Raw genomic sequence first — 43819 nt, 5'->3', positions numbered from 1 at the left:
AAGTAACTTTTCCGTCTAACTTTCCCGACCACTTTGCTCGTTGCTTTTCAGCGTTGTGCTCCGTGTCGGTGGATGCGCATTATAGGGAGATCGAAATTCAGATCAACACTTTTTTTAAAGATCTTTTCCGTTCGCTCAAAATGTAAGCAAAGAGGGCTGTTTTACTACTTAAACGACCAGATATTAGTCAATTTTGTGGAATATAAATGAAGATCCTTCCTTTAAATGTTGCTATGTGAACTAATCTGGTTAAGATAAGGCTTTTCGTTTTGTTAAATTAATGTTTACTCCATGTATATTGGTAGATCACAATGACATCAGCTAATCTAAAAACAATTATAATCACCGTTTGTAGCGCAGTTTTAGGCTACGTTCTTCTCGCTTTCGTTTTATCTACATCCTCTTTATCTGCACCATTGGCATTTGCTTTGGGTGCGGCGCTCACAGGGCTCCTGTTGTTGGTGCTTAACGGCAAAAGCAACACCGCGGCTGCAGAGGAAGCCGCAACGGATACAAAAACGCTTTATGTAGGTAATCTTCCCTACCGTGCCAATGAACATATGGTTAAAGAACTATTTGAACAACACGGCATGGTGTTTAGTGTGCGCTTATTAAAAGATAAGCATACGGGCAAACGCCGTGGCTTTGGTTTTGTCGAGGTTGCATTAAAAGACGCCGACCTAATGATCAACCAGCTTAATGATAAGGAATATCAGGAAAGAACGCTTAAGGTCAGAGAAGCGAAGCAAAAACAAGATAACGACGAATAAAAAAGAGGGCTAAGCCCTCTTTTTTATTACTTACCTGTACTCAGGTCAGTTAGATACCATCACCATCTATATGCAAACCACACTCTCGGCTTAAACCGAAGAAGCGCGTTTCTTCCTCTGTCATCCCCGGCTCAAGCTTGCGCGTGGTGTGAACATCCCCCATAGACACGTAACCCTGCTCCCACAGTGGATGATAAGGCAAGTCATGCTTGCTCAGATATTGGTAGACGTCGCGGTTATCCCATTCAATGATGGGATACACCTTAACGGTTCCCCGACTGATTTCGACAATGTTCTTGTCTTGACGGGTACTTGATTGCTGACGTCGCAGACCACTGAACCAGGTTCCCGCTTCAAGTTCCTGCAGAGCCTGAGTCATAGGCTCTACCTTATTAAGCTGGTTATAGAGCTTAATACCCCCTTCACCCTGCTCCCATAACTTGCCGTATTTGGCTTCTTGCCAGGCTGGGCTTAGCTGTGATTTATAGACCTTTAAGTTCAGCTGTAAGCGCTGCGTTAACTGGTCAATAAATTGATAAGTTTCAGGGAACAGATAACCGGTGTCGGTCAGGACCACGGGAACGTCCTGCTTTACATTGGTCACCAAATGCAACATCACCGCAGCTTGTATGCCAAAGCTGGAGGACAAAATATGCGTACCCGGCAAATTTTCCATCGCCCATTGCACCCTTTGCTCGGGGGTTTTATCGGCTAAGATGGTATTGATATCCACCAACAGAGCCTGCTGCTCGGCTTTATCAAGCGTTAATATCTGACTAAATGCGCTCATTATCTCGTCCTCACAGTACGCTTAAGCGTAAAAGTCTGTTTTTGATACCTTGACCTCGGCCACGATCCCTTGGCGGATCACAAAATCACCGAAACCTTCCGCATCATTGCGCTCACTGGCCCAGCGACCAATCAGTTCATCAAGGGCATTGAGGTACACATCTTCACCCACATTCTCCAAATAGAGTTTAGGTATACGTGTACCTTCGCGGTTGCCGCCTAAGTAAAGGTTGTATTTACCCGGACCTTTACCTACCAGGCCAGCTTCGGCCAGCATGGCACGACCACAACCATTAGGGCAGCCAACCACACGTAAGATAATGTGATCGTCAGCAACACCATGCTTAGCCAAGAGCGCTTCCGTCTTTTCAATCAGATCCGGCAAGTAACGCTCCGCTTCCGCCATGGCCAATGGACAGGTAGGCAAGGCCACACAGGCCATTGACGCCTTACGCTGCTCGGTATGGGTATCGTCGATAAGGCCATGTTCACGAGCAAGCTGTTCAATCACCGCCTTTTGCTCCGCAGGAACACCGGCAATGATCAGGTTCTGGTTAGCCGTCATGCGGAAATCACCTTGGTGGATCTCGGCAATTTTGCGACAACCAGTTTTTAAGGCCTTATCAGGGAAATCTAAAATACGGCCGTTTTGGATAAACACGGTGAGGTGATGTTTACCATCTATACCTTCAACCCAACCGAAGCGATCGCCACGGTGAGTGAATTCATAAGGACGACTTTCTTCAAACTTCACACCGGCACGTTTTTCAACTTCTGCCTTAAAGGCATCGCTGCCAAAGGTATCTAGGGTGTATTTAGTCTTGGCATTTTTACGGTTCACTCGGTTACCCCAATCACGCTGCACAGATACAACGTGCTCGGCGATGGCCAGGGTGTGCTCAAGCGGCACATAACCAAAGTCATCCGCCTTACGCGGGTAAGTATTTACATCACCATGAGTCATGGCCAGGCCACCACCAACCAAGACGTTAAAACCAACCAACTTGCCGTTTTCAGCAATGGCCACAAAGTTCAAGTCGTTGGCATGCACATCCACTTCGTTGTTCGGTGGAATGGTCACGGTCGTTTTGAACTTACGTGGCAAATAGGTTGAACCTAAGATTGGCTCTTCGGTGGTTTCCGACTTTTCACCATTTAACCAGATCTCTGCATAGGCTCGGGTTTTTGGTAGCAAATGCTCAGAGATCTTCGCCGCCCACTCATAGGCTTCCTGATGTAGTTCCGACTCCACCGGGTTAGTGGTGCACAGTACGTTACGGTTTACATCACCGGCGGTAGCTATCGAGTCAATGCCAACGCTGTTAAGCATCTGGTGCATGTCTTTAATATTCGGCTTTAAAACACCGTGAAACTGGAATGTTTGACGGGTCGTCAGTCGAATCGAACCGTACATGGTCTTTTCTTCGGCAAATTTGTCGATGGCTAACCATTGCTCCGGCTTGATGATGCCGCCGGGCATACGGGCACGCAGCATCACGTTGTGCAAAGGCTCAAGCTTTTGTTTCGCTCGCTCGGGACGAATATCGCGGTCGTCCTGCTGGTACATGCCGTGGAAACGGATCAGCTGGAAGTTATCGGCGGTAAAGCCACCGGTGATCTGATCCTTAAGATCCGCTTCTATGGTGCCGCGTAAAAAGTTACTTTCGGTTTTTAAACGCTCGTTGTCAGCAAGTTTGGCCTGTGGATCATGCTTGCTATTTGGCTTGTAATCGCTCATTTCAATTCCTACATTCGGGGCGCTGACGGGCGCTTAATAAACATCTTTTTGGTAACGGTTAGCGCTGCGTAGCTCTTTCAAATATTGCTCGGCGCTGTCATCATCTTTGCCACCCTGGGCTTTGATCACATCAACTAAGGCCTGGTGCACGTCTTTGGCCATGCGTGAAGCGTCACCACAGATATACACATGAGCGCCCTGCTCTAACCAGGCAAACAGCTGCTCGCCCTGTTCACGGATACGGTCTTGTACATATACTTTCTGCGCCTGATCGCGGCTCCAAGCCACATCAACCTTAGTCAGCAGGCCCGACTTCAAGTAGCCTTGAATTTCAGTTTGATACAAGAAATCCTGAGTAAAGTGCGGGTTGCCGAAAAACAGCCAGTTATTACCTTGCGCATCACGGGCTTCACGCTCTTGTAAGAAGGCGCGGAAAGGTGCAATACCCGTCCCCGGACCTATCATGATCACTGGCGTATTATCGTCAGCAGGCAAACGGAAATTATCATTGTGCTCGGTAAATACCTTAATGGTCGCGCCTTCTTCGGCAAATCGACCCAGATAACCAGAGCAACCACCCAGGTGCTGCTCGCCAAAACCGTCGAACTCAACCACGGCAAGAGTAAGGTGCACTTCGTCTTCCACTTCCGCCTGGCTTGAGGCGATAGAGTAAAGACGCGGCTGCACTTTGCGCAGGCTGTCTACTAGCTCTTGAGCGCTCACCTTGGCTGGGTTTTGGAAAATAACATCATAGGTTTGACGCGCTTCTATGTACTCGCGCATCGCCGCCTTATCTGCAACCAGTGCCAATAATTCGGCGTTCTCGGTCACAGCCGCGTATTTTTCCACGAAGCCAGGGTAAGACTGCGTTAGCTCTAGGCGCTCGATTAATGCATCACGTAAACTTAAAGCTTCATCGCCCAAGGTTACCTGAGTCTCGCCATCTAGCTCTAAAGTCGCTAAAACCTTATCGACCTTGGTTTCATCGTTAAGGAAATACACGCCCAATGAATCTCCAGGTTGATACTGGATATCAGAACCCTCTAAAGAGATCTCGATATGGCGCACATCTTTTGTTGAGTCGCGACCTGTGATCTTCTGTACCGTCAGCAATTCGGCGGTAAATGGATTTTGCTTGTTGTACTGGCTCGCCGCACCCGCGGTCATCGGCATGCTTACTACATTGTTATTCGTTTGTTGGGCTTTAAGGTCGGGCTCGAAAGCATCCAGGGCACCACTGATCCAAGCGTCACTGTGATCTTCATAATCCACGTCCAGGTCGACACGTTGCAGGATCACTTCGGCTCCGAGCTTAACTAAACGCTCTTCAAAATCTTTTGCAGTTTGGCAGAAGAACTCATAGCTGGAGTCACCCAAACCCAACACGGCAATTTTTACACCTTCTAATTTTGGTGCTTTTTTCGTGGCTAAAAACTCATACAGGGCTTCGGCATCTTCAGGCGGCTCACCCTCACCATAGGTAGATACCACTATGCTGATAAACTGCTCTTTCTTCAGTGCCGTCGGCTTATAATCGGCCATGCTCACTAGGTTTACTGCCAGGCCGCGTGCTTGTGCCTGCGCTTGCAATTGCGTAGCCACACCCTTGGCATTACCGGTTTGCGAGCCGTATAGGATGGTCAGAGTTGCGGCTTCGCCGGCATTGGTCGCCACGCCACCAGCTAAAGCGGCACTGTTTGCATTGCCAGCCAGATAACCACTTACCCAGGCCTGCTGAATTGGATTTAATTCGGCCACCAAACCTTGAAGTTTTTGCACCTGCTCCGGTGTAAGCGGACTTGCCGCCGCGTTCAGCTGGTTTAACAACATCTTTTTTCCTCTAACCCAAAACTACATCGCCCTTGTGCCATGCAGTGTAAAATGTGTGTTTGCCCGGCAACAAAAAAGGTCAATACCAGGCTATGGTGAGCCTGAAGCATACCTAGGTGCGAAGGCAGGAAAAAAGAATAGAATCTGCTTTGTTATTCCAATTGGTTATTAATTTCGTTTTTTTCCAACAAAAACAGTTTAAATGAATGTGTTAGATGGATGGGGAGCCCCCAATAATGGGAAGCTGATTAAATGTGGGAGTGCATACAGAGCAACAAAAAAGCGCCTTTTGGCGCTCTGTTAGTCTTCTACGGCGTAGATGGTGACTTCTATACCGGCGCCGATGGCGGAGATACGCAGTAAGGTATCGGCGCTGATCGCTTCATTAAAGCATTTTGGTGAATGCCCTGAGCTAAAGCCCAAGTCGAAGGTACGGCGCGAGCAGGTCAGCCATTGTTTTAACGCGGCCTTAGAACAAGACTCGATCAGTTCACACAATTCATTAATGGCCTTATCCGGGCTGATGGCATCGCTGTTGGCCTCAAAACGAGCCAACTGGCGGGTATCATCCTTGTCATAATGCAGCACCACGGCGCGCTTATCCAAGTCGGCAACCAGGGCACTAATGTCCTGTTGCGATTCCAGTTCAAGATCAACGTTAAGAAATTGAATGTCTGCCATCTAGTGTTTTGCTCCCGTTTACGCCACAGGCCGGTTAAGTTTAAATCTGCGCCATTGTGTCATATTGACCATTAATAACAAGGGCGTACACCGGAGTTCTCCAACCCTTGGCAATAACAATAGTGAATAAACGCCTTTTTAAACATAGTTGAACTGTTTATAAATGGGCGCCCTTTATATGCCTGCCCTAGCCTTGCGTTAGGAGCGAAAGTGCTGCTTGAGCAATTGCGCAAAGGCTTGAACCTTGGCACTGCGGTGCATTTGGTGGTGCGTTACCAACCAGATATCGTGCTGCCAATTAAGTTCCTTGGGCAACACGGGGCGCAGCTGAGGGTATAGGCGAGCCACCTCTTTTTGCATGCCGCCAATCCCCAGACCATTGACCACGGCGCGGTTGGCGTCGGATGTTTCCGACACCCGCAGGGTGATTTGCGACGCGTTAATATGCTCATCAACCCAAGCAAAGTAAGGAACCCGGCTATTAAAACCGGCTACCCCGGAAATAAAGTGATGCTGCTGCAACTCACTTAACGACTTGGGCTCCCCCATGCGTGCCAAGTAACGCTCGTGGGCAAAAAGCCCTGAATCTCGGATACACAGGTGCTGAGCAATATAGTCACCTTCGTCGGGACGCGGACCTGCGCGCACGGCTATATGCGCCTGACCATGATCGAGACGTAAGCGCTTTTGATCTAAGAGTATCTCTAACTGCACTTGCGGATGACGCTGTTGAAAAATCTCGCACACGGGCGCCAGAAGATCGATAAAACCACTGACCGTGGTCAACAACAATGAACCGCTTAATGTGGTGTCGGCGGCCATGATGCTGCTGTGCAGAGATTCAAGCTGCTCGTTAATCTGCTCGGCACTGGCAAACAGCTGGGCGCCGGTTTCTGTCACCGTATAGCCTCGGGCATGACGATGAAACAAACGGGTATTCAAGCTTTGCTCGAGATGGTTAATGCGCCTTAACACAGTGCTGTGATGCACACCTAGCGCCTGAGCTGCCGAAGTCAGGGTGCCGCGGCGGGCAACCTCAAAGGCCACCTTAATATCCTGCCAATCGCTAAACTCACTCGCCATGGCTTCGTCCTTATGTGTTTATATGCACATAAGCTTTGCGTTTTTTACGCTTTTTTGCAAGGCGATTTTCTTTTAAAGTAACCTCCAAGCACACAGCAACCATTGCCACTGCATAAGGATCACCAATATGACTAACGCAAAAATCATCGCCCTGGCGGGCAGCCTACGTAGCAACAGTTTTAACCACGCAGTTATCGCCCATGCCGCCGAGCTGGCAAGGCAGCAAGGCGCGGAAGTTGAAGTTCTATCCCTGGCCGAACTTGACCTACCTATGTTTAATGAAGACATTGAAGCCCAAGGCACACCCGCAAGCGTCAATATCCTCAAAGACAAGCTGCGCTCGGCAGATGCCATCTTGTTGGCCAACCCGGAGTACAACGGCTCTATCACCGCGGTGTTAAAAAATGCCATCGACTGGGCATCACGCACCGAGCCAGGCGCCATGCCGGCATTTCGCAATAAGGTGGTAGCCTTATTTGCCGCCTCACCCGGTGGTCTGGGTGGTCTGCGTGGCCTTAACCATGTTCGCGATATTCTCAGCGGCATCGGCGCCCTGGTACTAGGGGATCAGCTTGCCATAGGTGGCGTACATACCCTAGTTGATGAACAAGGTCAGATCAATGACGCCGCCACCAGCGAGAAAATCAATGCACTAACGGCGCAACTGGTCTATGTCACCGAGAAACTAAAGGGTTAAGCTACGGCGAAAGCGATACAGGCCAATAAGATTGCTGGTAAGGAACAGGGCCTCCATCACCATGGCGACCGGCGAGCCAGCAATCACTGCAAAGGCCAACCAAAAGCAGGTGCCGAACAACATGCTGACACGCATACGCACCTGCTCCCCCTGAAAAGCCGCATAGGTTTGCAAACAACTGCCGGCCACCGCCAATAACGACCACCAGGAATCCATTACCAAGACGCCAAGCACTAAGGCGCAAAGGATAAAAAAGCGCATCAATTGCCGGCGCTGATAGCGAATGCTGATGGCATACCGTACCGAGGCCAGCGCCATTAAGGCCGCCCCTGCCGGCTGTTGCAACAACACATAATGAATGGACGTCAATGCCGTCGAGGCGACCAAGCAGGCCAGCACATAATGACGGCGATAGAATTGAAACGACATTAAATCAAGCGCCACGGCAATGGCCGCAAGCACTTGGGAAATAAGATAATAGGTCATGCTTCCTCCGCACGCCAATAATGAACGGACGACGGCAAAAGCGCCTTAACCTTTGTTAATTGATCCCTAATCGAGCACGAATACGTGACAGGCTGACCGCGCTGATCCCCAGGTACTTAGCGACCTGATGTAAACTCAGCTGTGCCAACCAGTGGCGGCGATGTTGATAGAGATATTGATAGCGCTGCTGCGGTGTTTGCAGCAAGAGAAACGCTTCTTTGGCTTCCTTATACAACACCTGCTGTTTTAACAGTGCCAGCACCAGGGCTTGCCATTCAGGCCGAGAGAGGGCATCAATAGGCACGCGCAATACCAGGCTCGGTTTAAGCACCTCAATATTGTATTGGGCAGCACCTTGATTGATCCAAGCGCTGTATAAGAACACCAACTCCCCAGCAAAATAGAACTCTTTATAATGTTCGCAGCCCGCTTCATCCAGATGGGTCGCCACCAGCACGCCGGAAACAATAAAGTAAGCATATTCCTGCATCTCTCCCTGGCTAAGCAGGCGTTGCCCCGGCACCATGTCTAGGTAGGACTTATCCGCTGTCGCCTCTATCTGCGCTTGCAGCTGACGATTAAGCTCAGGGTTGACCTCCCCCAGTCCTTCATAAGCCATGTCGGCTCCTTTAACTTGCCGACTGGCCAGCCGACTGGGCCGCTAATTTGGCTTTAATAAAGTCGTTGTGGGTAACATAGAGCAAGTCGGCAACGCGACGCACCACGTGCTCCTCGTGTTTATCCAGCTCGCCATCCGCATAGGCCAGTTGCCACAGCAGTTGCACTATTTCCACCCTCTGCTCGGCACTGGTGTTGTCATTGATCTGTTTAGAAAAGCGGAAGTAATCTATGGCGTCGTCCAAGTCCCGGGTGGCGGCCTTGATCAGGGTATCCACCTGCTCCATATCTAGGGCAAAGTACTTTTGCAATAAAGCCTGCAAACTTGCTTGCTCTTGCGCCTGTAGCTCGCTGTCGGCGCGCATCACCTCAACCAATAGGGCGGCCACCGAGATTTTAAAATCCGGTAATCGCGGCTGCTCGGGTGTTGCCGCCAGGGACGTAAAAAACTGCTTAATATGCTCTAACATGGCAGGGCCCTCGCTAAGTGTTACACTCACTGTAATGGATACGCAGTACTGAGACAACAGGGGCGATTATGACTCTACATACACCTTTGCTGGCAAGCATGATGATATTGCTGGCAGCCAGTAGCTACGCGCAAACGCCCGAGGGCAAACGCGAGAAGCTTTATGACTTCGACGAAAAGGTACATTACTACCAAACCAAGCTGGCCGATAAGCGCTATCGCCTGGAAGTAGTGGCCGATGATTACGAGCACTTTCAACGCCAGAGTGTGTTTCTGTTGCGTCACGCACGCAAGTTGTGCCGCAGCGCAGCATTTAACATACAAGTATTTGAAGGGGTGCAGGAATATGATCGCTTCCCCACTACCCCACGCGCCTATGAACCCAATCTATTGACCGAAGTCAGCTGCGATTAGTCCGTATAACCCCAAGGCGCGGCTGGCGCTGCAATGGGCTTGGTCAGGTCAAAGTCAACGCGGAACTCACGTCCTTCGCGCACTAAGCGATAAGTGAACTTTTCAGGGTAGATATACATTTGCCAGGTATTGCCGATTGACTGGGGAATACCCTGAGCAACAAACAACTCTTTGGAATACTGATCCGCAGGGAAAGACTGCACATTGGCATAGCCGGCATCCTGGGTATGACCGCCATACATGGTTGAGGCATCGTCGGTGCCGTCTTCATGGCGGTGATCATGCTTCAGACTTAAACCACTACCGGTTTTAGTGATAATCCAGGTCCGTGACGCATCCTCGCCCACATGAAAAGGAATTTGCAATTCGCTGTCGCTACAACGGCGCACATGCATCACCAGCTTAGCCTCGCTAAAGCTGCTTGGACCGGCGTTATCAACACTCACTTCACCTTGGTAGGCCTTACCACAATGCGCTTTGAGATTGTTAAAGAAAGCATCGTGGCTGGGAATAGACACTAAAGGCGCAGGGCGTGCAGCGGCAACCGTGCTCAGACTTAATACTGTCGCACTAATGGCAAAAGCTAATTTCATGATGTTCATCCATTACAAAAATAAAGCGCCATAGTAGCGCTTTAATTATAGGTATTACGAGTTTTTGAGATTATTGCCAAGGACGCTCGACCTGCAACTGCTGCTCAAAGGCTTCAATTTGCGGATTAAACTGCTCGGTGACCCCGATAAAGTCCAGGCCGCTCAGCAGACGCTCCTTAATATCGGCGCGCACCTCAAAGGCAATGGGCGCAAAGGCCGCGCTCAGCAATTGCTGGTTTTGCAAATCAACATCTATATGCAAGGGCGTGTCGCCCTGCGCCAGGGCAAATAAGGTATCAAGCTGCTCGCTGGGCAAGGTAATGGCCAGCATCTGGTTATTGGCGCAATTATTAAAGAAGATATCGGCAAAGCTTTCGGCAATAATCACACTGAAGCCATATTGCTTTAACGCCCAGGGTGCGTGCTCACGGGATGAGCCACAGCCAAAGTTATCGCGACTAAGCAGCACGCTGGCGCCCTGATATTGCGGGTAATTAAGCACAAAGCTTGGATCCGGCTCTCCACTTTCCAGGTAACGCCAGTCGTAAAACAAGGCCTTATCAAAGCCATCGCGACTGGTGGAGGTTAGAAACTGTTTTGGAATTATCTGATCTGTATCGACATTATTCTTGTCCAAAGGGGCGACTAACCCAGTGTGAAAATAGCTCATTAGTTGGCTCCTTGAATATCGACGAAGTGGCCGGCAATGGCGGCAGCAGCGGCCATAGCTGGGCTGACCAAATGAGTGCGACCACCGCGCCCCTGACGGCCTTCAAAATTACGGTTAGAGGTGGAGGCGCAGCGCTTACCCGGCGCTAAACGATCATCATTCATGGCTAGACACATGGAGCAACCCGGCTCTCGCCACTCAAAGCCAGCGGCCTTAAAGATTCCGCTAGGCCTTCGTCTTCCGCTTGTTTTTTCACTAATCCTGAGCCGGGTACAATCAAGGCTTCAATACCAGGAGCTACCTGCTTACCGGCAACAATTTCGGCGGCAGCGCGCAAATCTTCAATGCGGCTATTGGTACAGGAGCCTATAAAGACGGTATCAACACTGACCTCGCTCAACTTTTGACCCGGCTTAAGATCCATGTATTTCAAGGCGCTGCGGATGGCATCGGCCTTGATTAAATCCGTCTCTTGCTGCGGATCGGGAATAGGCTCATTCACACCTATGACCTGCTCCGGGCTGGTGCCCCAGGTGATTTGCGGCTGTATCTGGGCAGCATCAATTTCGATAACCTTATCAAATACCGCATCGGCGTCACTGCGCAAGGTCTGCCAGTAGGCAATGGCGGCGGCAAAGTCTTCACCGCGCGGTGCAAAAGGACGACCCTCAAGGTAGGCATAGGTTTTTTCATCCGGGGCGATTAAGCCGGCCTTGGCGCCCATTTCTATACTCATATTGCACAGCGTCATGCGCGCTTCCATCGATAGTGCTTCAATGCCGGTGCCGCAGAATTCGGCGACATAGCCTGTACCACCGGCGGTGCCTAATTGACCTATCACTGCCAAGATTAAGTCTTTTGCCGTCACCGTCGGGCGTAAAATGCCATCAACTTGAATCTTCAGCGACTTGGCTTTTTTCTGCTGCAAAGTTTGAGTCGCCAGCACATGCTCGACCTCGGAAGTTCCTATGCCGTGCGCCAAGGCACCAAAGGCACCATGGGTTGAGGTATGGCTGTCGCCACAGACTATGGTGGTGCCGGGCAAGGTGATGCCCTGCTCCGGCCCCATGACATGGACTATGCCTTGGTTAATGGAATCAAGATCGTACAAGACGATGCCGAAGTCTTTGCAGTTTTGCGCCAGGGCCTGCAACTGATTACGCGACACCTCGCTGGCGGCAGCCAATGAACGGCTCTTGGTAGAAACGTTATGATCCATGGTGGCAAAGGTTTTTTGCGGGCAACGCACAGGGCGGTTTTTCTCGCGCAGACCGGCAAAGGCCTGGGGCGAGGTCACCTCATGCACCAGGTGACGGTCGATATAAAGCAAATCGGTTTGTTCGTTTAAATGGGCAACACAATGCGCCTGCCAAATTTTGTCGTATAGGGTTTGGGCCACTTGCTCGTTCCTCATTCTCGGTTAAATTCGCTCAACAATGGCCTTGGCCACATCTTTGGTGCTATAGCCCGCGTGCGGGAAGATATCCGGGGTGCCGACACCGGCGGCCACCGCTTCGGCCACCGCTTTTTCAATGCGCCGCGCCGCTTCGTCCTGGCCCAGGGAGTAACGCAGCATTAACGCCGCACTTAAAATCTGCGCTATGGGGTTGGCAATACCCTGACCGGCAATGTCCGGGGCCGAGCCGCCGGCAGGTTCATACAGACCAAAGCCAGATTGATTCAGACTTGCCGAAGGCAGCAAGCCCATGGAGCCGGTGATCATCGCGCATTCGTCGGAAAGGATATCGCCGAACAGGTTATCGCACAGCAACACATCAAATTGGCTGGGCTGTTTAACCAACTGCATGGCGGCGTTATCTATATAGATGTGGTCTAAAGTGACATCCGGGTAATCGCGACTCACCTCATTAACCACCTCACGCCATAGCACGCTGGTTGCCAACACATTGGCCTTATCCACCGAAGTCACATGATTTCGACGCAGGCGCGCGGCATCAAAGGCAAAACGGGCGATGCGCTCGATTTCTTCACGGGAATAAGTCTGGGTATCAAACGCCGCTTCCTGAGCACCCGTGCCACTGCGACCCTTTTCACCAAAATAAATACCGCCGGTCAGCTCGCGCACGCATAAAATATCGAAACCGTTGGCACTGATATCCTGGCGCAGCGGTGAGGAATGACTTAACGCCGGTAATAGTTGTGCCGGGCGCAGGTTACAGAACAAGCCAAAGTGTTTGCGCAGCGGCAACAAGGAAGCTCGTTCCGGTTGTTGTTCCGGCGGCAGGCCTTCCCATTTAGGGCCGCCAACGGCACCAAATAAGATGGCGTCGGCACGCTCGCAGGCTGTTAGCGTGTGCGCCGGCAAGGCTTCACCAAATTCATCTATGGCACAACCGCCAACCGCATGATGCGCCAGGGTTAGGGAAAACCCGAATACCTCACTGGTGGCCGCCAAAACCTGCTCGGCCGCCGCCATGACTTCCGGACCTATGCCGTCACCCGCTAATACGGCGATACTATAACTTTGTTGACTCATCCTGCTTTCCTTTGTTGCTTTAAGCTCGACACCTGTTGGGCTCGATAAATAATGTTGTACACACGCACCATGGCATGCACCGAGGCTTCGACAATATCTGCCGCCAAGCCTGCGCCGTGATAGGTACGCCCTTGATATTTAGCAATAATATCCACCTGACCCAAGGAGCTGGCGCCCTGACCTGTGGCGTCCAGGTTGTATTCGATTACATCCACATCCATGCCGGTTAAGCGCGCTAAGGCAGCAAACGAGGCCTCGACCGGGCCATTGCCCGTAGCCGCTTCTTGTTTCTGCTCGCCGGCCACACTAAGGCCGATAGTCGCAGTAGCCACGGATTGGGAGTTTGAAGTGGCATTGACATACTGCAATTGGTAATGCTCATCCTTATCGCGGATTTGATTAAAGTAGATCATCGCTTCCAGGTCGTAGTCATAAACCGTGCCTTTTTGGTCGGCCAGCTCCAAGAAGCTGGTATACAAGCTGTCCATATCATAGTCATCGCTATGATAGCCAAGCTCGCTTAGGCGGTGCTCTATCACATGACGACCGGAGCGCGAGGTCATATTTAACTGGTTGCTGGGCACGCCGACGCTTTCCGGTGACATGATTTCATAGGTATTTTGCGCTTTTAGGACGCCATCCTGGTGAATACCCGAGCTATGGGCAAAGGCGTTTTCGCCAACAATGGCTTTATTAGGCTGCACCGGCATATTGCATATTTTCGCCACCTGACGTGACGCCCGGTAAATCTCCTCGCTACGAATATCCGTATGCACCTTAAGGTGGTCCTGACGCATCTTCATGATCATCGCCACCTCTTCCAAGGAGCAGTTACCGGCGCGCTCTCCTATGCCGTTAACAGTACATTCGATTTGGCGCGCCCCCGCTTGCACCGCAGCAATGGAGTTGGCCACAGCCAAACCCAAATCATTGTGACAGTGCACGCTTAAGCGTGCCTTATCTATGTTTGGCACATGGTTCATTAAATGATGGATCATCGCCGCATACTCATCCGGGGTGACGTAACCCACGGTATCCGGCAGGTTAATGGTGTTGGCGCCAGCGGCTATGGCCTGCTCGACGATGCGGCATAGGTGATCATGAGGCGTGCGCCCGGCATCTTCACAGGAAAATTCCACATCATCGGTGTAGTTACGGGCTTGCTTAATGGCCTTCACCGCCATAGCGGTAGCATCATCCAAAGACATTCGTAACTTATGTTCTAAATGCAGTGGACTGGTGGCGATAAAGGTATGAATACGCCCCTGCTGCGCCGTTTTTAAAGCCTCGCCGCAAGCTTCAATGTCTTTAGCTACCGCTCGTGCCAAACCGCAGATAATCGGCCCCTTTACTTCGCTGGCAATGCGCTGCACGGCACGAAAATCGGCGGGACTGGAAACAGGAAAGCCCACCTCCATCACATCAACATTAAGGCGACTGATAGCATGAGCGAGCTGCAGCTTGTCATCTTCGGTCAAACTTGCCTTTAGCGCCTGCTCACCATCGCGTAAGGTGGTGTCAAAGATCCAAACCTTGTCTTGCATATTCTGTCCTCATCCTCAGTGCCCAATGCCAAAAATTAACCCGTTAGAAATAAAAAACCCCGCTCAGTGCGGGGTCTTATTCAAAGTCTGTGTCACACACAGCCAACGCGCTACGCCCCGCAGTCTTGCTCTAGGAGCAGCAGGTTGAGTAAGCGAGTAATTGACTGAGTAGTGTGCATCATGGGTATTCGTTCGTTTGTAAGTTGGCTATTTTTTAACACTAACCAAGGGGCAGAAGCAAGCATAAAAAATCCAACAAAAAGGGATTTTAAGCTGGGTTTAAGGAAAATAATTCCAAGAAAAAACAAAAAGTGGAATATAAAAACCAAGATAAGAAGGAAAGGCACAGAGGCTAACTCTGCGCCTGGGGATCTCTGCGTATATTATTTTATTTTAATGGCTGGGTTTATTTGCTGTTTTTTTGCGCGTAATGATACCCGCCGAAGGAAATATATCTAAGCTGCCACTGCAAACGCTCTACCAGCTCCTCGCGGGCCTGACCTTCTAAATCCAGTGCTTCCGCTCCTGAGGTAAAAACGATTGTCACCATGGCCTCGGCCTGCATATAGGCATGATGGCTATCACACTGGGTTTCGCCTTCAAGATAATGAGCCAGCTCCAAAATAAAGTGTTTAATCTCGCGAGCAACGGCGGAACGAAATGCTTTCGAGGTACCCGAGCGCTCCCGCAGCAGCAGTCGAAACTGGTTGGGCTGGTTGTCGATAAACTCCATAAAGGTGAGCACTGAGGTGGAGATCACACTGCCACCACTGGCAATACGACGACGCGCCTGGCGCATCAACTGGCGCAGGGTTAAACCGGCTTCATCAACCATGGTCAGACCCAGTTCGTTCATGTCTTTAAAATGGCGATAGAAGGACGTCGGGGCAATACCTGCTTCACGGGCCACCTCACGCAAACTGAGGTTAGAAAAGCTATGCTCAGCACTCAATTGGTTAAAGGCCGCCGCAATTAATGCTTGACGGGTTTTCATTTTTTGCTGGGCACGAACTCCGGCCATGGTTGCTACCTAAGCTGATAAAAACTCAAGTCTAATACTTGACGCTAAGAGATTGAACCTCTATTTTAGCGTACACTTGTACGCTGAGATTTTTTATAAATGAAAAAACCCCCTCTTTTATGGCTCAATGTGCTGTTTTTCAGCCTATCTTTTTTGGCCGCTATTACCCTTGTTCCCTGGTACGGTATAACCCAGGGTTACAGCGCTTCTCATTGGTGGGCCTTTGTTGCCTGTATGTTTTTTGCCGGTCTTTCAATCACCGCCGGCTACCACCGTTTATGGGCTCATAAAGCCTATGAGGTGCACCCAGTCATTGAAGTTATCTTTGCCCTCGGCGGCGCCTTTGCTCTGCAAAACAGTGCCTTGCACTGGAGCAGTGACCACAGGGTACACCATGGTCAGGTCGACGATCCGGAGAAGGACCCCTATGCCGCCACCCGAGGTTTTTGGTACAGCCATATTGGCTGGATGCTGCGCGATTACCAGGGTGAGGCCTACAGCAACTACAACAACGCCCGCGACCTGCAACGCAACAAGGTGGTCATGTGGCAACATAAGCATTATATGAAGTTGGTGATCTTGATGAATATCGGCCTGCCCCTGCTGCTCGGGGTTCTTTTTGGCGACATCATCGGCATGCTGTTACTGGCGGGCTTACTGCGTCTGGTGTTATCTCAGCACTTTACCTTCTTTATTAACTCCCTGGCCCATATCTGGGGTTCGCGTCCTTATACTCAAAAAAATACCGCCCGTGATAATGGCTTGCTGGCGCTGCTTACCTATGGCGAGGGTTATCATAACTTCCACCACATTTTTGCCAGCGACTACCGCAATGGCATTCGTTGGTGGCACTACGATCCAACCAAATGGATGATCCGCACCTTCGCCTATGTGGGGCTGGCGAAAAAACTTAAACGCACACCCATAGAACGCATCGAGCAGGCCAAGGCGCAAACCTTATTGACTAAAACCAAGGTCGAACTTGCCGCTAAGGAAGTCGCTCATGATAAACTGGCGCTATTGCAAAACGAGTACGAAGTATTGCTGAAAAAACTGCAGCATTTTTGTCAGGTACAGAAGCAGGTGCTTGAAGCAAAAAAGAATTCGATGCTGCAACAATGCGAAAAATCCGCTTTAATGAAGCAATATCATGAACTAGAAGATGCTTGGCAAACACAAAAGCAGGCCTGGTTGGCGTTAAATGCACGCTTACTAAAGGCGTATAGCTAAGAGCAGATTGCCGGGTTTAAAAGGGTAAAGGAGTGAGCGTGGCCAAACAAACCACAAGTAAGAAGAAGCCCGAGGCGGCATACCAGTATGACGCCATTATTATTGGTACAGGCCCTGGGGGTGAAGGCACCGCCATGAACCTGGCCAAAAGCAATAAAAGGGTGGCAGTGATCGAACGCCAGCGCGCAGTCGGTGGTGGCTGCGTGCATTGGGGAACCATTCCTTCCAAGGCTCTGCGCCACTCGGTCAGCCGTTATATCGAATACAAGGCCAACCCCTTGTTCCATATCTCAGAGCGTCCTAGCCGCCTGACCTTTGGTGATATTCTACGTCATACCAGCGCGGTGATCTCTAAACAGTCGAGCTTACGCAGCAGCTTTTATGAACGCAACCGCATCGACCTGTATCAAGGTGATGCTAGCTTTATCGATCAGCATACGGTTCAGGTGCAACATCAGGACGGGTCAATCGAGCAACTAAGCGCGCCAACCATAGTGATAGCCACTGGCTCACGCCCCTATCGTCCGGCGGAAATCGACTTTAATCATCCCCGCGTCTATGACAGCGACACCATTTTAAATCTGCAACACGATCCACAGCGCATTCTAATTTACGGCGCAGGTGTGATTGGTTGTGAGTACGCTTCTATTTTCAAAGGCTTAGGCACCAAGGTTGATCTGGTTAACACCCGTGATCGCTTACTGGCCTTTATGGATGACGAGATTTCCGATGCCCTAAGCTACCACTTTTGGAACAGCGGCATATTTATTCGCCACAATGAAGAATTCGATCGCGTAGAAACCCGCGACGACGGCATCATTATGCATATGAAGTCGGGCAAGCGGGTCAAGGCCGACTGCCTGCTCTTTGCCAATGGCCGCACCGGTAACACAGACACCTTAAACCTGGCAGCGGTAGGCTTAAAGGCCGACAGCCGTGGCCAACTTAAGGTTAATGAGAGCTACCAAACCGACGTCGATAATATCTATGCGGTCGGCGATGTCATTGGTTACCCCAGCTTGGCCAGCGCCGCCTTTGACCAGGGGCGTATTTGTGCCGATGCCATAGTCAAAGGGGAATGTAACGAAAAGCTGATCATAGATATCCCCGCCGGCATCTACACCATTCCGGAAATGAGCTCGGTAGGTAAAACCGAACAGCAGCTTACCGCCGCCAAAATTCCCTACGAGGTAGGTCGGGCCCAGTTTAAACACCTGGCTCGGGCGCAAATTGCCGGCACAGATGTGGGTAGCCTAAAGATTCTATTCCATAGCGAAACCAAGGAAGTCCTAGGGGTACACTGCTTTGGTGAGCGTGCCTCGGAGATAGTGCATATCGGTCAGGCCATTATGGAGCAGAAAAATGGTGGCAATAATGTCGAGTACTTCGTCAATACCACCTTTAACTACCCGACTATGGCCGAAGCCTACCGGGTGGCGGCACTAAACGGGCTTAATCGTTTAGTTTGATATAGATTAAGAAAATACCCTTTATAAATACAAAAATGGGCCTTGTGCCCATTTTTTAGCATTCAGCCCTTGTTCAACTGTAAAATTATTGTAAACTCGGTGATATAATAAGAAAAAGTTAGGAAAAGGGAATGAAAATACGTGCTTTTGGTCTTTGTGCAGCATTAAGTCTGGCAAGTTTCGCCACATTCGCCGATTATTCCAGCGCGCAGAAAGATCTCCAAAATAAAAATTTCGACGCCGCCTTCTCTGAATTTAAAAAGCTCGCCGAGCAGGGGCACCCCCAAGCCATGTTCGAGCTGGCCAAGATGTATGAGCAGGGCCTTGGAGCCCCAGCCGATATCTACAACGCTTTTTCTTGGTATATGCTCGCCCTGGATTACGGTAACGACGACGCCAAAGATCGCTATCGTGATATCCGCAGTACTGTCCCCTCTCGTAAAGACGGGAAAGACCACTACAAGGCATTGTCATACAAATTCGGTTATGACAAACACCAGCAAACCCTGGCGCCCATTGAAGATAAATCCGGCCACGATGCTCGCTATATTTCGGTTAAACAAAAGGTAAATCCGGAATATAACGATGAGGGCGGTATTCAAAGCGCCTGGGCTACGGTGAGCTTTGACGTTAACCAGCAGGGTCATGTTATAAATGAGCGGGTGATCGCCTCCTTCCCGAAAGGAGTAATAGATGACGCCGCCTTAGCCGCTATTACCCAGTGGCAATACAATGTACCTAACGACTACAGCGGCGAACCGCAAGCTGTGTTCGACCTAACTCACACCTTTGAATTACAAAGCAGCCAGAACAATTATCGCCGTGAATATAAGTCACAATTGGCGGAGTATTCACAAAAGCTTAAAGCGCTCGCCGTTCAAGGTAATAACTACGCCCAGGCTCGCTACGCCATGATGCTGGAAGCCGGCTTAGTGGACAACAGCGATGAGCATTACCTGGATTGGTACTACCGCGCTGCCATTAACGGCAACTATGACGCGCAATTATGGTTGGTTCGTTGCTTTGAATACGGCACTGCCTGTAAAGCCGATAAACAAAAGGCTTATAACTGGTTGGAAGTAGCCAGCCACAGCGGTAACGAGCGCGCTCAATATCAATTGGCCAACAAGCTGCTCGACTATGAAACTGTGCATTATGACCTGGATAAAGCGGCGAAAATTCTTAAACAAGCCACGCATCAGCAGTATCTGCCGGCGATGATCGCCTATGCCAAGCTGCTTGCTTTTGCCGATAAGGAATCGATCCGCAACTATGAAGAAGCGGTAAAATACGCCGAGCTTGCTCGCGCCGAAGCACCGGATAACCCGGTCCTGCTTTCCGTACTGGGTGTTGCCTACAGCGAACTGGGACGCATGCAGCAAGGTGAAAAATACCTGCGCCAGGCATACGACGAAGCCAAGCGCCGTAACTGGCCAACGCAGAATTACCTGGAGCTGATGGAAGGCCGTGCCTCCATGATGGCCAACGGCACCAGCCTGATTTACTAAAGGCAGCTAACAGACACAAAAAAGCCCGCAACTGCGGGCTTTCTTATTTAGGCTGTACTTACTTGTGGTATTGCGCACTTAGCTCATGTACGGCATTGATAAAGGCACCGGCGTGCTCAGGATCAACGTCCGGGGTAATACCATGGCCTAGGTTGAATACATGACCACTGCCATGACCAAAACCGGCCAAAATCGACGCTACTTCTTCACGAATGCGCTCAGGTGAGGCATGCAGCATGGATGGATCCATATTACCCTGCAGTGCCACCTTGTCGCCTACACGGCGCTTGGCATCGGCAATATCTATGGTCCAATCCAGACCTATGGCGTCACAGCCGGTCGCAGCAATCTTTTCGATCCACTGACCACCGCTCTTAGTGAACAGGGTGACCGGTACCTTGCGGCCATCGTTTTCACGAATTAAGCCATCAACGATTTTGTGCATGTAACGCAGTGAGAACTCTTCGTAGTCACGCGGGCTTAATACCCCACCCCATGAATCAAAAATCATTAAGGACTGCGCACCGGCTTTTACCTGCGCATTCAGATAGCTGGTAACCGAGTCGGCCAGCTTGTCTAGCAACAAGTGAAGCGTTTTAGGCTCAGCAAAGGCCATTTTCTTAATTTTACCGAAGGTTTTGCTCGAACCGCCCTCAACCATGTAGGTCGCCAGGGTCCAAGGTGAACCAGAGAAACCGATTAAAGGCACTTCGCCCTTAAGCTCGCGACGAATGGTGCGAACCGCGTTCATCACGTAGCCCAGCTCGTCTTCCGGATCGGGAATGGCGATCTTAGCAACATCTGCATAACTCGTTACCGGGCGCTCAAATTTAGGGCCTTCACCGGTTTCGAAGTACAGTCCCAAGCCCATGGCATCAGGAATGGTCAGAATGTCGCTGAACAGAATCGCCGCGTCCAAAGGATAACGACGCAATGGCTGTAAAGTTACCTCACAAGCGAGCTCGGCATTTTTACATAAGCTCATAAAGTCCCCGGCCTGAGATCGGGTAGCGCGATACTCTGGCAAATAGCGACCGGCTTGACGCATCATCCATACCGGCGTTTTATCAACGGGCTGTTTAGCTAAGGCACGTAAATAACGATCATTTTTCAATTCGCTCATGGCGTAACTCTTTCGGTTCAAATTTTAGTTGGGCGGGATTCTACCATAACCTAGATTCACTATGATGAAATAGATCATGGAAATGCACATTTGTGCATCAGCAAATGTGAAGCTTGATAAAAAAATGTAAATTTTTTTGTTAAAAGAACTTGCAACGCTTATACGACCTTGGTATAACTAATGCCGTTCTAGAGAATAATAATAAAAAGTTAGAACAAACATAATAAAAAGAAGCTCGTACAACGAGACTGCTAAAGAAATTCGGCCACCCTTGCGGTGGCTTTTTCTTTTCCAGCGCTTTATTTCTCTAACCTGCCTGATAACAATCATCCGACCTCCGCCCTGTAATAATCTGAAATAATAATTGTGAAAAATAGGTTGACCTTTGCCTCAGATTTCCCTTTTATAGAAGGTAACGCCAGCGAGGTTAGGAGAGCAATGATGTTATCGCAATTGGAAAAAGCACAACAAAAATGGGGTGGTAGCCATAGCGTCATCGATAAGTGGTTAACCGACCGCCAGGAACTATTGGTGCAGTACTGCGGCCTAGCGGGTCCGGCGCACCATGGTAAGCATGATCAGGCATTACCGGAGCAAGCCAATATCCAGAGTTTTTGCCAATTACTGATGGACTACCTCTCAGCCGGCCATTTTGAAATCTACGACGACATAGTTAAGCAATGCGAAAGCCGCGGCGAAGACAGTCTGAAATTAGCGCGCTCCTTGTATCCGCAAATTTCCGCCACCACAGATATCGCCCTCGACTTTAACGATAACTACGCGGAAACCAAAAGCGACGATTTACTTGAGAACTTCGATAAAGACCTATCGCAGCTCGGCGAAGCACTGAGCATTCGCTTTGAATTGGAAGATGAGTTGATCCACAACCTCTACACCAATCACACTTAATTCAATACACAAAAAAGCCCCGCTCATTGAGTGGGGCTTTTTTTTGCGTTTATGCTTGTGTGCGGCAGTGTTGACCACCGCACAACAACTAACCCTGATTACTCAGCGTCAGTCTTTTCCGCTTTAACGATCTCAAGCAGCTCAACTTCGAATACCAGCGTTGAGTTAGCAGGGATCTTACCTAGGTCACGCTCGCCGTAAGCAAGCTCTGAAGGAATAGTGAACTTGTACTTAGAGCCAACAGGCATAAGTTGTAGACCTTCAGTCCAGCCAGGGATAACGCGGTTAAGCGGGAAGCTGGTAGGTTCGTTACGAGAGTAAGAGCTGTCGAACTCGGTACCGTCAATCAAGGTGCCTTTGTAGTGTACCTTAACCGTGTCGGTTTCAGCTGGCTTGTCGCCTTCGGCAGCCGTCAGCACTTCCCACTGTAGGCCAGACTCAGTTACCGTCACGCCTTCTTTCTTAGCGTTATCGGCTAGGTATTTTTCACCTTCTTCTTTGCTCTTGGCTGCAGCGGCTTTCGCTTGCTCTTGCTGCTTAGTACGTACTGACTCATCAAGAGTAGTTAGCACTTCACGAATTTTCTCTTCGTCTAGCTTGGCTTCACCGGCTAGCGCATCTTTAAAACCACGTAGCAATAGCTCTTGGTCAAGCACGATACCCAGCTCTTTTTTGTCCGCTAGATCTTTGTTTAGGAAAGTACCCACAGAGGCACCAATACCATAAGCCTGTTGCTGAGCTTCAGTTTCTAGTTTTACTTCTTTTACTTCTTGCTTAGCTGCTTCTTGGTTACACGCTGCAAGGGCTAGTACTGATGCCGCTACAAGCGATAGCTTAATTGTTTTTTTCATATCTATCTCCGGCAACATAGGGTTGCCAATTTAAGGTTACAAAACTAAATTTTGATTAACAGACCTTAACCCGTAAAGCCCATTTTTCCAACTCCAGCATGAGGCTGTTTTTCAAATTACTTTAATGAAATAATTAGAAAAACAACCTTGAGTTGCGACCCTAGTCTAACTGCTTGAAGCAACAGAGTTAAGGGACACGTGCAAATTTATGATAATAATTTGCACACTAGTCGTTACGGCCTTGTGAAGCCTGATTGTCGCCCGTCAGCCGCAGCAATTCTATGCTGTTAAACAGCACCCACACGCCGCCATATAAGAAGGCGGTCGTTATAGCCTGGTGTCCGGGATAGACATGGTGTCATCACCTGCAACAATCAAGTCAGGGCGCTGAAATTTCAATGGTACTTGAGTGAAGATGAACAGAATCTGGTTATCGCCCTGGATATTTACGCCGATAACAGCACGGCAGCAAATGCCAAGCAGGGGTTCGGGAGCTGACAACAGGTGCACAGCACAGTAATTTGCAGTATATTGCCTGCCAGAAAATGTCCAACGCTGTGGAATATCCTCTGCAGCAAACGCGTGTTGGATTATCAGGTTGCGGCCAGCCGTTGCCTTAACGAACAGAATCAACTGAGCACCTAAAGTTCCAGTGCTCGGTCCGAGTATTTTGAGATTAAGAGAAGCCCATGAACCACTTAGAAGCACGTATTGAAAGTCTCGAGGCCAAGGTGGCGTTTCAAGACGAGACCATAGATATACTGAATGATGAGCTTAAGGCGCACCAACAGCAGATGGCGAAGATGCGCCGTCAGATGGAGCTATTGGGCGAGAAGTTCCGTGAAGTGCAAAGCAGTTCGACAATGATGCCGCAGGAGCAAGAGCCGCCCCCGCCGCACTACTAACAAACCCTAAGCTTATTCTGGTTTAAAAACGCCGATCACCTGCTCAAACTGACGTGTTGAGGCTTGTACGGCGTTTTCCGGCTGGGTCATGATATGACCGCACTCAACACACTGCACTTTTTCCACATCATGTTCTTTATACAGCATCATGGTATCCATTTGCTGACACTCGGGACAACTGGCCCCGGCAATAAAACGCTTTTTCTGTTTCATACTCTCAACCCCTTGGCCGAAAACACCCGGCTTTAAAGCGCCAGTTTATCATAAAAACTTTCCCGCTAGGACAAGGACTCCATGATATGATATCGGCCATTATTCACACCATGCAGTAACTATGATTCAAATCAGCGACATCGAGCTTTTACGCGGCCCAAAATGCCTGTTAAAAAATGCCAGTGCAACCCTCTTCCCACAACATAAAGTGGGCTTAGTGGGCAGTAATGGCTGTGGTAAATCGAGCCTGTTTGCCCTGCTTAAAGGCGAACTGCAACTCGATGCCGGTGAAGCCAAAATTCCCAAGGAATGGTCCATAGCCTCGGTTAAGCAGGAAACTCCGGCGCTGGATATCAGCGCCCTAGAGTATGTGTTGCAGGGCCATCCGCAATACTATGCGCTGCGCACCGAGCTCAAAGCAGCGGAACAAAGTGGCGACGGCGATACCCAGGCCAGGGTGCACCAACAGCTGGAATTGATGAAGGGTTACAGCATTGAGGCCAAGGCCGGAGAGCTGCTGCACGGTTTAGGCTTTTCCAATAATCAAATTGATTACTCGGTCAGCGACTTTTCCGGGGGCTGGCGTATGCGCCTCAACCTGGCGCAGGCGCTGATCCGCGATGCCGACCTGCTGTTGCTCGATGAACCGACCAACCACTTGGATCTCGATGCCGTGTACTGGCTCGAGCGCTTTTTGCGTGCCTACAGCGGCACCCTGGTACTTATCTCGCACGACCGAGAGTTTCTAGATGCCGTGGTCGGTGAAATCTGGCACATAGATCAACAGCTGATCAATGTGTACAAGGGCAATTACTCCCAGTTTGAACGCCAAAAGGCCGAGCGTTTGGCCCAGCATCAGGCGCAATTTGTTAAACAACAGGAACAAATTGCCCATTTAGAAAAGTTTATCGCCCGCTTTAAGGCCAAGGCCAGTAAGGCCAAACAGGCCCAAAGCCGGGTTAAGGCCTTAGAGCGCATGGAAAAGCTGGCCCCAGCCCATGTCGACTCACCGTTCGACTTTAGCTTTGCCGAGCCCGATGCCCTGCCCAATCCCTTGATCGCCCTTGATGGCGCCCAGGCCGGCTATGGCGACACCACCATTTTGCACAGCATTAAGCTCAACCTGGTACCGGGTAGCCGCATCGCCCTGCTCGGTCGCAATGGTGCCGGTAAATCCACACTGATCAAATTACTGGCTCAAGAGATCAAACCTCAGGCCGGTGAGGTGTTTTATCACCAGGGCCTCAAGGTGGGTTACTTTGCTCAGCATCAGTTGGAAGCCCTGGATTTAGAGGCCAGCCCGGTGACCCACCTGCAACGCCTGGACCCGCAGGCCAGCGAGCAGTCGCTGCGTGATTTCCTTGGCGGCTTTGCCTTTATCGGCGATAAGGCGCTGGAGGCGGTAGCGCCCTTCTCCGGCGGCGAGAAAGCCCGCCTGGTGTTGGCCATGCTGGTCTATCAAAAGCCAAACCTGCTGTTACTGGATGAGCCTACCAACCACCTGGACTTGGAAATGCGTCATGCCCTGGTTATGGCATTGCAAGGTTTTGAAGGCGCCATGGTGACGGTATCGCACGACCGCCATCTGTTAAAGAACACCGCCGATGAGTTTTATCTGGTCGACAGCGGCGAAGTGAGCCAGTTTGGTTATGATCTCGATGCCTATTACCAATGGCTGCTTAAGGCCAATCAGGCGGAAAAACCTGCACAAAACAATGAAGATAAGGCCCATTCTAGCGCCAACCGCAAGGAGCAAAAGCGCAAGGAAGCCGAGTTTCGCAAGCAGGTGCAGCCGCTGAAAAAAGCCATTGAGAAGCTGGAGAAGCAGCTTGATAAGCTCAGCCCACAGCTAAGCGAGATAGAGCAGCAGCTCAGCGATAACAGCCTGTATGAAGAGCAGCATAAGGAAAAGCTCAAACAATTGCTGGCACAGCAAACCGAGGCGGCAAAACAGCAGGAGCAGGTGGAAGAAGAATTGCTGGAGCTGATGACCGAGCTCGAAGAGCAAGAGCAGGCCTTTTATGAGCAAGATTAGCGCCGCAGAGTTTTGGCGCTTTAGCCTGACTGTGTACGCCAACCCCCAGGTGCAAAAAGCCCTGTTGCAGTGGCAGGACGAGTACGACCTGAATGTCAATCTCTGCCTGCTGCTGGCCTATTTAGACTGCCACCAGCAAGCCCTGGACTCTTCCCAGTTGCAAGCGCTGCAAACGGCCATGACGCCCTTTAACCAGCTTGCCCTTAAACCCCTGCGCCAGGTGCGCGCCGAGGTTAAGGCGCAGCAGGGGTCCTTGCACGACTACCCGGCACTGCGCCAGCAGTTACTCGACCTCGAACTGCAATTTGAACGCCAGCAGCAAATGCAGTTGGTACAGGCCTGTAACACCCTGAAACTGCGCTCTGAGAGTAAGGTCAACAACCTGGCTTTGTATCTACCCAGCTCCCTACTGCCGCTAAATGCTGATCTGGATCAAGCTCTGCACGCAATCACAGACTAACCCTAAAATAACCTTGATCTAGGTCATATTGCCACCGGCTCGGCTCTCCTACACTAGCCATATCAAAGGAACAGGAGACGCCATCATGCAAGTATTCTTTCGCGACTTTTTCTCAGACCCGGTGCTGTTTATGTCTTTTGGCATACTGACTGTAGTGATTTTACTTTGCTTGTTCTATGTGGGCTATTTCGTGAAGAAAGTCATGGACGCCGAGGTTCCTGAAGGAAACTAATTACCCCGCCACGGGTCAAGCTTATACGCCCTTGGCTACCAACCAAATTAAGCACGACGCACAAAGCCTCCTCTAATCTTGCATTAGCGGAGGCTTTATTTTTATGCGATAAAAATGAGCATGTCGCCAAACTTTGTTACTATAGTGCGCGATGTATTCTGATTTTGTTGGTAAATATTCAGTGAGTAACCACTTTACCCCTGCCTGGTGGATGCCCGGCCGCCACCTGCAAACCATTTTACCGCGCTTTTTTCGCCCCGGTTTTAAGGTGAATGTCAGCCGCGAAATCATCACCACGGAAGATGATGACTTTCTCGATCTTGCCTGGGCACAACCGGCCCAGCCGGATAAGCCACTGGTGATCATCCTCCATGGTCTGGAGGGTAATATCGACAGCTTTTATGCCAAGGGCATGATGCTGGCGTTGCAAGCGACAGGGATGGATGCGGTGCTGATGCATTTTCGCAACTGCTCCGGCGAACCAAACCGACAAACCCGCGCCTATCACAGCGGCGAAACTCAGGATTTAGGCTTTTTTATCCGCACTCTGCAGCAACGTTTTCCCGGACGTGCCTTAGCGGCGGTCGGCTTTTCACTCGGCGGCAACGTCCTGGCCAAATACCTGGGTGAGCAGCGCGAGCACAGTGGTCTTAAGGCCGCGGCGGTGATCAGCGCCCCTCATGATTTATCCAGCTCCTGTCAGGTGATCCGCAAAAGCCTGGGCAAAATTTATCAGCACTACCTGCTTGGCCGCATGAAAAAGTCCATGACCCGCAAGCTGCCGCACTTAAAAGGCGCGCTTGATATGAGTGCCGAGCAGCTCAACAGCATAAATGACCTGTGGCAGTTTGACGATATGATCACCGCGCCCCTGCATGGTTTTAACGGCGCCGAGGATTACTACCAAAAAAGCAGTGCCAAGCCCTATCTTAAGCATATTGCCACCCCGACCCTGATAATTCATGCCGAAGACGACCCCATGCTGGCAACGCCGGCGGTACCGCGTCCGCAAGATGTCTCCGCCGCCGTTGATTTACGCGTATCGGCCAAGGGCGGGCATGTGGGCTTTATCAGTTGCAGCGGCTGGTTTAAACCGGAATTTTGGTTAGAGCAAACCGTACCCCAATACTTCTTAGAGCAATTAGAAAACGCATGATCATTCCCTACCAAGAATTAAGTAAAGAAGCACTTACCAACCTCATAGAGCAATTTATTCTTCGCGAAGGCACCGACTATGGTGAAACCGAGGTGGACAAGGAAACGAAAATCGAACAGGTGCTTGGCCTGATAAAAAGCGGCGAGGCACTGATCGTTTACTCGGAACTCCATGAAGAAGTAAACATTATGAGCGCCCAGCAGTTTAAGCAAATGCAGGCCGAGGAAGGCGACTATCACATTGATAGGGATGAGTTTTAATCGGGGCTGGCAAATACCAGCCCGTACCACTACCAGCATTTTTCGCTAACCAAACTCACCCGCGGCTGTTATGCTGATCACCTAAAGCAGCAGCCCACTCAGCCAACAAGGAATGTGTATGCCGTTAATCGCTCAAACCCCTGAACCGCCCTACTACACGGTTATTTTTACCTCGGTGCGCACCGAGATAGATGAAGGCTATGGCGACACCGCCACCCGCATGGTAGAGCTGGCCGAGCAACAGCCCGGCTTTTTAGGCGTCGAATCTGCTCGCGAGGAAGTGGGCATCACCGTCTCCTACTGGGCCGACCTGGAATCGATAAAAAACTGGAAGCGCAATATGGAGCACCTTGCAGCGCAAAAGCTTGGACGCGAAAAATGGTATGCGTCATTTAAGTTGCGTATAGCTAAAGTCGAGCGGGATTATGGGATGTAAGTAACAACCTCGAGGATTGGATTAAACATGGAAGTGGAAAACAAAACGAACAAGACGAGGAAATCAAAAGCTCGTAATATACTTGAATCTGTCATTGGCCTCGCAATGGTTGGTGTCATGATATCACCGGTAATTTGGCCCATTTTCGTTAATGAACAAATGGCGCTCCCGCTCGGATGGTTCAGTGCACTCCTCTCACTAAGTCTGATGTCACTGGTAACTTACTTGTTCTTCAAAAAGGGCTCCCAATTCCGTTACGAATTAAAAATACGATGCTCCCAAAGTACTTTCTGTCAATACTTCAAATACTTGTTCGGTTACTTTTTGGCTATTCCTTACTTTGTTTACATCATAGTTGCTATGGGCATACCAACAACCCTTCACCATTTAAGTTCACCTTTGGTTGAACCAGCCACTCTTGTCCTTACTGTGAAGGATAAAGAGTCTAGTTACAGGCGCACACGTTGCAGTGGCAGGATGTGGTTTGAAGAATATCAGCTTCTCTTCAATGACTCTATTTGTGGTATGTATAAACCTTATTGGCATATTTTATCGCCGGGGGACAAGGTCATTTTCTATGGTAAAAAAACCGTCTTTGGCTTTTCCTATGAAGGCTACAAACTCCATACCCTGCAAGGCAGGGAAGTCAATGGGCTAACCACCTCACAATTGAAACTATGCCTACTGGTGGGATGTGATAAGTTACATTTATTTGGGGCTGAGTGAACCATGAAAGTTAAAAGCAAAGTAGGCAAACCCCAGCTGTCAAAAAAACAGGAAAAACTTTTTCAGGCCATTGCCTTAGCGATGTGTGTGTTAGTTTTCCCCCCTCTTTTTGGAGGGGTTTTCGTCAATGAAGAGCTGGCACGCGCCCTTGCATGGCTAAGTCTTCCCTTGACTCTGGCTCTAATAGCGCTACTCACTTATGCGTTATTCAAAAAGAGCTTTCGCAAAAAACTTGAACAAACAGCTGGAAAGTTTGGCCAATATTTTGTGCTACCGGTCGCATATTTACTTATTCCGTTCTTTGTATACTTCCCTATCGCCATTGGCATACCAACCCTACTGCACCACATTTGTTACCCCTTTGCCAATAGCACAACCCTTGTTCTTACTATTGACAGAAAAGGGAGTAGCCACAAGCCCGGGAAATGGAGATGTCGCGGCTCTATTTGGTTGAAAGAATATCAACTTCCGACTAATGGCAACATGTGTGGTATGAATAGTTTAATATGGGGTTTATTATCACCGGGGGACAAGATAACCGTTTATGGTAAGGAGACCGTCTTTGGTTTTTCATATGATGGCTACAAACTCCATACCCTTCAAGGCAAGAGAATCGATTAGTTACCCACCTCATAACTAAAACTCCCCCTGATGATGGGATGCGATGAGTTACATCTATTTGAAGCTGAGTGATACATGGAAGTAAAAACAAAACATCACCAAAATAAAGCGATGGCAATAACGTTACTCACCCTTATTATTGTAATATTGTGGCTGGTAGTTTTCCATTTTACTGCAAAAGTGCTCGTTCATGAACACATTGCACGTCCACTTGCGTGGCTGAGCATTCCACTTATGCTAGCCCTGATAGCACTACAGACTTACACATTCTTCAAAAAGGACTCTCAACTGCGCTATCAATTAGCACGTGGGCAATTTAAAAGTCCATGGATGCAATATGTCGCTTATATGCTTATGTGCCTTTTTGGAATTCCTGGCTTTGTATTCATTGCTGTCTCTTTAGGTATCCCAACAACGCTGCATTATCTTAGCTACTCCTTGGCGGATGACGCGACTATGGTTGTTACAATTGAGAAAAAAAGCAGCTCCTATAAGCAAAAGCATTGCAATGGCTCCGTACTGATTAAAGAATATCAGCTGCTATTCAATAACAGTCTTTGCGGCTTAAGTTCTTTTGATTGGCATTGGGTTTCGCCAGGTGACAAATTAACTCTCCATGGTAAACAATCCATTTTTGGATTTTCTTATGATGGCTACAAAGTTCATACGGTGAATGGTATAGACATACCTAAACTGCTAAGTGGCCAATCTAAAGAGCCTAAGGTGAAAGTTGATTAGCTTTTGCTTTCAAATTCATAGCCATACTTCACTCCTTTACTTTGCAATCTTCTCCCCAAGCGATAGAATCACGCCGTGTCGATAATGGCACGTTTCTTCAGGGCGGGGTAGAAGATGAAGGCTATGGTGATACCGCCGCACGAATGGTTGAGCTGGCCAAGGAACAAACCGGCTTTTTAGGCATTGAATCCGCTCGTGAAGAAGTGGGGATCACGGTTTCTTAGTGGGCTGATTTAGCCGCAATAAAAAGTTGGAAAGCGAATATGGAGCACCTTGAAGCGCAAAAAAACGGCCGTAAAAAGTGGTATTCGGCGTTTAAATTGCGCATCGCTAAAGTCGAACGGGATTATGGCATGTAGGTGTCACCCTACTTCCAACCTTGCTGCCATCGGCTGGTATCTTTAAGCTCAGTCCAATCGATTGCATATTCATTGCGCGAGAGGATCGCCTCCAAAGTACACGAAAGCACCGTGCCGTCCTCATCATATTCCACCTCAGTGACTAAAAAGTGCTTTTCTTTATTTCGCGGCTGAGTGGCTGTCCATTTACTATTACTTAGTTTTCGTGGGTTTATTCTATTCATCAAATTGCTGATTCACTGTTTGTCGCGATTTTGTTGAAGGTGTTTTACGGTACAACAATACGTATGGATTGGTATCCGCCTTGATTTATACTCTTTTGCCTTGCCGCTCTACTCTGTGTTTATGAGCACCTTATTGCGTGCCTGCACACTTTAATCTCATATCCTTGTCATACCCCGCAAATGTCGCCACAATGGGCCTTTAATTCGATAATAATAATGAGCGGCTACTATGAAACTCACCACCCTTGGGGCAGCGCTGGCAATAGCACTGGGCAGCACCAGTGTTGCAGCACAGGATGACTACCACGCATCAGAAAAAGCCATTAAACTGGCGCAAGAAAACATCCTTATCGATACCCATATCGATGTCCCTTACCGCATTCATAACAAATGGGATGACGTCAGCAAGGCCACCGAGCGCGGTGATTTCGATTACCCTCGCGCCATTGAAGGTGGTTTAAACGCGCCCTTCATGTCTATCTATATTCCAGCCAACTTGGAATTCGAAGGCAAAGGTAAAAGCTATGAACTGGCCAATCAGCTGATCGATATGATGGAAGCGCTGGCCTATCGCGCCCCCGATAAGTTCGCCATTGCCGACTCGGTCGCAGATGTAGAAAAGCAATTTAAAGACGGCGTGATGTCGCTGGCCATGGGTATGGAAAATGGCTCCCCCATCGAAGGCGAGATAAAGAACCTGCACCACTTCTATGAGCGTGGCGTGCGTTATATCACCTTGGCGCATTCGCAAAGCAACCATATTTCCGACTCCAGCTATGATATCCGCCGTAAATGGAAGGGCCTAAGCCCATTCGGTAAAGAGCTGGTCACCGAGATGAATAATATCGGCATGCTGATCGATGTCTCGCACATCTCGGATGCGGCCTTCTATCAGGTAATGGAGCTGTCTAAGGTGCCCGTGATCGCCTCACACTCCTCGCTACGTAAATACACGCCGGGTTTTGAGCGCAATATGGATGACAACATGCTGCTGGCGCTGAAAAAGAACGGCGGTGTGATCCAAATTAACTTCGGTTCCAGCTTTGTGACCAGCAGCGCAAATAGCTGGTACGACCGTCGCGATGAGGCCCAAGATAAGGCCAAAGAAGCGGGCAAGGACACCACCGACTTTAAGGCGGCCTTCCTGAAGAAGAACCCCTTCCCATTCGCCAGCCTGGAGCAGGTGCTAGATCATATCGACCATGTGGTGAAACTGATCGGCATCGAGCATGTAGGCATCGGCTCTGACTACGATGGTGTGGGTGACTCACTACCCGTGGGCCTTAAAGACGTATCCAGCTACCCTAACCTGGTACAAGGTTTATTGGACCGTGGCTATAGCGATGCGGATATCAAAAAGATCCTTGGCGAAAATATGCTGCGCGTATGGCGTCAAGCAGAGGCGTTTGCCCAGGCTAACTAAGCCTTCTCATTTTAATAAAAAAGCCCGGGCAATTGCCTGGGCTTTTTTATTAGTTTCGCCAAAGGACAATGGCCACTAGGTACCACAAAAGGTTTGATAACTGTCGTCTTCGCCCAGCTCTGGCGGCTGCTGTAAATATGCATGCTCGGGGTCAAGGCAATAAGGGTTGCGAATGGCCGCCAGCAGCGGCGCCAGCTTGTCGCTGTGACCCTGACGCTCAAAGTCGGCGATCACCTCTTCCACCCTGTGATTGCGGGGGATTACCTGCGGATTTGCCGCACTCATCAGCGCCGCACTGTGCTCCTTGTGCCCGGCTACGCACGCCTGCCAGCGCGCCAGCCAATCTCCCAAGGCTGAGGCCAGGGGCTCGGGCACCTCGGTGCCCTGATGGCAATAGGCGGTGAGCGCCGCAAAGGTATTGGTGTAATCCAACTGCTGTTGTTGCATCAGCCCCAGTAGCTCATCCACCAGCGCCTCAGCCTCGTTATCTTCGGCCAGGAGCCCGAGTTTTTGTAGCCACATGGCTTTAAGGGCGGCATTAAACTTGTCGCCGAAGGTGTTAAGCACCTGGGTTAACTCGGCCACCGCCTGGTCGCGCTCTACGCTAAACAGGTCAATCAGGGTTTCCGCGAAACGGGCCAGGTTCCAACTGGCGATCTGCGGTTGATTGCCAAAGGCATAACGACCGGTGCGGTCGATGGAGCTAAACACCCGGCCAAAGTCAAAGCCGTTCAACATGGCGCAGGGGCCATAGTCTATGGTTTCGCCGCTCACCAGGGTATTGTCGGTATTCATCACCCCATGAATAAAGCCGATGCGCAGCCAGTGCACAATCAGTTCGATTTGCTTATCCATTACCGCACTAAAGAGTGCCAACAAGCGCTCATCCCCGTTCAGCGCAGCCAGCTCGGGGTAATGACGCTTGATGGTTAACTCCACCAACTGGGCCAAGCCTTGCTCATCCTGCTGCGCGGCTAAAAACTGAAAGCTGCCAACGCGAATATGGCTGCTGGCCACCCTCGTCACTATGGCGCCGGCGCTGGGCTGTTGTCGCATCACCGTCTCGCCGCTCAGCGCTACACTTAAACAGCGCGTGGTAGGCACCTTTAATGCCGCCAATGCTTCGCTCATAATAAATTCGCGCACCGCTGGGCCAATACCACAGAGGCCATCGCCACCGCGGGAAAATTGGGTTGCTCCTGAGCCCTTTAATTGCACATCCCAGCTCAGCCCCTGAGGATCGGTGACGGCACCAAGCAAATGAGCCCGACCGTCGCCAAGCAAGGGCACGTAATTGCCAAACTGGTGGCCGGCATAAGCCAAGGCATTAGCATCCGGATAAGACTGACCACTGGCAAGCTGGGCTTTAGTGGTGTCGTCCTCGCTCAGCCCCAGCGTTTTCGCCAACGCACTATTCCACAGCAACAACTGCGGCTGACTAAACTGACGCACCTGGGCGCTGTGACTCAGGGCACCAATATGGGCATAGGGGTTATCTAGCTTCATAGCTATCCTTAGTTGGTTTGCATACCAACATAATTGTCGCCAATGCTAAAGGCGATAAGCTGGCTTAGCTCCGTTAAGGAGCGGCCACTTTGCTGCTGCAGCTCATTAAACATGCCTTGTATGGCCTGCAGGGAGCGCTTTGAGTGCAGACCGCCGTCGATCACCTCATTAGCACGGCAATAGGCTTCCACATCGCGCGACAACATAAAGGTGTCTTTACCTAAAGCTCGCAGGGCAAAAGCACCGGTATTGCCACCTAAGCGGGCTCCGTGCTTTTTCAAATACAGCCAGAGGCCGATAATGTCCTCGCTCGGCCACTGGGCAACAAAGTCGCTAAAGCTGCCATGCTCTTGTGCTACTTCATGGATCATTAGACAATTAATAGGCAAGGTTTGCACTTTTTTAAAGTTGCGCACGATACGTTCATCGCTGGCCTTCTGCTCCAGCATTTCCGGCGCCATCATCAGTAGTTTCTCAACGCTAAAATCCCAGAACACCTCGCGAAAGCCCGGCCATTTGGCATTGATCACCGCCCAATAAAAGCCACTTTGAAAGATTTTTCGGGTGAACTCTTCTAACCAGATATCGTCGGTTAGTTGCTTTAATTGCTCGGTGGTTTTTGGCTTACTGAGTAAGGCTTCCAGTTGCGCCTGTGAGCCCTTGCGCTCAAGCGCACGCTGATAAATAGATTGATATTTTTCCATCTGCTGCTGGGTCTTTTTAGTGTGAGGGAGACATTAAAACATGCTTTGTACAATGACAAAAAGGGTTATACCCAATGCGCCCACCTGAAGATCAAACTAAAGCCCCATAAAGGTGCCGTTATTTTGCCGTGCCACCTCACGCATCAGGGTGGAAAACTTCACCATATCTGGTGACGCGCCCATATTGCGCTTAAAGGCGATGCCATGAATACGGGCGATAGGTGTGCCACCGGTACTGCGATTAAGCCGGTTAATTTGCGCTAGGGCATCGTCGTAACTGGTGCCGGTAAAGTCATCGCCAAAGACATAAAGCGCGAGATCCCCCTGATAGCGGGCATAGGCCTTGAGGCTGGCGGCAATGCCCTCCACCGGCGAGCTGTTCGAGCTGCCATGCCATTGCTGTAAGCCTCGCAGTACCCCGGCGCGCTGCGCCCGACTGTCGCTGCGCCAGGTACCAAGGGAGCGCCCGCCCAGCACCTCTCCATTGTCGGACAACACTTGAAAGCCCTGCACCTTGGGATGATTATTTAGCACCTCGTCCATGGTTCTCAGTACCCGCGGCCACATGGTCTTCATCGAACCCGAGGTATCGATAATAAAGACCACATAATTGCTGTCGACGGGAATACCGCCCACCTCGTCATCGCGCACCCTGGCACGCGGAGCATTGATGGCGGCACGCTGACGCTCCACCAGGGTTTGCTCCAGCCCGGAGGCGGCATCGGTCAACTGCTGCACCTTATCCTTGGCCCGTGCCAGTTGTGTCTGCAAGGCCATCTGCTGCTCGGCATTACTGGCCCCCTGCGCCTCGGCGGCGGCCAGTTGCTCTGCACCCTCGCTCAAGGCCTGCTGTAATTGCTGTACGCTGCGCTCGGCCCCGTCCAGGGCTCGAACCAGGGTGGCAATTTGACTGGCGTCATTAAACTCACCCTGATCGCCATTTTTAGCCAGCAGGATCAGCATCACCACAGCGCCAAACGCACATGAAATAATGTCTAAAAAAGACAGGCTAAAGATTTCTACCGGTTCACGCCGCTTCATGGCCAGCTCCGCGCCGGGGCTATCATCAAACCGCCGGTGTTATTGGCCCAGTTCCAGTAGAGTGCCGGAGCCAGCGGATCTCCTTCCAAAGGCAGCAAGACAATGTGGGTCGGTACCTTGGGCGCGGCTTGGGCGATGCTGAACTGATGGATTCTGGCACGACAATCGCCATCTATGGTTTTCATATTACCGGTAAGGGGTTGGCAGTTTTTTGTTTCACGAAACCCTTGGGCGCCGGACATCATGGTCGGCAAGCCATCGGTGATAATATAGAGCGCATCCATATCGGCAAAGGTGCTCTTGATGGTGTTTAAGGCGGTATATAGGTCGGTGCCATTTTCCGGCACCAGGGCGTCAATGTCCTTAACCAAGGACTGCATGCTGGCCTCCACCTTGGCCGAGTTGATGGCCCTGTTGCCTAGCACCTGAGCACCGGAATTAAAGGCGACCACGCTGACCTGAGACTGCTTCGGCACCCGTGCCAGCAACCATTTCGCTACCCGCTTGGTACGCTGCCATTTTGGCCCCTGTTGCTTTTGTTGTGCGGGCCCGAGCTTACGGCGTATCACCTTGATCAGCTGCTCGTCCGTCATCGAGGCGCTGTGATCGATCAAAATGCCTATACGCTGACCTTCAACCTTGAGGCCCAATAAGTAATTCTCCTCACCACCACCCTTTAGCTCAATAGGATCATCCGCCTGTTTCGGCGCCGCCGCGGCTACCGACTGCTGTAACTGCGCCACCACCGCTTGTTGATTTTGCAAGGCCTGCCTGGCCGCTTGCTGCATTAGTTTTAACGCGGCCACGCGCTCGTCGTTGTCACTGTTTTGCGCCTGCACCGCGGCCAGCGCTTGCGCTCCCTCATCCAGCTCCTGCTGCAAGGCACTGGCCTGCTCCTCGGTGGCAGCAAGGCGCTGTTGCAGTCGTTCTATTTCGGTGCTGGGTACCGAGATTGAGGCCTGAAACTTGATAACAATAAGGATCATCAAAACGGCGCCCAAGCCACAAGCCATGACATCGAGAAAGGACAGGTTTAACCCTTGTTCGCCGCGCCGCTTCAACATCTTGGCTACTTATGCAGATGGGTTAACAGATGGGTTTCACAGTTGTTCTTGGTTTTGAGCACCATTTCATCCTGGCGGTTATTAAGATGAAATAGCACATACATCAAGAGGATAGAAAGCAACAGCGAGACCAGGGTCGAGTTAAAGGCGACCCCGAGCTTATCCACCATACCGGCGATATCACCGGCCACCGCCTCTTCAGCTTTTGCCAGGGCCGAGCCAATACCGCGTACGGTGCCAACAAAACCAATACTGGGAATGGCCCAGATAAAGTAGCGAATGGTGGCGTTACCCGCCTCCAGTTGCGCCGCCAGAGATTCAACACTATCACGAATAGCATCGGCGGCATGCTGCACATTTTGGGTGTTTTTATAGCGACGTAAGCAATTGATCCAGGTGGCCACAGAGCTATTTTTTGCACTCTCCCCTTCTTCTAAAAACGCCAGGGCTTCATCCACATTCAGCGCCTCCTCCTTGGGGAAAGAGCGCAGATAGTCAAAGGTAAAGACCGGCTCTTCCTTGGTGACGATACGATAATACTTGTAGCCCATCAGGATCAGACAGAACAAGCCCAAGGTCATACAAGCCTGCTGCTCGGCGTCTTTTAAGATCACCCAAAGATTAGTCGTGGCACCACTGCCATGGGCGACAATAGCGGCTTCCGCCGCAGGGCGGATCACCCCTTGATACAGCAAGTGCACCACAACGACGGTAGCAATAAAGATGCCGATAGACACCAGCGGCGGCAAATTCATGCGGGTATTGTCCGTTACCATAATGCGCTCCTTAGATATCCACCGGGAAGGTGGCCGGTGAGTCCAAACTGATTTTTGCCGCCATCGCGACCGAAGTGACGGCGCCGACCAAGACTAAGGCCAGCACCAGTAATATGCCTTTACGTTTCATACATTACCTCTCATAACGGGCGATGCGAAAGCCTATGGTTTCACTGGGACCATCGGTAACGATTTTTAGCGCCGCCCGTAAATCCTGCAGTCGCCCGGACTGATAGTTGCCGCCCTTGGCAATATGGTTACCTCCACCCCCTGGGCCAAGATAATCCTTGTGCACCCGGTTCAAATCCGGGGTGACATAGGAGCTGACATCAAACACCCATTCACTAACATTACCGGCCAAGTCATAAAGACCGGCCTTATCAGCACGATAGCTGCCCACCGGAGCCTTACCCGCGTGGCTGTCCTGATAGTCAGCCAGATAAAATGCCTGCTTGCCCTTAAGGTTGGCATCGGCAAAGTTACCCGCTTCCTTAGGCACCCGCTCGCTGTCGCCCCACACATACTTGCTGGCGCGGGCACGCTTAGCTTTTTTCGCCAACCATTCCCATTCCGCCTCACTAAGCAAACGATAACCCCGGGCCTTTTTATTGATACCCGTAAACTGGTTATTAACGATACGGTAATAGGGTTCCAGGGCTTCTTGTTCACTGAGCCAGTTACAGTATTGTGCGGCGGCCAACCAACTGATATTAGTTACCGGTAATTGGGATTTAGGCACCTGCTTATCGAAAGCATGAAATTGCGCCTCGGTCACTTCATGTTTGCCCACCCAGACCGGTCGGGTGAAATCGACCCGCACCTGGAACTCATTGCGCTGGCGACCCACTTCATTGGCTGGTGAGCCCAGGGTAAAGGGCGTCATATTAAATTGCTGCAGCTCCATGCCCAGAGTAGAAACAAATAGGGGGCGCCCCTCCTGACGGCGGGCATCAAACTCCGTTAGCAAGGTGACATCCACCGTAGAGGCGTGTTTGGCGCTTGGAGTCAGGGTTTTAACCACAGTACGATAGCCAGGTTTGCTCACCTTAATTTCATGAGCGGTAGCCGGCAGGATCTTACTCAGCGGTGTTTTACCTCGTAACTGACCATTAATATAGACCTCGGCCTCGACATTGCTGCGCACGCTGACCTTGCCTTGCTCCGGCTTTAGGGTAATGGCGTAGAATTTTTGCTCCTTGGGGGGCAGGATCACCTTGCTGTTAAAGCTGTAATAGCCTGGCTTGTCGTAGCGCACCCTGTGCATGGTATTGGCATCCACGGCCACATGCCCCGGCGCCACCTTCTGACCATCAATAAACAGGCTGCCACCCTCGGGATCCAGGGTTATCTCCAAATAGGCTTGTTCGGGTTTAAGTTGGTATTGGCGGGTAACACTCGAATATTGCTCGGTAATTTCCACATTCTCGATACTCGGCTCATAACCCGGCTTATGCAACTCCAGAATATAACTACCTCCGGCCAAGGTGTGTCGCAAAGGGGTTTTACCCAGGCTTTTACCACCCATATAGACCTCTGCGCCATTGGGAATGGATGCCAGATCCAGCACCCCGGAGATGGGAGCTAACTCAGGGCTTACCTCGGTCGTTTGCGCCCGTGCCATTATCAGCGCCTGCTGCTGGTTTTGATAATAGGGATTTTCGATACTGAGCGTGTAATCGCCTTCACCCAGTGTCTCGCTAATGGTCGCCCCTTTGGCCAGCAAGCGGCCATCAACAACCCACAAGGTATGTTCGCCATAGGGCTGAGCGACCTTGCCCATCAAGGTACCTGGGCGGGGTTTTAGTTCTATAGTCACGGCGGCGGGGCTGGTGTCTGTCAGCACTAGCTCCTGAGCAAAATAGGTGGCAGAGGAGACCTTAATTTTCACGTCGCTGGCAAAGCGATAGACCAGCTCATCGGTCACAAAGCCAAACCCAGCAGCAATCTCAACCTGCGCCTGCTCTTGGGCCTCGACGGGCAAGACCTTAATAGCATGTCCCTTGGCGATAAACAGATAGATCACTATGGCCGCCACGCTCAGCAGCGCCAGGCAGCTGGCGATCAGCAAGGGTAGCAAGCTGCTTTTTTGTCGTTGTTTTAATTGTGCGTCTAGCTCTGACATAACCACTAAATCCTTTGTGTACAGGCTATGGTAAGCGTAATTGGCGTATCCGTTGCGCTCACCTCAAGCTCATATTTCACACTGACATAACCCGTTCTGCGCCCTTCAAGAGTATAACTGCCGGGTAAGAGCATCACTTGCTTTTGGGCAAACTCGCCAAGCTGGTCACCGCCATAAATGCGTACCTGGGTTTGCTCATCGGACAGCAAGGTCACGGCGATGGGAGTGCTAAAATGACTCAGGTGTTGATTCAACTCTTCGATACTGTTTGCCAATTGCCGCGAGTAAGGGGCATAGGGCTGGGCCTTAGTCACCGCAGCCTCAGCCTGAGCGCGAATATTACTGTCGCTTAAGCGTTGGGGCCGCGCCGTATAAATACTTAAAGCGCGCTGCGCCGCCAATACCTGTTTGGCACGGGTCAACAAGTGGGTAATGGTGCTATCACCGGGGGCGCGCGCCAAATACTGCTGCGCTAGGCTCTCTACCTGCTGCCACTCTTGCTGTTCGCTGGCGGCAACTAACAAGGCGCGGGTGCGCTCGGTACTCAGCTGGCGCTGCTGTTTACTCAGTTGCGCGCGCAATAAATTCAGGGTGTCGCCGTCGGCTTTTAAACGCTGCAATTGTGTAATCGCCTGCTCGGCCAAGATAAAGTCTTGCTGTATCAAGGCCTGCTGCGCCTCTTTGACCGCCTGGGCAACTTGGCGTTTACGTATGCTTTCCTCGGCAGCATTAAGTTTATCCTGCAACTCCTGGTTTTCGGGTTGCAGTGCCACAAGTTGCGCCAACACCGCCGCCTGTTTATCTATATCGCGCTCCGCCACGGCCCCCTGATAATCACGCCTTAGACTTTGCTGCTGGGTAAAGGCTTGGATCTGCTGTTGCAAGGTATCGATGCGCGCATCCTCTTCATCGAGCGCATACATCTTATCCACATAAAGCCTGGCTTCTTGCGGACGTTGCTCCTCTAGGGCCTTTAATGCCTGCTGATACCAGCTATCTATGGCTTGCTGCCATTGTACTGATAACTCGGTTGCCAGTTCATCGGCCTGCTGTAAATACACCTGAGCCTGACGAAACTGGCCTTGTGCAAAGGCCGTGAGGGCAACCTCAAAAGCACCTTTGGTCTGTACTTGTCGCTCGGGGGCGAAAGCAATCACCTGTTCGTTAGTTAGCAAGGCTTGGTGTTGCTGCTCAAAGGTTAAAATGGCCTGTTGCACTTGCTCACGCAGCACCTCGTTCGCAGCACTATCAAGGGGAATAGCCAGTTCAGCACTTGGCACTGATGTGATGTGTGCCGAAGGCATCGCCGCATCCTCACTTAAGGCATACCAAACACTCACCGCCAACACTAAAGCCAGAGTTACAGCAACAACTAGCATATAGGTATTGAGCTTTGCCCCGCGGGCCGAGGTTTGCTGTTGCAGCTGCTGATCTAAGCTCGTCTTCTTATCTTCGCCCACCACTAATACCTTGTGTTCTTTATTACTGAAAATGGCAGGCGCTTAATTGGCACTGGTTTCAAGATGATACATCTTCCTTAAATGAGCTTTCCATTGCTGATACTGCTCGGCAGCGGTACCGCTTAATTCAACCTGCTGCTCATTAAATTCCATTACCTGAGGACTAAGGGTTAAGTCCAGACCCTGACCCATTTCATCGATCACCGCTGAGGCCACTTTAAGGTTATGATTCGCTTGGTAGGCATCCTTTAACAGCCAAACACTGCCCAGGGCACCTGCTGTTTTAGCCACCGAAGTGGAAGTTGAGTTACTGTTGTTGCCCAGCGCCAGGGCAGCTATAAAGCCTAGGGCACCGACCACGGCCTTGGTATTACGCTCGGCACGGGCCTCTCGTGCCCTGACAGCCTCGGGTAAGGTTTCACGCTGCCATTCGTGATAAGGATCATCTGTGCTTTGTTGGAATACATCGAACTGATCCTGGAGACGATCGACAAACAACATTTCTTGATTACGCAGCACCTCAATGCGTTGCAACATGGCATCGTCAGCCGCTGGCAGGCCATTAAGCTCATACTTGTAAAAACGGGTGCCGTTCTTACGGTCGATAGATACCTTGAGATAGTCCTTAAAGGCCTCGGGAGAATAATAATGGGCATAACGTACTAAAGTGGTGTTTTTCAAGGTCTGCTTTTGTTGCTCGGAAAGATCCATCAACAGCCGGTAAACATAGTCAGCCACCTGATCAAACACCGGCTGATAGGGATCTTTGCCTTCATTTAAGGCATCGCGGAAATAGCTCTTGGAAACCTGATGTTCAAACTCTTCACTATCCAGAGGCTCACCACTGCTATCGACCACGGTTACCTCAAGACGCACAAACTCTGAGTCAGAGTGCAATACCGTACCCAGCACGTATAAATCGGCACTGGTATTAGCATCGGGCACCACAGACACAGAGCCGAAAGCCTGAGTAGCAGCAATGGCGCGCTTGGTCTCTACCGCAAAGCGCTTGGCCTCGGCACGACGCAATTGCGGCCAAATATCCATTTCATCCAACTCATCATAATCGACCTTATTGCCGTCCATGGGTAAGCCGGGATCAAATACCGGCACCGCAACATCTAAAAATATATCGCTCTGAGGTAGCGCCTTAGCTGTGCTGTATGAGTCCTGCCCCATTGCGTTCGGACCGACCGCTAGGGGAGCATTACGAGTATTCTTGTTTGAGGTCGATTGGCAGGCACTGAGAGTGACAATCATTATGATCAACAGCGCAGCTAGCCTATAAGGGTTCTTAGATATCATATCTCAATACCTTTGCTTACTTAGTGCAATTGTAGTCTTCATATTGCTTAATTAACGCCTGCTTGGTGGCATCGTTTGTTTCTTTGGTGATCTCTTCATAGAGCATGGTGCAAATAATAGAATCGTTATCCTTAGGCTTAACCACCTGTTGCGCCCGACCACCGCCGGATTTCATTTTTTCCTGCTCCTTGGTAAGCGCTGGATCTTGGGTTGATAAGGGCAATTCTTGGGTCATTTGTTCAGTACTAGTTCCTTGGGACTGAGACTGGGCCTGCGCGTCTTGCTGTTCCTGCCCCTGAGCCGATGCGCTGGCCTGGGCCTGATCGCTGGCCATTTGCTGCTGCACCTTATCCAAACAGGTGCTGTATTTATTTACCGAATCAAGCAGCGCATTTTCCATTAACTTAATACGCTCCTGCTTAGTCAAAGTAGCCGGATCGATTTCATCTATTTCCACGGCAGTACAGTCGTAAGCCGTTTGTATTGGCGCTTGCGACGCAGCCAGGGGCAGACCCGCAAGCAATAAGCATAACAACACAACTCGCATAGGCACTCCATTAAGCCAAACGGTGAAGAATTACCCTAATTATTACCTATTTGTATCGCTTTTCCTGTTATTAAGGCAAACAATTCATTGTAAGGTTTTGTTAGACGAAGAAGACCGAAGCACTGCTTCGCAGCTTCTGAGGTGACAAACCTGTCTGGAACAGATTGGAACAGAGTTAGCTGGCCCGAAGGGGTGAGTACGGGACGTATTCAATACTGCATGGCTGAAAGTGGAATTAAGTGAGTGAACAGTTTCACTCACGCCACTTGAAGGTGACGAGCTCTGCGAGGAAGGGGGATGAGCGATGTAACCAAGCGACAGGGACGTATTGTTGAAACCACTCTCAACCGCGCCACCTCTTATATAACAATAAGGCTCAGCTATTCGAGTGTTATAGCTTGGTTATAAACCGCTTTGTAGTCATAAGCCAGAAAGCAAAAAACCCGCTCATTGAGCGGGTTTTTCTGAATAGGAGCCTGGTGATGACCTACTTTCACATGGCAAATGCCACACTAT

45 protein-coding genes and 2 pseudogenes are annotated in these 43819 nt (G+C 50.5%); 19 read left to right on the top strand and 28 right to left on the bottom strand.

Translation table 11 applies throughout. From position 1 onward, the window contains the following. Positions 1-311: 311 nt before the first annotated feature. Positions 312-770, top strand: coding sequence for an RNA recognition motif domain-containing protein (locus C2M35_RS13860; RefSeq protein ID WP_105265589.1), 459 nt, complete (start codon positions 312-314; stop codon positions 768-770). A 49-nt stretch (positions 771-819) separates the two neighbouring features. Here the strand turns inward: C2M35_RS13860 and C2M35_RS13855 are convergent, their stop codons facing one another. From C2M35_RS13855 to C2M35_RS13835, 5 genes are all read right to left on the bottom strand, one after another. Further along, positions 820-1560 (bottom strand): phosphoadenylyl-sulfate reductase, encoded by a 741-nt coding sequence (locus C2M35_RS13855; protein WP_105200392.1) that lies wholly within the window; start codon positions 1558-1560, stop codon positions 820-822. A 21-nt stretch (positions 1561-1581) separates the two neighbouring features. Beyond that, positions 1582-3297: an assimilatory sulfite reductase (NADPH) hemoprotein subunit gene (gene cysI, locus C2M35_RS13850; protein ID WP_105213153.1), complete on the bottom strand. Its 1716-nt coding sequence runs from the start codon at positions 3295-3297 to the stop codon at positions 1582-1584. Positions 3298-3330: 33 nt separating this feature from the next. Continuing rightward, positions 3331-5127 (bottom strand): assimilatory sulfite reductase (NADPH) flavoprotein subunit, encoded by a 1797-nt coding sequence (locus C2M35_RS13845; protein WP_105265588.1) that lies wholly within the window; start codon positions 5125-5127, stop codon positions 3331-3333. Between the two features lie 300 nt (positions 5128-5427). Beyond that, on the bottom strand, positions 5428-5808 hold the full coding sequence (locus C2M35_RS13840; protein ID WP_105200395.1) for a hypothetical protein: 381 nt from the start codon (positions 5806-5808) through the stop codon (positions 5428-5430). 198 nt (positions 5809-6006) lie between these two features. Then, complete coding sequence (locus tag C2M35_RS13835; protein ID WP_105200396.1) at positions 6007-6891, bottom strand: LysR family transcriptional regulator; 885 nt, start codon at positions 6889-6891, stop codon at positions 6007-6009. A 127-nt stretch (positions 6892-7018) separates the two neighbouring features. On the opposite strand from C2M35_RS13835, the gene C2M35_RS13830 reads away from it, so the two are divergent. Continuing rightward, positions 7019-7588, top strand: a complete 570-nt coding sequence (locus tag C2M35_RS13830) for an NADPH-dependent FMN reductase (RefSeq protein ID WP_105200397.1) — start codon at positions 7019-7021, stop codon at positions 7586-7588. Here C2M35_RS13830 and C2M35_RS13825 read toward each other — a convergent pair. The 3 genes from C2M35_RS13825 to C2M35_RS13815 are packed head-to-tail and all read right to left on the bottom strand — an operon-like array spanning position 7577 to position 9162. Beyond that, entirely contained in the window at positions 7577-8074 is a 498-nt protein-coding gene (locus C2M35_RS13825; protein WP_105265587.1) for a YgjV family protein, read from the bottom strand. The two genes, C2M35_RS13830 and C2M35_RS13825, sit on opposite strands and share 12 nt — an antisense overlap. Before the next feature lie 55 nt (positions 8075-8129). After that, on the bottom strand, positions 8130-8693 hold the full coding sequence (locus tag C2M35_RS13820; RefSeq protein WP_105265586.1) for a Crp/Fnr family transcriptional regulator: 564 nt from the start codon (positions 8691-8693) through the stop codon (positions 8130-8132). Between the two features lie 10 nt (positions 8694-8703). Further along, the gene (locus C2M35_RS13815; RefSeq protein WP_105265585.1) at positions 8704-9162 is read right to left on the bottom strand and encodes a tellurite resistance TerB family protein; all 459 of its coding nucleotides are present in this window, start codon (positions 9160-9162) and stop codon (positions 8704-8706) included. A gap of 68 nt (positions 9163-9230) precedes the next feature. Between C2M35_RS13815 and C2M35_RS13810 the strand changes: the two genes are divergently transcribed. Beyond that, positions 9231-9575 (top strand): hypothetical protein, encoded by a 345-nt coding sequence (locus C2M35_RS13810; RefSeq protein ID WP_442792761.1) that lies wholly within the window; start codon positions 9231-9233, stop codon positions 9573-9575. On the opposite strand, the gene C2M35_RS13805 is transcribed toward C2M35_RS13810, so the two are convergent. The 6 genes and pseudogenes from C2M35_RS13805 to fabR form a co-directional block, all read right to left on the bottom strand. Further along, positions 9572-10168: a hypothetical protein gene (locus C2M35_RS13805; protein WP_105265583.1), complete on the bottom strand. Its 597-nt coding sequence runs from the start codon at positions 10166-10168 to the stop codon at positions 9572-9574. The genes C2M35_RS13810 and C2M35_RS13805 overlap by 4 nt on opposite strands. Before the next feature lie 70 nt (positions 10169-10238). After that, positions 10239-10838, bottom strand: a complete 600-nt coding sequence (leuD, locus tag C2M35_RS13800) for a 3-isopropylmalate dehydratase small subunit (protein ID WP_105265582.1) — start codon at positions 10836-10838, stop codon at positions 10239-10241. Then, positions 10838-12237, bottom strand: a pseudogene (gene leuC, locus C2M35_RS13795) (3-isopropylmalate dehydratase large subunit). The gene leuD and the pseudogene leuC overlap by 1 nt, the downstream one beginning before the upstream one ends. 21 nt (positions 12238-12258) lie before the next feature. Continuing rightward, positions 12259-13335, bottom strand: coding sequence for a 3-isopropylmalate dehydrogenase (gene leuB, locus C2M35_RS13790; RefSeq protein WP_105200405.1), 1077 nt, complete (start codon positions 13333-13335; stop codon positions 12259-12261). Continuing rightward, positions 13332-14879: a 2-isopropylmalate synthase gene (gene leuA / locus C2M35_RS13785; protein WP_105200406.1), complete on the bottom strand. Its 1548-nt coding sequence runs from the start codon at positions 14877-14879 to the stop codon at positions 13332-13334. Before leuA ends, leuB begins: the two co-directional genes overlap by 4 nt. 406 nt (positions 14880-15285) lie before the next feature. Further along, positions 15286-15900: an HTH-type transcriptional repressor FabR gene (fabR, locus tag C2M35_RS13780; protein ID WP_105200407.1), complete on the bottom strand. Its 615-nt coding sequence runs from the start codon at positions 15898-15900 to the stop codon at positions 15286-15288. A 99-nt stretch (positions 15901-15999) separates the two neighbouring features. Here fabR and C2M35_RS13775 point away from each other — a divergent pair, with 99 nt between their 5' ends. The 3 genes from C2M35_RS13775 (at position 16000) to C2M35_RS13765 (ending at position 20107) form a co-directional block, all read left to right on the top strand. Then, positions 16000-17130 (top strand): acyl-CoA desaturase, encoded by a 1131-nt coding sequence (locus tag C2M35_RS13775; RefSeq protein ID WP_105200408.1) that lies wholly within the window; start codon positions 16000-16002, stop codon positions 17128-17130. A 38-nt stretch (positions 17131-17168) separates the two neighbouring features. After that, positions 17169-18599: a Si-specific NAD(P)(+) transhydrogenase gene (gene sthA, locus C2M35_RS13770; RefSeq protein WP_105200409.1), complete on the top strand. Its 1431-nt coding sequence runs from the start codon at positions 17169-17171 to the stop codon at positions 18597-18599. A gap of 131 nt (positions 18600-18730) precedes the next feature. Continuing rightward, positions 18731-20107, top strand: a complete 1377-nt coding sequence (locus C2M35_RS13765; protein ID WP_105200410.1) for a TonB family protein — start codon at positions 18731-18733, stop codon at positions 20105-20107. Between the two features lie 58 nt (positions 20108-20165). Here the strand turns inward: C2M35_RS13765 and hemE are convergent, their stop codons facing one another. Beyond that, positions 20166-21230, bottom strand: coding sequence for a uroporphyrinogen decarboxylase (gene hemE, locus C2M35_RS13760; RefSeq protein ID WP_105200411.1), 1065 nt, complete (start codon positions 21228-21230; stop codon positions 20166-20168). Positions 21231-21671: 441 nt separating this feature from the next. Here hemE and rsd point away from each other — a divergent pair, with 441 nt between their 5' ends. Beyond that, positions 21672-22139, top strand: coding sequence for a sigma D regulator (rsd, locus tag C2M35_RS13755; RefSeq protein WP_105258333.1), 468 nt, complete (start codon positions 21672-21674; stop codon positions 22137-22139). A gap of 98 nt (positions 22140-22237) precedes the next feature. On the opposite strand, the gene fkpA is transcribed toward rsd, so the two are convergent. Continuing rightward, positions 22238-22990, bottom strand: a complete 753-nt coding sequence (fkpA, locus tag C2M35_RS13750) for an FKBP-type peptidyl-prolyl cis-trans isomerase (RefSeq protein ID WP_105200429.1) — start codon at positions 22988-22990, stop codon at positions 22238-22240. Between the two features lie 327 nt (positions 22991-23317). After that, positions 23318-23623, bottom strand: a complete 306-nt coding sequence (locus C2M35_RS13745; RefSeq protein WP_105265581.1) for a hypothetical protein — start codon at positions 23621-23623, stop codon at positions 23318-23320. A gap of 56 nt (positions 23624-23679) precedes the next feature. Here C2M35_RS13745 and C2M35_RS13740 point away from each other — a divergent pair, with 56 nt between their 5' ends. Next, complete coding sequence (locus tag C2M35_RS13740; RefSeq protein WP_105200413.1) at positions 23680-23895, top strand: SlyX family protein; 216 nt, start codon at positions 23680-23682, stop codon at positions 23893-23895. 12 nt (positions 23896-23907) lie between these two features. On the opposite strand, the gene C2M35_RS13735 is transcribed toward C2M35_RS13740, so the two are convergent. Next, positions 23908-24108 (bottom strand): YheV family putative zinc ribbon protein, encoded by a 201-nt coding sequence (locus C2M35_RS13735; RefSeq protein WP_105190300.1) that lies wholly within the window; start codon positions 24106-24108, stop codon positions 23908-23910. A 121-nt stretch (positions 24109-24229) separates the two neighbouring features. Between C2M35_RS13735 and C2M35_RS13730 the strand changes: the two genes are divergently transcribed. From C2M35_RS13730 to C2M35_RS13690, 10 genes and pseudogenes are all read left to right on the top strand, one after another. Further along, the gene (locus C2M35_RS13730) at positions 24230-26143 is read left to right on the top strand and encodes an ATP-binding cassette domain-containing protein (RefSeq protein ID WP_105200414.1); all 1914 of its coding nucleotides are present in this window, start codon (positions 24230-24232) and stop codon (positions 26141-26143) included. Further along, positions 26130-26603, top strand: a complete 474-nt coding sequence (locus C2M35_RS13725; RefSeq protein ID WP_105265580.1) for a TIGR02444 family protein — start codon at positions 26130-26132, stop codon at positions 26601-26603. The genes C2M35_RS13730 and C2M35_RS13725 overlap by 14 nt, the downstream gene beginning before the upstream one ends. Before the next feature lie 85 nt (positions 26604-26688). Then, positions 26689-26835, top strand: a complete 147-nt coding sequence (locus tag C2M35_RS15680; protein WP_158677986.1) for a DUF3149 domain-containing protein — start codon at positions 26689-26691, stop codon at positions 26833-26835. Positions 26836-27016: 181 nt separating this feature from the next. Continuing rightward, positions 27017-27991 (top strand): hydrolase, encoded by a 975-nt coding sequence (locus C2M35_RS13720; RefSeq protein WP_199774432.1) that lies wholly within the window; start codon positions 27017-27019, stop codon positions 27989-27991. Next, positions 27988-28251 (top strand): YheU family protein, encoded by a 264-nt coding sequence (locus C2M35_RS13715; protein ID WP_105190304.1) that lies wholly within the window; start codon positions 27988-27990, stop codon positions 28249-28251. The genes C2M35_RS13720 and C2M35_RS13715 overlap by 4 nt, the downstream gene beginning before the upstream one ends. Positions 28252-28369: 118 nt before the next feature. Then, a complete protein-coding gene (locus C2M35_RS13710; RefSeq protein ID WP_105265579.1) occupies positions 28370-28687 on the top strand; it encodes an antibiotic biosynthesis monooxygenase family protein in 318 nt (105 codons plus the stop codon). A gap of 27 nt (positions 28688-28714) precedes the next feature. Next, on the top strand, positions 28715-29413 hold the full coding sequence (locus C2M35_RS13705; RefSeq protein WP_105258327.1) for a hypothetical protein: 699 nt from the start codon (positions 28715-28717) through the stop codon (positions 29411-29413). A gap of 3 nt (positions 29414-29416) precedes the next feature. Beyond that, positions 29417-30034 carry a hypothetical protein gene (locus C2M35_RS13700; RefSeq protein WP_105258326.1) on the top strand — a complete coding sequence of 206 codons (618 nt, stop codon included), beginning with the start codon at positions 29417-29419 and terminating at the stop codon, positions 30032-30034. A gap of 75 nt (positions 30035-30109) precedes the next feature. Beyond that, positions 30110-30772 (top strand): hypothetical protein, encoded by a 663-nt coding sequence (locus C2M35_RS13695; RefSeq protein WP_105190306.1) that lies wholly within the window; start codon positions 30110-30112, stop codon positions 30770-30772. Positions 30773-30915: 143 nt separating this feature from the next. Then, a pseudogene (locus C2M35_RS13690) lies at positions 30916-31131 on the top strand (antibiotic biosynthesis monooxygenase family protein). An 8-nt stretch (positions 31132-31139) separates the two neighbouring features. Here C2M35_RS13690 and C2M35_RS13685 read toward each other — a convergent pair. Beyond that, positions 31140-31355, bottom strand: coding sequence for a TIGR02450 family Trp-rich protein (locus C2M35_RS13685; protein ID WP_105190307.1), 216 nt, complete (start codon positions 31353-31355; stop codon positions 31140-31142). 229 nt (positions 31356-31584) lie between these two features. On the opposite strand from C2M35_RS13685, the gene C2M35_RS13680 reads away from it, so the two are divergent. Further along, the gene (locus C2M35_RS13680) at positions 31585-32778 is read left to right on the top strand and encodes a dipeptidase (RefSeq protein WP_105258325.1); all 1194 of its coding nucleotides are present in this window, start codon (positions 31585-31587) and stop codon (positions 32776-32778) included. Between the two features lie 75 nt (positions 32779-32853). Here C2M35_RS13680 and C2M35_RS13675 read toward each other — a convergent pair whose 3' ends face one another. The 9 genes from C2M35_RS13675 to C2M35_RS13635 form a co-directional block, all read right to left on the bottom strand. Beyond that, entirely contained in the window at positions 32854-34284 is a 1431-nt protein-coding gene (locus C2M35_RS13675) for a protein adenylyltransferase SelO (RefSeq protein ID WP_105265578.1), read from the bottom strand. A gap of 8 nt (positions 34285-34292) precedes the next feature. Further along, positions 34293-34988, bottom strand: a complete 696-nt coding sequence (locus tag C2M35_RS13670) for a DNA-3-methyladenine glycosylase I (RefSeq protein WP_105190309.1) — start codon at positions 34986-34988, stop codon at positions 34293-34295. A gap of 96 nt (positions 34989-35084) precedes the next feature. Further along, positions 35085-36029 (bottom strand): hypothetical protein, encoded by a 945-nt coding sequence (locus tag C2M35_RS13665; RefSeq protein WP_105265577.1) that lies wholly within the window; start codon positions 36027-36029, stop codon positions 35085-35087. Then, on the bottom strand, positions 36026-37093 hold the full coding sequence (locus C2M35_RS13660) for a vWA domain-containing protein (RefSeq protein WP_105265576.1): 1068 nt from the start codon (positions 37091-37093) through the stop codon (positions 36026-36028). The genes C2M35_RS13665 and C2M35_RS13660 overlap by 4 nt, the downstream gene beginning before the upstream one ends. 5 nt (positions 37094-37098) lie before the next feature. Then, positions 37099-37869, bottom strand: a complete 771-nt coding sequence (locus tag C2M35_RS13655) for a MotA/TolQ/ExbB proton channel family protein (RefSeq protein WP_105213176.1) — start codon at positions 37867-37869, stop codon at positions 37099-37101. A 133-nt stretch (positions 37870-38002) separates the two neighbouring features. Next, entirely contained in the window at positions 38003-39991 is a 1989-nt protein-coding gene (locus tag C2M35_RS13650; protein WP_105265575.1) for a PEGA domain-containing protein, read from the bottom strand. Positions 39992-39996: 5 nt separating this feature from the next. After that, on the bottom strand, positions 39997-41451 hold the full coding sequence (locus C2M35_RS13645; RefSeq protein ID WP_105265574.1) for a hypothetical protein: 1455 nt from the start codon (positions 41449-41451) through the stop codon (positions 39997-39999). A gap of 42 nt (positions 41452-41493) precedes the next feature. Then, positions 41494-42756: a hypothetical protein gene (locus C2M35_RS13640; RefSeq protein WP_234000070.1), complete on the bottom strand. Its 1263-nt coding sequence runs from the start codon at positions 42754-42756 to the stop codon at positions 41494-41496. A gap of 16 nt (positions 42757-42772) precedes the next feature. Then, positions 42773-43303, bottom strand: a complete 531-nt coding sequence (locus C2M35_RS13635) for a hypothetical protein (RefSeq protein WP_105200428.1) — start codon at positions 43301-43303, stop codon at positions 42773-42775. Positions 43304-43819 lie beyond the last annotated feature (516 nt).

Source organism: Pseudoalteromonas sp. T1lg76 (assembly GCF_002964725.1).
Lineage (GTDB): Bacteria > Pseudomonadota > Gammaproteobacteria > Enterobacterales > Alteromonadaceae > Pseudoalteromonas.
The sequence above is the reverse complement of the archived record's forward strand: the minus strand, read 5'-3'. Positions and strand labels throughout refer to the sequence as shown.

What these genes read in the sequence shown, in the direction of transcription:
- C2M35_RS13860 (WP_105265589.1), top strand. Translation starts at nt 312, where the DNA reads ATGACATCAGCTAATCTAAAAACAATTATAATCACCGTTTGTAGCGCA.
- C2M35_RS13855 (WP_105200392.1), bottom strand. Translation starts at nt 1,560, where the DNA reads ATGAGCGCATTTAGTCAGATATTAACGCTTGATAAAGCCGAGCAGCAG.
- cysI (WP_105213153.1), bottom strand. Translation starts at nt 3,297, where the DNA reads ATGAGCGATTACAAGCCAAATAGCAAGCATGATCCACAGGCCAAACTT.
- C2M35_RS13845 (WP_105265588.1), bottom strand. Translation starts at nt 5,127, where the DNA reads ATGTTGTTAAACCAGCTGAACGCGGCGGCAAGTCCGCTTACACCGGAG.
- C2M35_RS13840 (WP_105200395.1), bottom strand. Translation starts at nt 5,808, where the DNA reads ATGGCAGACATTCAATTTCTTAACGTTGATCTTGAACTGGAATCGCAA.
- C2M35_RS13835 (WP_105200396.1), bottom strand. Translation starts at nt 6,891, where the DNA reads ATGGCGAGTGAGTTTAGCGATTGGCAGGATATTAAGGTGGCCTTTGAG.
- C2M35_RS13830 (WP_105200397.1), top strand. Translation starts at nt 7,019, where the DNA reads ATGACTAACGCAAAAATCATCGCCCTGGCGGGCAGCCTACGTAGCAAC.
- C2M35_RS13825 (WP_105265587.1), bottom strand. Translation starts at nt 8,074, where the DNA reads ATGACCTATTATCTTATTTCCCAAGTGCTTGCGGCCATTGCCGTGGCG.
- C2M35_RS13820 (WP_105265586.1), bottom strand. Translation starts at nt 8,693, where the DNA reads ATGGCTTATGAAGGACTGGGGGAGGTCAACCCTGAGCTTAATCGTCAG.
- C2M35_RS13815 (WP_105265585.1), bottom strand. Translation starts at nt 9,162, where the DNA reads ATGTTAGAGCATATTAAGCAGTTTTTTACGTCCCTGGCGGCAACACCC.
- C2M35_RS13810 (WP_442792761.1), top strand. Translation starts at nt 9,231, where the DNA reads ATGACTCTACATACACCTTTGCTGGCAAGCATGATGATATTGCTGGCA.
- C2M35_RS13805 (WP_105265583.1), bottom strand. Translation starts at nt 10,168, where the DNA reads ATGAAATTAGCTTTTGCCATTAGTGCGACAGTATTAAGTCTGAGCACG.
- leuD (WP_105265582.1), bottom strand. Translation starts at nt 10,838, where the DNA reads ATGAGCTATTTTCACACTGGGTTAGTCGCCCCTTTGGACAAGAATAAT.
- leuB (WP_105200405.1), bottom strand. Translation starts at nt 13,335, where the DNA reads ATGAGTCAACAAAGTTATAGTATCGCCGTATTAGCGGGTGACGGCATA.
- leuA (WP_105200406.1), bottom strand. Translation starts at nt 14,879, where the DNA reads ATGCAAGACAAGGTTTGGATCTTTGACACCACCTTACGCGATGGTGAG.
- fabR (WP_105200407.1), bottom strand. Translation starts at nt 15,900, where the DNA reads ATGGCCGGAGTTCGTGCCCAGCAAAAAATGAAAACCCGTCAAGCATTA.
- C2M35_RS13775 (WP_105200408.1), top strand. Translation starts at nt 16,000, where the DNA reads ATGAAAAAACCCCCTCTTTTATGGCTCAATGTGCTGTTTTTCAGCCTA.
- C2M35_RS13765 (WP_105200410.1), top strand. Translation starts at nt 18,731, where the DNA reads ATGAAAATACGTGCTTTTGGTCTTTGTGCAGCATTAAGTCTGGCAAGT.
- hemE (WP_105200411.1), bottom strand. Translation starts at nt 21,230, where the DNA reads ATGAGCGAATTGAAAAATGATCGTTATTTACGTGCCTTAGCTAAACAG.
- rsd (WP_105258333.1), top strand. Translation starts at nt 21,672, where the DNA reads ATGTTATCGCAATTGGAAAAAGCACAACAAAAATGGGGTGGTAGCCAT.
- fkpA (WP_105200429.1), bottom strand. Translation starts at nt 22,990, where the DNA reads ATGAAAAAAACAATTAAGCTATCGCTTGTAGCGGCATCAGTACTAGCC.
- C2M35_RS13740 (WP_105200413.1), top strand. Translation starts at nt 23,680, where the DNA reads ATGAACCACTTAGAAGCACGTATTGAAAGTCTCGAGGCCAAGGTGGCG.
- C2M35_RS13735 (WP_105190300.1), bottom strand. Translation starts at nt 24,108, where the DNA reads ATGAAACAGAAAAAGCGTTTTATTGCCGGGGCCAGTTGTCCCGAGTGT.
- C2M35_RS13730 (WP_105200414.1), top strand. Translation starts at nt 24,230, where the DNA reads ATGATTCAAATCAGCGACATCGAGCTTTTACGCGGCCCAAAATGCCTG.
- C2M35_RS13725 (WP_105265580.1), top strand. Translation starts at nt 26,130, where the DNA reads ATGAGCAAGATTAGCGCCGCAGAGTTTTGGCGCTTTAGCCTGACTGTG.
- C2M35_RS15680 (WP_158677986.1), top strand. Translation starts at nt 26,689, where the DNA reads ATGCAAGTATTCTTTCGCGACTTTTTCTCAGACCCGGTGCTGTTTATG.
- C2M35_RS13715 (WP_105190304.1), top strand. Translation starts at nt 27,988, where the DNA reads ATGATCATTCCCTACCAAGAATTAAGTAAAGAAGCACTTACCAACCTC.
- C2M35_RS13710 (WP_105265579.1), top strand. Translation starts at nt 28,370, where the DNA reads ATGCCGTTAATCGCTCAAACCCCTGAACCGCCCTACTACACGGTTATT.
- C2M35_RS13705 (WP_105258327.1), top strand. Translation starts at nt 28,715, where the DNA reads ATGGAAGTGGAAAACAAAACGAACAAGACGAGGAAATCAAAAGCTCGT.
- C2M35_RS13700 (WP_105258326.1), top strand. Translation starts at nt 29,417, where the DNA reads ATGAAAGTTAAAAGCAAAGTAGGCAAACCCCAGCTGTCAAAAAAACAG.
- C2M35_RS13695 (WP_105190306.1), top strand. Translation starts at nt 30,110, where the DNA reads ATGGAAGTAAAAACAAAACATCACCAAAATAAAGCGATGGCAATAACG.
- C2M35_RS13685 (WP_105190307.1), bottom strand. Translation starts at nt 31,355, where the DNA reads ATGAATAGAATAAACCCACGAAAACTAAGTAATAGTAAATGGACAGCC.
- C2M35_RS13680 (WP_105258325.1), top strand. Translation starts at nt 31,585, where the DNA reads ATGAAACTCACCACCCTTGGGGCAGCGCTGGCAATAGCACTGGGCAGC.
- C2M35_RS13675 (WP_105265578.1), bottom strand. Translation starts at nt 34,284, where the DNA reads ATGAAGCTAGATAACCCCTATGCCCATATTGGTGCCCTGAGTCACAGC.
- C2M35_RS13670 (WP_105190309.1), bottom strand. Translation starts at nt 34,988, where the DNA reads ATGGAAAAATATCAATCTATTTATCAGCGTGCGCTTGAGCGCAAGGGC.
- C2M35_RS13665 (WP_105265577.1), bottom strand. Translation starts at nt 36,029, where the DNA reads ATGAAGCGGCGTGAACCGGTAGAAATCTTTAGCCTGTCTTTTTTAGAC.
- C2M35_RS13660 (WP_105265576.1), bottom strand. Translation starts at nt 37,093, where the DNA reads ATGTTGAAGCGGCGCGGCGAACAAGGGTTAAACCTGTCCTTTCTCGAT.
- C2M35_RS13655 (WP_105213176.1), bottom strand. Translation starts at nt 37,869, where the DNA reads ATGGTAACGGACAATACCCGCATGAATTTGCCGCCGCTGGTGTCTATC.
- C2M35_RS13650 (WP_105265575.1), bottom strand. Translation starts at nt 39,991, where the DNA reads ATGTCAGAGCTAGACGCACAATTAAAACAACGACAAAAAAGCAGCTTG.
- C2M35_RS13640 (WP_234000070.1), bottom strand. Translation starts at nt 42,756, where the DNA reads ATGATATCTAAGAACCCTTATAGGCTAGCTGCGCTGTTGATCATAATG.
- C2M35_RS13635 (WP_105200428.1), bottom strand. Translation starts at nt 43,303, where the DNA reads ATGCGAGTTGTGTTGTTATGCTTATTGCTTGCGGGTCTGCCCCTGGCT.